This window comes from Sandaracinaceae bacterium, from assembly GCA_016706685.1.
In the GTDB taxonomy this organism is placed as follows: domain Bacteria; phylum Myxococcota_A; class Polyangia; order Polyangiales; family Houyiibacteriaceae; genus JADJJE01.
In genome coordinates, this window is sequence record JADJJE010000001.1 from 461,372 (window position 1) to 518,044 (window position 56,673).

The 56,673-nt window shown below is 70.3% G+C and carries 49 protein-coding genes and 1 pseudogene (2 of these 50 only partly in view); 17 read left to right on the forward strand and 33 right to left on the reverse strand.

Annotated elements, in window-relative coordinates:
- A protein-coding gene (locus IPI43_01965; GenBank protein MBK7772893.1) for a PocR ligand-binding domain-containing protein crosses the window boundary here: on the forward strand, window positions 1-1,134 show its 3' portion. Its footprint begins 273 nt before the window's first position; the window shows 1,134 of its 1,407 coding nt (coding positions 274-1,407); its start codon lies off the left edge, out of view; it ends in the stop codon at window positions 1,132-1,134.
- A gap of 74 nt (window positions 1,135-1,208) precedes the next feature.
- On the forward strand, window positions 1,209-2,111 hold the full coding sequence (gene thiL / locus IPI43_01970) for a thiamine-phosphate kinase (protein ID MBK7772894.1): 903 nt from the start codon (window positions 1,209-1,211) through the stop codon (window positions 2,109-2,111).
- Between the two features lie 54 nt (window positions 2,112-2,165).
- Here the strand turns inward: thiL and IPI43_01975 are convergent, their stop codons facing one another.
- The 3 genes from IPI43_01975 to IPI43_01985 form a co-directional block, all read right to left on the reverse strand.
- Window positions 2,166-3,026, reverse strand: a complete 861-nt coding sequence (locus IPI43_01975) for a hypothetical protein (GenBank protein ID MBK7772895.1) — start codon at window positions 3,024-3,026, stop codon at window positions 2,166-2,168.
- A 185-nt stretch (window positions 3,027-3,211) separates the two neighbouring features.
- Window positions 3,212-4,060 carry an EI24 domain-containing protein gene (locus IPI43_01980; GenBank protein ID MBK7772896.1) on the reverse strand — a complete coding sequence of 283 codons (849 nt, stop codon included), beginning with the start codon at window positions 4,058-4,060 and terminating at the stop codon, window positions 3,212-3,214.
- Window positions 4,057-5,532: an MCE family protein gene (locus tag IPI43_01985; protein ID MBK7772897.1), complete on the reverse strand. Its 1,476-nt coding sequence runs from the start codon at window positions 5,530-5,532 to the stop codon at window positions 4,057-4,059. The genes IPI43_01980 and IPI43_01985 overlap by 4 nt, the downstream gene beginning before the upstream one ends.
- A gap of 218 nt (window positions 5,533-5,750) precedes the next feature.
- On the opposite strand from IPI43_01985, the gene IPI43_01990 reads away from it, so the two are divergent.
- The 3 genes from IPI43_01990 (at window position 5,751) to IPI43_02000 (ending at window position 8,625) form a co-directional block, all read left to right on the forward strand.
- Complete coding sequence (locus IPI43_01990) at window positions 5,751-6,680, forward strand: hypothetical protein (protein MBK7772898.1); 930 nt, start codon at window positions 5,751-5,753, stop codon at window positions 6,678-6,680.
- Between the two features lie 67 nt (window positions 6,681-6,747).
- Window positions 6,748-7,545: an undecaprenyl-diphosphate phosphatase gene (locus IPI43_01995; protein MBK7772899.1), complete on the forward strand. Its 798-nt coding sequence runs from the start codon at window positions 6,748-6,750 to the stop codon at window positions 7,543-7,545.
- A gap of 9 nt (window positions 7,546-7,554) precedes the next feature.
- The gene (locus tag IPI43_02000) at window positions 7,555-8,625 is read left to right on the forward strand and encodes a mannose-1-phosphate guanylyltransferase (protein MBK7772900.1); all 1,071 of its coding nucleotides are present in this window, start codon (window positions 7,555-7,557) and stop codon (window positions 8,623-8,625) included.
- Here the strand turns inward: IPI43_02000 and IPI43_02005 are convergent.
- Window positions 8,597-9,577, reverse strand: coding sequence for a DMT family transporter (locus IPI43_02005; protein MBK7772901.1), 981 nt, complete (start codon window positions 9,575-9,577; stop codon window positions 8,597-8,599). The genes IPI43_02000 and IPI43_02005 overlap by 29 nt on opposite strands.
- A 59-nt stretch (window positions 9,578-9,636) precedes the next feature.
- Between IPI43_02005 and IPI43_02010 the strand changes: the two genes are divergently transcribed.
- Complete coding sequence (locus IPI43_02010; protein ID MBK7772902.1) at window positions 9,637-9,999, forward strand: cupin domain-containing protein; 363 nt, start codon at window positions 9,637-9,639, stop codon at window positions 9,997-9,999.
- A complete protein-coding gene (locus IPI43_02015; protein MBK7772903.1) occupies window positions 9,992-11,518 on the forward strand; it encodes a hypothetical protein in 1,527 nt (508 codons plus the stop codon). The genes IPI43_02010 and IPI43_02015 overlap by 8 nt, the downstream gene beginning before the upstream one ends.
- Before the next feature lie 163 nt (window positions 11,519-11,681).
- Here the strand turns inward: IPI43_02015 and IPI43_02020 are convergent, their stop codons facing one another.
- From IPI43_02020 to IPI43_02050, 7 genes are all read right to left on the reverse strand, one after another.
- Window positions 11,682-13,040 carry a phosphomannomutase/phosphoglucomutase gene (locus IPI43_02020; protein ID MBK7772904.1) on the reverse strand — a complete coding sequence of 453 codons (1,359 nt, stop codon included), beginning with the start codon at window positions 13,038-13,040 and terminating at the stop codon, window positions 11,682-11,684.
- A 66-nt stretch (window positions 13,041-13,106) separates the two neighbouring features.
- A complete protein-coding gene (locus IPI43_02025) occupies window positions 13,107-13,913 on the reverse strand; it encodes a hypothetical protein (protein MBK7772905.1) in 807 nt (268 codons plus the stop codon).
- Window positions 13,910-14,698, reverse strand: coding sequence for an imidazole glycerol phosphate synthase subunit HisF (gene hisF, locus IPI43_02030; protein MBK7772906.1), 789 nt, complete (start codon window positions 14,696-14,698; stop codon window positions 13,910-13,912). Before hisF ends, IPI43_02025 begins: the two co-directional genes overlap by 4 nt.
- A 12-nt stretch (window positions 14,699-14,710) precedes the next feature.
- Window positions 14,711-15,334 carry an imidazole glycerol phosphate synthase subunit HisH gene (gene hisH, locus IPI43_02035; protein MBK7772907.1) on the reverse strand — a complete coding sequence of 208 codons (624 nt, stop codon included), beginning with the start codon at window positions 15,332-15,334 and terminating at the stop codon, window positions 14,711-14,713.
- Complete coding sequence (gene hisB, locus IPI43_02040; GenBank protein ID MBK7772908.1) at window positions 15,334-15,927, reverse strand: imidazoleglycerol-phosphate dehydratase HisB; 594 nt, start codon at window positions 15,925-15,927, stop codon at window positions 15,334-15,336. Before hisB ends, hisH begins: the two co-directional genes overlap by 1 nt.
- A gap of 68 nt (window positions 15,928-15,995) precedes the next feature.
- Complete coding sequence (locus IPI43_02045; GenBank protein MBK7772909.1) at window positions 15,996-16,472, reverse strand: J domain-containing protein; 477 nt, start codon at window positions 16,470-16,472, stop codon at window positions 15,996-15,998.
- Complete coding sequence (locus IPI43_02050) at window positions 16,469-18,454, reverse strand: Hsp70 family protein (GenBank protein MBK7772910.1); 1,986 nt, start codon at window positions 18,452-18,454, stop codon at window positions 16,469-16,471. The genes IPI43_02045 and IPI43_02050 overlap by 4 nt, the downstream gene beginning before the upstream one ends.
- Before the next feature lie 123 nt (window positions 18,455-18,577).
- Between IPI43_02050 and IPI43_02055 the strand changes: the two genes are divergently transcribed.
- A complete protein-coding gene (locus IPI43_02055; GenBank protein MBK7772911.1) occupies window positions 18,578-18,904 on the forward strand; it encodes a hypothetical protein in 327 nt (108 codons plus the stop codon).
- Here the strand turns inward: IPI43_02055 and IPI43_02060 are convergent.
- Window positions 18,897-19,724: an SDR family NAD(P)-dependent oxidoreductase gene (locus IPI43_02060; GenBank protein MBK7772912.1), complete on the reverse strand. Its 828-nt coding sequence runs from the start codon at window positions 19,722-19,724 to the stop codon at window positions 18,897-18,899. The two genes, IPI43_02055 and IPI43_02060, sit on opposite strands and share 8 nt — an antisense overlap.
- Before the next feature lie 38 nt (window positions 19,725-19,762).
- Here IPI43_02060 and IPI43_02065 point away from each other — a divergent pair, with 38 nt between their 5' ends.
- Window positions 19,763-20,806: a sel1 repeat family protein gene (locus IPI43_02065; protein ID MBK7772913.1), complete on the forward strand. Its 1,044-nt coding sequence runs from the start codon at window positions 19,763-19,765 to the stop codon at window positions 20,804-20,806.
- A 13-nt stretch (window positions 20,807-20,819) separates the two neighbouring features.
- Here IPI43_02065 and IPI43_02070 read toward each other — a convergent pair whose 3' ends face one another.
- The 4 genes from IPI43_02070 to gyrA form a co-directional block, all read right to left on the reverse strand.
- Window positions 20,820-24,026 carry a VCBS repeat-containing protein gene (locus IPI43_02070; protein ID MBK7772914.1) on the reverse strand — a complete coding sequence of 1,069 codons (3,207 nt, stop codon included), beginning with the start codon at window positions 24,024-24,026 and terminating at the stop codon, window positions 20,820-20,822.
- A complete protein-coding gene (locus IPI43_02075; GenBank protein MBK7772915.1) occupies window positions 24,023-25,054 on the reverse strand; it encodes a tetratricopeptide repeat protein in 1,032 nt (343 codons plus the stop codon). The genes IPI43_02070 and IPI43_02075 overlap by 4 nt, the downstream gene beginning before the upstream one ends.
- 123 nt (window positions 25,055-25,177) lie before the next feature.
- Window positions 25,178-26,062 carry an SDR family NAD(P)-dependent oxidoreductase gene (locus IPI43_02080; protein MBK7772916.1) on the reverse strand — a complete coding sequence of 295 codons (885 nt, stop codon included), beginning with the start codon at window positions 26,060-26,062 and terminating at the stop codon, window positions 25,178-25,180.
- Window positions 26,063-26,475: 413 nt separating this feature from the next.
- Entirely contained in the window at window positions 26,476-29,163 is a 2,688-nt protein-coding gene (gyrA, locus tag IPI43_02085) for a DNA gyrase subunit A (protein ID MBK7772917.1), read from the reverse strand.
- A gap of 268 nt (window positions 29,164-29,431) precedes the next feature.
- On the opposite strand from gyrA, the gene IPI43_02090 reads away from it, so the two are divergent.
- Window positions 29,432-29,779 (forward strand): hypothetical protein, encoded by a 348-nt coding sequence (locus IPI43_02090; GenBank protein ID MBK7772918.1) that lies wholly within the window; start codon window positions 29,432-29,434, stop codon window positions 29,777-29,779.
- Window positions 29,780-29,818: 39 nt separating this feature from the next.
- Here IPI43_02090 and IPI43_02095 read toward each other — a convergent pair whose 3' ends face one another.
- Complete coding sequence (locus IPI43_02095) at window positions 29,819-30,472, reverse strand: hypothetical protein (protein MBK7772919.1); 654 nt, start codon at window positions 30,470-30,472, stop codon at window positions 29,819-29,821.
- A 223-nt stretch (window positions 30,473-30,695) separates the two neighbouring features.
- Here IPI43_02095 and IPI43_02100 point away from each other — a divergent pair, with 223 nt between their 5' ends.
- Complete coding sequence (locus IPI43_02100; GenBank protein MBK7772920.1) at window positions 30,696-31,619, forward strand: hypothetical protein; 924 nt, start codon at window positions 30,696-30,698, stop codon at window positions 31,617-31,619.
- Window positions 31,620-31,647: 28 nt separating this feature from the next.
- Here IPI43_02100 and IPI43_02105 read toward each other — a convergent pair whose 3' ends face one another.
- The gene (locus IPI43_02105) at window positions 31,648-32,148 is read right to left on the reverse strand and encodes a hypothetical protein (GenBank protein MBK7772921.1); all 501 of its coding nucleotides are present in this window, start codon (window positions 32,146-32,148) and stop codon (window positions 31,648-31,650) included.
- 17 nt (window positions 32,149-32,165) lie between these two features.
- The gene (locus IPI43_02110) at window positions 32,166-32,813 is read right to left on the reverse strand and encodes a hypothetical protein (protein ID MBK7772922.1); all 648 of its coding nucleotides are present in this window, start codon (window positions 32,811-32,813) and stop codon (window positions 32,166-32,168) included.
- 100 nt (window positions 32,814-32,913) lie between these two features.
- Between IPI43_02110 and IPI43_02115 the strand changes: the two genes are divergently transcribed.
- Complete coding sequence (locus tag IPI43_02115; protein MBK7772923.1) at window positions 32,914-33,663, forward strand: hypothetical protein; 750 nt, start codon at window positions 32,914-32,916, stop codon at window positions 33,661-33,663.
- Window positions 33,664-33,701: 38 nt separating this feature from the next.
- Here the strand turns inward: IPI43_02115 and IPI43_02120 are convergent, their stop codons facing one another.
- Window positions 33,702-34,964 (reverse strand): Glu/Leu/Phe/Val dehydrogenase, encoded by a 1,263-nt coding sequence (locus IPI43_02120; GenBank protein MBK7772924.1) that lies wholly within the window; start codon window positions 34,962-34,964, stop codon window positions 33,702-33,704.
- Window positions 34,965-35,025: 61 nt separating this feature from the next.
- Window positions 35,026-36,663 (reverse strand): type IV pilus twitching motility protein PilT, encoded by a 1,638-nt coding sequence (locus tag IPI43_02125; protein MBK7772925.1) that lies wholly within the window; start codon window positions 36,661-36,663, stop codon window positions 35,026-35,028.
- Between the two features lie 28 nt (window positions 36,664-36,691).
- Here IPI43_02125 and IPI43_02130 point away from each other — a divergent pair, with 28 nt between their 5' ends.
- Window positions 36,692-37,996, forward strand: coding sequence for an AI-2E family transporter (locus IPI43_02130; protein ID MBK7772926.1), 1,305 nt, complete (start codon window positions 36,692-36,694; stop codon window positions 37,994-37,996).
- Here IPI43_02130 and IPI43_02135 read toward each other — a convergent pair.
- The 3 genes from IPI43_02135 to IPI43_02145 are packed head-to-tail and all read right to left on the reverse strand — an operon-like array spanning window position 37,993 to window position 41,673.
- Window positions 37,993-38,532, reverse strand: coding sequence for a hypothetical protein (locus IPI43_02135; GenBank protein MBK7772927.1), 540 nt, complete (start codon window positions 38,530-38,532; stop codon window positions 37,993-37,995). The two genes, IPI43_02130 and IPI43_02135, sit on opposite strands and share 4 nt — an antisense overlap.
- Window positions 38,529-39,170, reverse strand: coding sequence for a TetR/AcrR family transcriptional regulator (locus IPI43_02140; GenBank protein MBK7772928.1), 642 nt, complete (start codon window positions 39,168-39,170; stop codon window positions 38,529-38,531). Before IPI43_02140 ends, IPI43_02135 begins: the two co-directional genes overlap by 4 nt.
- A 40-nt stretch (window positions 39,171-39,210) precedes the next feature.
- Window positions 39,211-41,673, reverse strand: coding sequence for a GMC family oxidoreductase (locus tag IPI43_02145; GenBank protein MBK7772929.1), 2,463 nt, complete (start codon window positions 41,671-41,673; stop codon window positions 39,211-39,213).
- A 108-nt stretch (window positions 41,674-41,781) separates the two neighbouring features.
- Here IPI43_02145 and IPI43_02150 point away from each other — a divergent pair.
- A pseudogene (locus tag IPI43_02150) lies at window positions 41,782-42,775 on the forward strand (hypothetical protein).
- 27 nt (window positions 42,776-42,802) lie between these two features.
- On the opposite strand, the gene IPI43_02155 reads toward IPI43_02150, so the two are convergent.
- Genes IPI43_02155 through IPI43_02175 form a run of 5 tightly spaced genes read right to left on the reverse strand, consistent with a single transcriptional unit; the run spans window position 42,803 to window position 45,878 of the window.
- Window positions 42,803-43,360, reverse strand: a complete 558-nt coding sequence (locus IPI43_02155) for a hypothetical protein (protein ID MBK7772930.1) — start codon at window positions 43,358-43,360, stop codon at window positions 42,803-42,805.
- Window positions 43,357-43,998: a conjugal transfer protein TraF gene (gene traF / locus IPI43_02160; protein ID MBK7772931.1), complete on the reverse strand. Its 642-nt coding sequence runs from the start codon at window positions 43,996-43,998 to the stop codon at window positions 43,357-43,359. Before traF ends, IPI43_02155 begins: the two co-directional genes overlap by 4 nt.
- Before the next feature lie 18 nt (window positions 43,999-44,016).
- Window positions 44,017-44,682 (reverse strand): deoxyribose-phosphate aldolase, encoded by a 666-nt coding sequence (gene deoC / locus IPI43_02165; protein ID MBK7772932.1) that lies wholly within the window; start codon window positions 44,680-44,682, stop codon window positions 44,017-44,019.
- Between the two features lie 31 nt (window positions 44,683-44,713).
- The gene (locus tag IPI43_02170; protein ID MBK7772933.1) at window positions 44,714-45,022 is read right to left on the reverse strand and encodes a hypothetical protein; all 309 of its coding nucleotides are present in this window, start codon (window positions 45,020-45,022) and stop codon (window positions 44,714-44,716) included.
- On the reverse strand, window positions 45,015-45,878 hold the full coding sequence (locus IPI43_02175; GenBank protein ID MBK7772934.1) for an SDR family oxidoreductase: 864 nt from the start codon (window positions 45,876-45,878) through the stop codon (window positions 45,015-45,017). The genes IPI43_02170 and IPI43_02175 overlap by 8 nt, the downstream gene beginning before the upstream one ends.
- Window positions 45,879-46,156: 278 nt before the next feature.
- Between IPI43_02175 and IPI43_02180 the strand changes: the two genes are divergently transcribed.
- Window positions 46,157-46,957, forward strand: a complete 801-nt coding sequence (locus tag IPI43_02180; protein ID MBK7772935.1) for a YihY/virulence factor BrkB family protein — start codon at window positions 46,157-46,159, stop codon at window positions 46,955-46,957.
- Here the strand turns inward: IPI43_02180 and IPI43_02185 are convergent.
- Complete coding sequence (locus tag IPI43_02185; protein ID MBK7772936.1) at window positions 46,916-47,344, reverse strand: hypothetical protein; 429 nt, start codon at window positions 47,342-47,344, stop codon at window positions 46,916-46,918. The two genes, IPI43_02180 and IPI43_02185, sit on opposite strands and share 42 nt — an antisense overlap.
- Before the next feature lie 10 nt (window positions 47,345-47,354).
- Window positions 47,355-47,675 (reverse strand): AtpZ/AtpI family protein, encoded by a 321-nt coding sequence (locus IPI43_02190; GenBank protein MBK7772937.1) that lies wholly within the window; start codon window positions 47,673-47,675, stop codon window positions 47,355-47,357.
- Between the two features lie 176 nt (window positions 47,676-47,851).
- On the opposite strand from IPI43_02190, the gene IPI43_02195 reads away from it, so the two are divergent.
- Window positions 47,852-48,844, forward strand: coding sequence for an NAD-dependent epimerase/dehydratase family protein (locus IPI43_02195; GenBank protein ID MBK7772938.1), 993 nt, complete (start codon window positions 47,852-47,854; stop codon window positions 48,842-48,844).
- A 75-nt stretch (window positions 48,845-48,919) separates the two neighbouring features.
- Window positions 48,920-54,655, forward strand: coding sequence for a hypothetical protein (locus IPI43_02200; protein MBK7772939.1), 5,736 nt, complete (start codon window positions 48,920-48,922; stop codon window positions 54,653-54,655).
- A gap of 19 nt (window positions 54,656-54,674) precedes the next feature.
- Here IPI43_02200 and IPI43_02205 read toward each other — a convergent pair whose 3' ends face one another.
- Window positions 54,675-55,328, reverse strand: coding sequence for a hypothetical protein (locus IPI43_02205; protein ID MBK7772940.1), 654 nt, complete (start codon window positions 55,326-55,328; stop codon window positions 54,675-54,677).
- Between the two features lie 84 nt (window positions 55,329-55,412).
- Window positions 55,413-56,673: the 3' portion of a 3-dehydroquinate synthase gene (gene aroB, locus IPI43_02210; GenBank protein MBK7772941.1), read on the reverse strand. 329 nt of this gene lie beyond the right edge of the window; 1,261 of the gene's 1,590 nt are visible here — the last part of the coding sequence; its start codon lies off the right edge, out of view; the stop codon is at window positions 55,413-55,415.

Sequence of the window (56,673 nt, forward strand, 5' to 3'; positions counted from 1 at the left end):
AGCCCGGAGATCGTGGGGCATCCGTGCTTCACCGGGGCCGTCTACCGCATCGTCCCCATCCTCTACCAAGGGCGCTCCGTGGGGCGCATCGTGCTGGGCCCGTACCTGCCCGCGGACACTCGAGAGGTGCCCGCCGCGCTCTTGGCCGTGGACCCGGGCATCGAGCAGCACGAGGCGCGTGACCGCCTGGCGCAGCTGCCCCGCGTCCGCACCGAGACCAGCGACCGCATCATCGAGCACCTGCGCGGCATCCTGGATCTGCTGCTGTTCAGCAGCCACCGCGCGCACCTCACCAGCGAGATGCACGTGGCCAGCGTGCGCGAGAGCTTCCGCGAGCTGGCCGAGAAGAACGACCGGCTCACCGCAGCCTACGAGCGGCTCAAGGAGCTGGACCGCCTCAAGAGCAACTTCCTGGCCACGGTCAGCCACGAGCTGCGCACCCCGCTCACCAGCATCATCGGGTACTCGGAGATGCTGGAGTCCGGCATGGTGGGCGAGCTCAACACCGAGCAGCAGGAGTTCGTGCACACCATCTTCGAGAAGGGGGACCAGCTGCTCGCGCTGATCACCACCCTGCTCGACCTGTCCAAGATGGACCAGAGCTCGCTTCGGCTCGACCGCGTGCCCGTGGACGCGAAGCTCCTGCTCGGGGACGTCCAGTCCAACATCGCGCCCGTGGCCAACAAGCGCGGCATCCGCGTGGAGACCAAGGTCGAGCCCGACCTCCCGCACCTCGACGGCGACTTGGTGCGCCTGCGCCAGGTGCTCTTCAACCTCGCGGACAACGCGGTGAAGTTCACGCCCGACGGGGGCCGCGTGGAGCTCGTGCTGGCGCGCGACGTCATCGAAGACGAAACGTCGGGCATGGGCGCCGTGCTCATGGGGGGCGACTCCGTGCCCGCGCTGCGCTTCGACGTACGCGACTCGGGCATCGGCATGGCCAAGAACGAGCTCACGCGCATCTTCGACGCGTTCTACCAGGTGGACGGAAGCTCCACGCGGGAGCACGGTGGCGCCGGCCTCGGGCTGAACATCGCCAAGCGCATCGCCGAGGCGCATGGCGGGCGCATCAGCGTCACCAGCGAGCTGGGCGTGGGGACCACGTTCTCGGTGCTGCTGCCCACCGTGCGCTAGCGCATGGACGAGTTCGAGTTCATCTCCGCCCTGACCGAGCGCTTCACGCGCGACGGCGCGGCAGGTGCTCCCTGGTGGACATCGGCGACGACGCAGCGGTGCTGCACGCGGACGCGCGACCGCTGGTGGTGAGCGTGGACGCATCGGTGGAGGGCGTGCACTTTCTGCGAGACTTCGCGCCGGCGGAGGACCTGGGCTATCGGGCGCTGATGGCGGCGGCCAGCGACCTGGGTGCCATGGGCGCCGACCCGGAGTCTGCGCTGCTGGCCCTGATCATCGCGCCGGGCACGCCGCGCGACTGGCTGCTCGCTCTGGCAGACGGCTACGCCGAGGCCGCCGAGGTGTGTGGCCTGCGCGTGGTGGGTGGCAACGTGAGCCGCGGTGACGCCCTCTCGATGACCACGACCGTGCTCGGGCGCATGCCCGAAGGCACGTTGCCCCTTCGGCGCCAGGGCGCCCGCGTGGGGGACGACGTCTACGTGAGTGGCCCCGTGGGCAGCGCCGCGCTCGGTCTGGCCGCCATCCGGGCCGGCACCACGGACCACGACGGCGCGACGCGCGAGTGCATGCGACGCTGGCGTCGCCCGTGTGCTCGACTCTCCGTCGGTGCCGCGCTGCGTGGGTTGGCCACCAGCGCCATCGATCTGTCCGACGGACTGCTGCAAGACCTCACCCACGTGGCGCTGGCGTCGGGGGTGGGGCTCGAGCTCCGGCTGGCGGACATCCCCCGGGTGGCCGGCTTCGCCCAAGCGTGCGCCCACCATGGGCTCCAGCCCGAGGACACCGCGCTCACCGGCGGCGAGGACTACGAGCTGGCGTTCACCGCACCACGAGCGCAGCGCGAGCGAGTGGGCACGCTGCTCCCGGGCGTCTCACGCATTGGGGAGGTGGTGGCCACCCCGGGCGTGCGTGTATTGGACGCCCAGGGATGCCTGCGAGACGCGAACGGCCCCGCCGGCTTCCGCCACGAGTGGTAGCGGAGCGCCCTGCGGGGCCGTGCCGAAGCCGAGGTCGGCGGACGCGCCGAGGCCTCAGTTGCCGCGCGTGGTGCCCGTGATGTGGTCGGCGACGTTCGAGTGCGGGTCGTTGACCTCGGCGTCCGGGTCGGCGGTCACGGAGTCCACCAGCGCGTGGCCCTGGTTGGGGTTGCGCGGAGCCACGGGTCGCAGCTCGGTGAGGTTGGCCACGGTGGCGAGGTCCTCGTAGACCAGCGCGAAGGTGTGGCCGTTGTCCACGAAGCGCAGGCGTGTCGTCTGATCACGCCACTCGTACCAGCGCGTCTCGCGCCCGATCGTCTCGTAGAGCTGGCCCTCTTGGATCTGCGAGGGCCCGAAGCGCTCGATCATCTGGGCGCCGAAGTCCTCGAAGGACGTGCCCGCCACGACGCTGGGCAGGAACTGCCGGTACTGCTTCCACAGGCGGTTCTGGATGAAGAAGTAGTAGTCGTCTGCCTCGGCGGTGCGCCGCTGCATCATGGCTTCTTGGTTGTTGTGAGTGAACTCACCGCGCAGGTTGTTCGAGTCGTGACCGCTGACGGTCCCGTTGAACTCGAAGTAGCTGTCCATGATGCGGCGCACCGCGCGGCCCATCTCGGCGCGGGCGTTGTCTTCCTCGATGGCGCCGGGCGCGTCACGAATGATGGGCTCGTACTCGGCTTCGAGGGCCTCCCGCAGGAAACGCAGGGTGCGCTGGCGGGTCCAGCCCCACTGCAGCCCGTTGAGGGACGGCCGAATGGCCTCGCTCATGCGCACGCGTGCACGCTGCTGTTGAGCGGCCTGACCTTGCTGGCCGCCGCGGCGGCGCTGGGCGTCCACGTCGCCAGTGGGGACCAGCGTGGACAGACCGACCACCACGACGCCGGCGCGGATGAGAGTGGACTTCGAAAACGACATGAGACCTCCGGGGTCGGGATTCAACGGCAAGAGGGGGATCCTGCGCAACACTATAAAGAGGATACGCGCACCCGCAGTGAAAGCCCACTGCGGGTGCACGCACCGCTCAGGCACGCCCGCCGGCTGTGGAGGAGCAGTCGGGCACGGGTCAGACGCCGGAGCGGACCGTCCATTCAACGGTGGTGCTACGCGGGCGGAACCAGCCCCTCACGCTCCATGTCGAGGAAGAGCAGCGTGCCCCCTGCCACCGCAGCCGGCATGAAGAAGAGGTTCACCAGCGGGATCATGAGGAACAGGTACACCCCCGCCCCGAAGCCCAGCATGGGCAGGAAGCGCTGCCGGATGATGGCCGCGCGCCGCCGCACCCCGTAGCCGCGCCGTGTGGCCGGCCAGTCCACGTAGTCCACGGCGAAGTAGGTGGCCGTGAAGACGAAGCCGAAGACCGCATAGGCCAGCGCGCCCACCACGGGAATGAGGAACTGGAAGACGAACAACGGCAGCATCACGAACGCGTAGAGGATGAGCTTGGTGACCTCCACGCGCACCGTCCGGATGGTGTCGCGCAGCAGCGCCCGGAGCGTGAACGGAGGCCCCTCGACGCCAGTGACCCGGCGCTCCACCTCTTCGCTCAAGAGGTCGTTGAACGGAGCGGCGATGATGCTGGCGAGCGCGGCCACCACGAGCAGGGCCGCCGCACCCAGCAGGAACGTGAAGACCCAGTCGAAGACGGTGTGCGCCACGCGCTTCACCCCACCCCAGAAGCCGTCGTCGGTGGGGCTCGACCAGATGGCCTCCACCCAACCCGCGTGGTGCTGCCCCAACTGATAGAAGACCACCGTGAGCAGCCCGAGCGTGATCAGGATGGGGAAGATCCAGTAGCGGACCAGCCCGGGGTGCTGCAGGTAGACGAAGCGCGCGCCGCGGAAGGGGTAACGGAAGCCCGCCAGGAAGCCGAGCGTGAGGCGTGCCGGGGTGGCCGCCACATCCTTCACCACGCTGACGACCTTCTGGACGACAGGCGGCTCCGATGTCACGGGGCGAGGCCTCCCGCGAAGGGCAGGATGCCCTTCAGGTCGTCGTCGTTGAAGCGCAGCATCAGGCCCAGGAACACGTCGCGCGTGCCGTTGAGGGCGTCGTCCACGCCGGCCACCAGCCAGAAGCGGTTGACCAGCTCGAAGTTGAGGCGCGCGCGCAGGCGGGGCAGCGCTTGCACACCGATGGCGAAGGCGTCGATGTTGAGCTCGAAGCGGTCGTCCAGGATGTGCAGGTCGAGGCCTAGGCCGCCCGTGGACTCCATGATGCCCACGCGGAACGTGGCGAACGAGACCCGCTTGGCCAGCATGATGGTGAAGCGCAGCGCGTCCGAGCGTGTGATGGTGGTGCGCGTGTAGACCGGCGGGTCGTCCTCGCCGGCGGGGTTCTGGAACACGGTCTCGCGCCGGGTCCGCTCCGACCCGCGCGGGTCGTCCACCACCTGGATCAGGAAGTAGCGGCTCTCGCGCGGCTGCAGGCGCAGCGAGAAGTACGTCTTGAAGGTGTTCGCGAGCATGTTGAACTCGCTGCGGATCTCGAGGATGGTCTGGAGGCGCCCGATGCCGCCGAGGATGCCGCCGATGCCCTCGGCGATGCCCTCGACCTCGTCGATGAGGGTCTCGTCGGAGGTCAGGCGACCGATGGTGCCCTCGCCCCGCGCGGTGCGGTCGCTCACCTGCCGGACGTCGGCCAGCACGCGCTCCAGCTCCTCGGACGCGCGGTGAATGGAGGCCACCGTGTCGTCGCTCTCGCCGAGCGCGCGGTCGATGTCGGGGCGCCGCTCGTCGATGACCTGGTCCAGGTTGCGCGTGGCCGACTCCACGTTGTCGAGGATGCGGATGAGGCGCGGCCCTGCAGCCTCCGTGGCGTCCTCCACGTTGCGCAGGGTGTTGCCCACCACGGCCTCGTTGGCCTGGATGGTGCGGTTCACGGCCTCGAGCGCCTCGCTCAGGTTGAGCAGCGCGCTCTGCATGCGGTCGCCGGCTTCGTCCGTGCCGAAGGAGCGCTGCATCTGGGCGCTGACGTCCCGGATGTTGGTGGCGATTTCACTGACGGTGGTCAGAATCGCGTCCATGGAGGTGGGCTCTTGCGCCAGGAGGATCTGGCCGCCGTCGGGGATGAGCGGCTCGGTCACGCTACCCGGGTAGATGACCAGCAGCTTCTCCCCCAAGAGCGAAGCGCTTCGCATGGCTACCCGCGCGTCCTCGTGCAGCTCGATGCCCTCGTCCATCACGATGTCCACCCGCGCGCGGTTGCCCTCGAGGCGGATGGTGTCGATGTAGCCCACCGAGATGCCCGCGATGAGCACACGCGACTTGGGGATGAGGCCCTGCACATCGTCGAAGAGCGCGTAGACGGTGTAGCCCTCGTTCTCACCCGAGCGCTCGTCGACGTAGCGATAGACGGCGATGGCGACGAACGTCCCGATCACCACCATCAGGCCAACGCGGGCCGCCTTCCAAGTGTCATTCATCGATGCGGCGACATCCTAGCCGAAAACTGACACCGAGGTGCAAAGACCGGCGGACCCCGGGCGAAAACCGCCGGCCCATGGAGAGACTCCCGGCAGGCGCCGTGCGCTGTGGTGGTTGACCCGCCCGCGCGAGGGCCCGTATCGTCCGGGCTCGCTCAACGGTCGGACTCATTTTGCCTACATCGACGCCTCGCCACGCCCTCCCCCCCCTGGCCGCCATGCTCACGCTGGTGCTGGTGGGCTGCGACTTTCACCCTGGCAACCGAGAGGCGGACCCGGTGTTCACGTCGGACGAGGAGGGCAGCGCCACGCCGCCGCGCATCCCGGGCGCCACGTGTGGCGGGCCGTCGGACTGCGCCACCGACCAGGTGTGCCTCGAGGCCACCTGCGTGGGGGCCCGCACCAGCGTGAAGGCAGAGCTGCTGGCGGCCGCGGCGGCCCAGCAGTCCGAAGCCGGCGACGCAGCCGGTGCCGCTGCCAGCTACCAAGAGGCCATCGAGGCCTACGAGGCGGCCGAGATCACGCCACCGGGCGCGGTGTTGTGCCGCGCCGCGCAGAGCATCTTGAGCGTCACCCACCAGGCCGAGGGGCGCGAGCGTGCGGCACGCATGGCCGACCGCTGCCTGCGCCAGACGCTGCCCGGTGACCATCTGCGCGGCCGCGTCATCGCGGCCCTCGGGCGCATGCGCTACGACGGCCTCAACCTCGGGGCGTTCGACCTCCCGGAGGCGCCGGCCACGTTCTTCACGGAGACCCCCGCGCGGCCGGATCCCAACCGCGTGCAGGTCACCATCGAGGTGACCCCGCTCGAGAGCAGCTCGTTCGCGCCCATCATCGCCGCGCTCGAGGGCGAGGCAGCCAAGGCCGCGGCCCAAGACTGCTTCCTGCAAGACTGGGAAGTGCGCCACGAGCAGCAGGCGGCGGCCAGCTTCCAGGTGCGCTTCTCCTCGCGCTTGCGCGACATGGGTAGCTACGACGCGTACCCCGCGGAGCTGGAGCTGGTGCAGCAGTCGCTGGCGCAGGAAGGCTTCGAGCCGTGCTTGGCGCGGGTGCTGCCGGCCGTGGTGGAGCTGCCCGCCAGCCTCGGGCGGGTGGTGTCGTACGAGACGACCATGACCGTGAGCGCCACCCTCCAAGCGAGCGAGTGATCCCGCACGGCTGGGGCCGGCCCGGCCGGCGTGTGGCCAGAGGTGCGACACGCTGCTAGGACGCGGCGTGCTCGCGACCCTCGACACCCTGACCGCGCTGGCCCTTGGTCTCATTCAAGGCGTGACGGAGTTCCTGCCCGTCTCGAGCGACGGTCACATCGCCATCGGCGCACGGGTCTTCGGGCTCGAAGACGCCCCCCTCGCGCTGAGCGTGGCGCTGCATGCGGGCACCCTGCTGGCCACGCTCATCGCGTTCCGTGCGGACCTCGCCTCGCTCGCTCGCGAGACCTTCCGACCGCGCGGTGACTTCGCCATGTGGCGCGCCTCCGAGACCGGCCGGCTGGTCATGGCGGTGGTGGTCGCGACCATCCCCACCGGCATCATCGGCCTGGGTTTGAAGGACCACGTGGAGCACCTCAGCCACGATCAGCAGGTGGTCGCGGTGTGCCTGATGGGGTCGGCGGTCATGGTCATGTTGACGAGGCTCGGTCGCGGCGAGGCGCAGCTGCCCACCCTTCCCCAAGCGTTCTTGATCGGCATCTTCCAAGGCCTCGCGGTGCTCCCCGGGCTCTCGCGCAGTGGCTCCACCATCGCGGTGGCCATGCTGCTGGGGCTGGCCGGCACAGCGGCCTTCCGCTTCAGCTTCCTGCTGTCCCTGCCCGCCGTCGCGGGCGCGGTGCTGCTGGAGCTGGGCAACCCGGCCGAGCTCATCGCGCTGGGCTGGCCTGCGCTCTTGGGGGCGCTCGTGGCCTTCGTGACAGGCTACGCCAGCCTGTTCTTGCTGCGCGGGCTCGTGCACCGGGGCAACCTGTTCCTCTTCGCGATCTATCTCGTCCCGGTCTCGATCTGGTTCTTCTTCTGGTAGGGGTCACGCATGTCTCGCACCGTGTTCGCCGTCATCATGGCCGGGGGCTCCGGCACCCGCTTCTGGCCTGCCTCGCGCGGGTCGCGTCCGAAGCAGCTGCTGCCGCTGGCGGGCGGTGAGACGTCGCTCATCGCCGAGACGGTGGAGCGCATCGCACCGCTCGTGCCTGCCGAGCGCGTGTTGGTGGTGACGTCGGCGCTGCTGGCCGAGGCCACCGCCGCCGAGCTGAGCATGCTGCCGCGGGAGAACATCCTGGCCGAGCCGCTGGGCCGCAACACGGCGCCGTGTGTGGGCTGGGCGGCCGCGCACGTGCGGCGCCGCGACCCGAACGCCATCCTCATGGTGCTGCCGGCCGACCACCACATCGGCGACCCGGACACCTACCGCAAGACGCTCGAGACCGCGCTGCGGGCCGCGGACGATGGCGCGCTGGTGACCGTGGGGATCCTGCCCACCCGCCCCGAGACGGGCTACGGCTACATCGAGCAGGGCGAGAGCCTGGGCGATGGCGTCCGTGCCGTGACCCGCTTCGTCGAGAAGCCCGACCTCGCGCGCGCCGAGCAGTTCCTCGCGAGCGGCCACTTCGTCTGGAACAGCGGCATGTTCTTCTTTCGCGCCGACGCGGTGCTGGCCGAGTTCGAGCGCCAGCTGCCTGCCATCGCGGCGCGGATCACGGAGTACGACGCCGCCGCGCGGGAGGGCCGCGAAGCCGAGGTGGTGGGCGCCACGTATGCGTCGCTCGAGAGCGTGAGCTTCGACCACGGCATCATGGAGCACGCCGAGCGCATCGCCGTGGTCGCGGGAAGCTTCGGCTGGAGCGACCTCGGCAGCTGGACCACCGCTTACGAGCTGGCAGCGAAAGACGCCGCCGAGAACGCCCTGCGGGCGGATGGCGTGCTGGTGGACAGCTCGGGCTGCTACGTGAGCGCGCCGGCGGGCAAGCTGGTGGCGCTAGTGGGGCTCCACGACCTCGTGGTGGTGGACACCGGAGACGCGCTCCTGATCATGCCGCGCGAGCGCGCGCAGGATGTTCGCTCGGTGGTGGACGCGCTCAAGTCGCGACGGGATCCACGGGTATAGGCTCCGCAGCGGGCGAAGCGTCGGCGCGCCTCTGAGCGAGACGTGCGCGCTGGTGGTCGCGCAGCTTCAAGAACGAGATGCTGGCCAGCACCAGCAGCGCGCCGCCGATCTGGACGGGGACGAGCCGCTCGCCCAACAGGAAGTAGGCGGCCACCACCGTCAGCGGCGGGCCCACGAGCGTGAGCAAGCTGGCTGGACCGGCGCCCGCACGCTCGATGCCGCGCGCCAACAACAGGAAGGGCAGCACGGTGCAGGCCACCACCAGGAGCGTGAGCCAGGCCAGCCCGCGCGGGTTCCACACGAGATCCTCGGGGCGCAGCACGAACGGCAGGGCCAGCAAGAGCGCCAGCGCCGTGCCGATGTTGGAGTACGCGGTGAAGGCCACCGAGCCCATGGCGCGCATGCTGCGCTGGCTGGCCGTCAGGAACATGGCGTAGGTCACCGACCCGCCCAACGCGAAGAGCACGCCGCTCAGGTCGCGCCCGCGCAGGGCAGCGAGGCCATCGGGAGCCGCCACCCCCACGAGGCCGAGCCAAGCCAGCGCGAAGGTGAGGACCTCGAGCCCGCGTGGCAGCGCGCGCAGGCGGATGGCCTCGATGATGATCACCACGCCCGGGAACGAGAACAGGATGACGCGCGAGGGCCCCGCGCCGATGCGGTCGATGGCCGAGAAGTCGCACGCCGCCGCCATGAGGAAGAAGGCGCCCACGCCCATGGCTTCGAGGCGGGTGCGGACGCTGACCGGCGGCTGCGGGACGCGGCGGGCCATGACGGCGCCCACGCCCAGGTAGAGGGGTGTGGCCAGCAACACACGGAGGCTGACGACCGCCACGACCGTGAGACCCGTATCGAGCGCCACGCGGGCGATGATGCCCTTGAACGCGAAGAGCACCGTGGCCGCCAACACGAACGCGGCGCCAGAGGCGGGGCGTGGTGTCGCGGAGAGGGTCATGAGCGAAACCTGGGGCGTCATGGGTCCTCCGTCCAACGAAAATCCGGTAGCCTCGGGGGATGCCGACCCTCATCGTTGCTCCCACCCGTGTCGAAGCCGCCGGCAACAAGCCCAAGCTGATCGACGAGTACATCGGACGCGTCAACTCGGGACACGAAGCGCTCAGCGTGGCGCACATGCGCTCGCCCGGCGGCTGGGTGGAGCCCGGACAGACCCCCGAGTTCGATGAGTACACGCTGGTGCTGCGCGGCCAGCTCAAGGTGGAGCACGCCGACGGAGAGCTGCTGGTGAGCGCTGGCCAGGCGGTGGTCACGCACCGCGGTGAGTGGGTGCGCTACAGCACCCCCGGCGACGATGGCGCCGAGTACGTGGCCATCTGCCTGCCGGCGTTCTCCATGGACACGGTCAAGAGGGATGAGTGACGCACAGGCCACGGGCACCACGCAGCCGAGTGCCGCGCGGTGGCGGCGCCGTGTGACCCTCGGGCTGCTGGCGCTGCTCGCGGTGGGGCTGTTGCTGCTGATCCCCGACCCCAGCCCCCTGCCGCCCACGCCCGCGCCCGGCGAGGTGTTCGCGTGGAACCAAGACGAGGTCTGGGAGGCGCTCGAGGCTCGCTCGCTGGCCGTGCGCGCCATGCCGGTGCCGGAGGCCGAGGGGCACGTGAGCGAGGCGCTGGGGGCGCTGGTCGCGGCGCTCGCCGAGCTGCAGACGCTGTCGCTGACGACACACCCAGTCCTCGGCGCGGCCGAGCAGGCCCTGCTGCTGCGGGTGGAGGGGGCGTTCTTCGAGGCCGCCGCCACGCTCGCCGCCCGACCGGCGCGCGCGGCCGAGCTGGTGTCGCTGCAGAGCCAGCTGCGCCAGCACATGAAGCAGCTGTCGCGCGCACTCCCGCCGAGCGACCCGGTGGCACGTCGGGCCCTCTACCGCACGCTCTATGGCAGCCGCGCCGCGCTCGAAGAGGTGCTGCTTCAGATGCCCGCAGACACGATGCCGGCACTCAGCGAGGGCGTGGCGGAGACGTCGGCGGCCCCGAGCGCCACCCTGCGTGGCGTGACCGTGCACAGCGGCGACATCCTGGTGTCGCGTGGCGGCGCGCCCACGTCGGCGCTCATCGCGCGCGGCAACGACTACCCGGGCAACTTCTCGCACGTGGCGTTGCTGCACATTGCCCCCTCGGGCGAGGTGGAGACCATCGAGGCGCACATCGAGCGCGGCGTGGTGGTGGCCGGCATCGAGCGCTACCTGAGCGACCACAAGCTGCGGGTGATGTTGTTGCGTCCGCGCGCGGACCATGAAGCGCTGCGCGCACGCCCAGACCTGGCTCACGCTGCGGCCGTGCGCGCTCGTGAGGCCACGCTCGCGCGCCACATCCCGTACGACTTCGAGGGCAATCGGCGCGACCCGAGCCAGCAGTTCTGCTCCGAGGTGGTGTCCGCCGCCTATGGTGCGGAGGGCCTCTCGCTCTGGGAGGGGCTCACCACCACCAGCGATCCGGACACCGCGCGCTGGCTCGGCGCCTTCGGCGTCCGTGAGTTCGTGACGCACGGTCCGAGCGACCTCGAGTACGACCCCAAGCTGACGGTGGTGGCCGAGTGGCGCGACCCCGAGGCGCTCTTCGCCGACCACGTGGACGCGGCGGTGATCGATGCCCTGCTGGAGGGTGCACGCCGCGGCGACAGCGTGGTGCACGACTGGCGCATGCTGCCTATGGCGCGCGTGATGAAGGGCTACAGCGCGCTGCTGAACCTTTTCGGTCGCGTGGGCCCCGTGCCCGAGGGCATGACGGCCACCGTGGCGCTGCGCGTGCGGGCCCTGCACGAGTTGCACGCGGGCATCCGGCAGCGCGTGGAGACCACGGCCAGCGCGTTCGAGCGCGAACACGGCTACCGCGCGCCGTACTGGGAGCTGGTGCGGCTCGCGCGCGAAGCACGGGGTGACTAGCACCTCGTCGCAGAGATCATGACGCGTTGGAGATGGGGCCGACCTGCCTTGCTGCAAGGTGCGATGGGCACCCACCGCTGAAGCGGTGGGCAGCAACCCAAGTGATCGCACTTCCTAGAGTCCCCCGCCTAGCAGGGGACTACGTGCCAGCGGTGACCGTGGATCAACCGGCGGCGCGGATCGCCGTGACCGCGTCCTCCACCTCGCGGCGGATCTCGGTGAGCCGCGCCTCCGACTGCGCCTCGAAGCGCATCACGAGCACGGGCTGCGTGTTGGACGCACGCACCAGGCCCCAGCCTCCGTCGAACAGGATGCGGGCGCCATCCACCTCCACTACCTGGTTGGTGGCGCGGAACCGCTCGAGCACCTTGGTGACCACCCCGAACTTCTCGCCGTCCGGGCAGTCCACGCGCAGCTCGGGGGTGGAGAACGTGACCGGCACATCGGCCAGCAGCTCGTGCAGTGGGCGGTCGCTGGCGGCCACGATCTCGAGCAGGCGCAAGGCCGCGTACACCGCGTCGTCGAAGCCGAAGAAGCGGTCCGCGAAGAACACGTGGCCGCTCATCTCGCCGGCCAGCAGCGCGCCCTCCTCTTTCATCTTCGCCTTGATCAGCGAGTGCCCCGTCTTCCAGAGGATGGGCCGCCCGCCATGCTGCGCGATGTCGTCATAGAGCGTCTGCGAGCACTTCACCTCACCCAGCACGGCGGCGCCGGGGTGGTCCAGCAGCAGCGCACGCGAGAGCACGATCAAGAGCTTGTCGCCCCAGATGATGTCGCCACGCGCGTCGATGACGCCGATGCGGTCTGCGTCGCCGTCGAAGGCGATGCCCAGCTCGAGGCCCTGCGACAGCACCGTGTCGCGCAGCAGCTCGAGCGTGTGGGGGTCGCTCGGGTCCGGGTGGTGCACGGGGAAGTTCCCGTCCATGTCACACAGGAGCGCCACCGGCGACAGCCCCGCCGCCTGCATGGCGGCCAACGCCTGGGGCCCGCCGGCGCCATTGCCCGCGTCGATGGCGAAGCGGATGTCCTTGCGCGCCACGTTCACGTTGCCGCGGATGAAGCCGGCGTACGCGCTCATGAGGTCGAGCGACGTCACGGTCCCGTCGAGGGTGAGGTCGAAGTCGCGCCGCTCGATCATCGAGCGCAGCTCGAGGATGTCGGGCCCGTAGAGCGACGCCTTGCCCTTCATCATCTTGAAGCCGTTGTCGCCGGGCGGGTTGTGGCTGCCCGTGATCTGCACGCCGCCCTCGAGGTCCAAGTGGAAGACCGCGAAGTACATCATGGGCGTGGCGCCGATGCCGATGTCGGTGACCTGCATGCCCGCCTCGAGCAGACCGCCGAGCAGCTCGCGGTGGAGCCGCGGCGAGCTCAAGCGACAGTCCTGGCCGAGCGCGATGCGACGCCGGCCGGCGCGCTTCTGGAAGGTGCCGAGCGCGCGGCCCAGGTCACGGGCCAGGTCGTCGGTGAGGTCGCGGTCGGCCACGCCTCGGATGTCGTATTCGCGAAAGATGTGCGGATTCATGATCGAAGCTCGGGCAGAGGACGCCCTAGAGGAGAGGGCGCGCGGAGGATACCAGCGGAAAGGAGGCTACGCCTGCGACGAGAACCACAGATAGACACCCGCGCCGACGGCCAACACGATGACCAGCAGGAGCGCGAGGCGACCGCGCGACGCTCCCTGAGCGCGCCCTTCGATGACTCCGTCGAGATCCGGATCGCGTGGCAAACCGAGTGGCGCGGGCGCCGGACCCGGACCCGCGAGCGCGGCGCTGGCCGTGGGTTCCCTCATGCGCTCTGGGATGACGGCCGGTGGCGCTGGTGCGGGGGGCTCCGAAGGCGCCGCCCGAGCCTCTGGCTCGCTGTCCGCAGGGGGCGCCTCGTACCCCAGCAGAGCGTCGAGGTCCGCGTCGGCGGCCACGGCATCCTCGGGACCAGTGCCCGCGCCATCTCCCGGCCGGGTGCCCGCCCTGGGACGTGTCAGCTCACGCAGCTGGCGAGCCAGCACGCGCCTCGCCGCCGCGCGGTTCAAGGGCACGAGCGCCGCCTCGAGCTCGTCACGGTAGCCCGCGAGACCCAGCTTGCGGGCCTGCGGCACGTCCACCAGGTGCATCAGCATGCCGGGCACCTCCTGGCCGGCCACCACCAGCACGGCCGCCAGCAACTCGGCCAGGGCGGCAGCCGCCTCGGCGCCATCTGCGGGGCGGCCCTGCGCGACGCGCGTCGCCCCCTCGGGCGACACCCACACGTCTCCAGCGCGTACCGCGCGCGGCTGGGCCAGCACGGCCTCGCACGCCTCGAACACCACGAACGCGCCGATCTCGTAGGCCAGGCGCACGTCGCGCTCCCGGCACAGATCGATGACGCGCGCGACGCTGATCTCACCCGGCTCGTTCACGACGCCTCGGCCTCGGGCGGCCGGACGTGCACGCCCTCGCCCAGCAGGTACGTCTTTACGTCGGCGACGGTGAACTGCCCGTCGTGGAAGATGCTGGCGGCCAACGCCGCGTCGGCGTGCGCCAAGACGAAGCCGTCTCGGATGTGGGCCTGCGTGCCCACGCCCCCCGACGCGATGACGGGCACGCTCACGGCGTCCACCACCGCGCGCGTCAGCTCGATGTCGTAGCCGTCGCGCGTTCCGTCGCGGTCCATGCTGGTGAGCAGGATCTCGCCCGCACCCAGATCCACCACGCGCCGCGCCCAGGTGATGGCGTCGAGGCCCGTGTCGCGCCGACCGCCATGCGTAAACACACTGAAGCGCGCCGCTTCGCCCGCGGCGCTCACGCGCTTGGCGTCGATGGCCACCACGATGGCCTGGCTGCCGTAGGCGCGCGCCGCCTCTTCGACGAAGCTGGGGTTGGCCACGGCGCCGCTGTTGGTGCTGACCTTGTCTGCGCCCGCGTGCAGCAGGTCGTGCACGTCACGCCGCTCGCGCACACCGCCGCCCACGGTGAGCGGCACGGCGATGGCGCGCGCGGTGCGCTCCACCAACTCGAACAGCGTGCGGCGACCATCGTGCGAGGCGGTGATGTCCAAGAAGCAGATCTCGTCGGCGCCGCCTTCGCTGTAGCGCGCGGCGCACTCGACAGGGTCGCCCGCGTCGCGCAGGCCCACGAAGTTGATGCCCTTCACGACGCGGCCGTCCTTCACGTCCAAGCAGGGGATGATGCGTCTCGCGAGCATGGTGGTGGCTCTCTACTGCGCCAGGAAGCGCTGAATCAAACGGGCACCGGCGTGGTGGCTCTTCTCGGGGTGGAACTGACACGCGAACACGTTGTCGCGCGCCACGGCGGCACAGAAGCGCACGCCGTAGTCGCTGGTGGCGGCCACCAACGACGGGTCGCTGGGCACCACGTAGTAGCTGTGCACGAAGTAGTACCAGCCGGCGTCCTCCAGCATGGGGTGCGCGGTGTCCACTTGGTTCCAGCCCATGTGCGGCACCTTCAGGCGGTCGCCCGTGGCGGTGTCGTGCATCTCGGGCGCGAAGCGCACCACGCGGCCTGGAAAGACGCCGAGGCCCTGCCCCTCCGACTCTTCGCTGGTCTCGAACAGCGCCTGCATGCCCAGACAGATGCCGAGGTACGGCCGGCCACTTGCGATGAAGTCGCGCAGCGCGGGGCCAACGTCGGTGGCCAGCATCTCGGCGCACTCGCGGAAGGCGCCCTGACCGGGGAAGACCAGCCGCTCGGCGCGCCGCAGCTCATCGGGATCACGCGTGATGTGCGCCGCCACGCCCGCGCGCGTGAACGCCTGCGCCACGCTGTGGAGGTTGCCCAGGCCGAGGTCGGCGATGGTGACCGGTTTCGTCGCGCTGGCCATCACTCGGTGAGCGTGCCCTTGGTGCTGGGGACGCCGGACTGCCGCGGGTCGATCTCGGTGGCCTCGCGGAGCGCCTTGGCGAACGCCTTGAAGCCGATCTCGATGATGTGGTGCAGGTTCTCGCCCTCGTGCAGCCGCATGTGCAGGTTGCACTGCGCGCCGCGCACGAAGCCCTCGAAGAAGACCTCGGCCAGCTCCGTGTCGAAGCCACCGAGTGACGCCTTGGGCATGGGCACGCGCCACACGAAGTACGGCCGCCCCGACAGGTCGAGCGCGCAGGTCATGCACGCCTCGTCCATGGGCAGCGTGGCCGAGCCATAGCGGCGGATGCCGCGCTTGTCGCCCAGCGCCTCGGCCACGGCCTTGCCCAGCGTGATGGCCAGGTCTTCGGTGGTGTGGTGCCCGTCGATGTGGATGTCGCCCTTGGCCACCACGTCCAGGTCGAAGAGCCCGTGGCGGGCGATCTGCTCCACCATGTGCGTGAGGAAGCCGATGGGCGTCTCGACGCGGGCCTGGCCGGTGCCGTCCAGGTTGACGGCCACGCGGATGTCGGTCTCGCTGGTCTTGCGATGCAGGTCGGCTCGTCGGGTCATGACGGCCGGACCATAGCCCGAAACCCGCTCCCCCGCAGGTAAACGGCGGCCCGCTCGGGCCACACCGGCTAGCGGGTGAGCTGGGCCACCACGAAGGCCATGCGCTCGGTCAGCAGCGGGTGGTCCGGGTCATGCCCCAAGGCGATCTGCAGGTTGAGCTTGGCCTGGCCCCACTGCGCATCGCGGATGGCCGTCTGGGCCTTGGCCCAGAAGGGGCGCGCCTTGAGGTTCACGTTGCGCTTGGCAGCCCGCTCCTTCGCGCCGCCGTCGTCGGGCGCGGCGGCCGTCTGACGCAGCTTGCCCTCGGCCAGCCCGGCGTCGTAGGCGGCACGCCCGCTGGCGTTGGACAGCACCCGGTAGGCCTCACCCCCACGCCGGTAGATCTGGTTCACGCGCGCCTTGTCCTCCGGGCTGGCCATCGTGTAGCCGTCCGGGTGGTAGCGCAGGGCAAACTGGTGGAACGCGGCGCGGATGGCGTCGGCCGTGGCGTTCGGGGCCACCTGCAGCAGGGTGTAGTAGTCCAGCTGGTCGAGGGGATCGCTCATGGCCGCGGGTCTTCTGCCACCACTTCACCACCGCGCCGAAAGCGCGCCTCCATGCGGTCGCGCAGGGCATCGAGCTCGGACTCGTCCAGCTCGCCCACGCGCCGGATGCGCACGGCCTGCTCACGCCCCGTCTCGAGGTCGCGCGCCTGCACGGCGAGCGCGCCGTCCGCGTCGATGACGAAGGTCACGTCGATGCGCACGCTCCCTCGCGCGGCGTCGCGCAGTCCGTCCAGCTCCACCACACCCAGCACCTGGTTGGACTCGAGGCTCTTCTCCTCGCCCTGGCAGATGCGCACCGAGATGAAGGTCTGACCGTCGCGGCCCGTGCTGAAGGTCTGGGTGTTCTCGGCCGGCATGGCGGTGTTGCGCGGGATGACGGTGTGGCAGAACCCGCCCACGGTCTCCACCCCGAGCGAGAGCGGCGTGACGTCCAACAGCAGCGGCGGAGGCCCTGCGGGCTCGGGTTCGGGGGCCGCTGCCTCCGGCACCGGGATGTACTTGGGTGGCGAGCCGGTGATGTTCATCACGGGCTGCACCCGCACCGGCGGGGCAGATGGTGGGGCAGGCTCGAGCTCGTCCAGTTCCAGCAGCTCGAACTCCTCCGAAGGGTCCTTTGGACGCACCTGACGTGCGGCCGCGCTGGGTGGCGGCGGCATGCTGGGGGGTGGTTGCCGGAGCGAGGAGAAAGAGGCCGGCTGCTGTGGCCGGTAGCCCTCGTCGGCCGCCGCGCTGACCAGCCCGGGCACCACGGCGCCGGGCGCGGCCATGAGCCCTGTGGTGGCCACGCGCTCCATGTGCACCTTGCGCAACGCCACCTTGGCCAGCTGCGAGCGACGCCCGCTGGCCAGCGACGCAGCCTGGAGCGCCGCCCCGTGCGCCACCACCACATCGGGGTCGATCTCGATGCGCGGGTCACACGCGAAGTACTCCGCCACCATGGAGCGCACCAACGGCATACGCGTGGAGCCTCCCACCAGGATCACGTTGTCGAGCTGGCTCGGGCGCAAGCCCGCCGCCCGCATGGTGGTCTCGCACGCGTCGAAAGTCCGCGCGATGATGGGCTGCGCGATCTGATGGAGCGCACGCCGCGTGAGCGTGAAGCGCAGGTCGAGCGCCTGCCCCGCGGCGCCGATGGCCAGCTCCTCCACGCGCAGCTCCACCTCGTCCTGGTCGGTCAGCTCGCACTTCGCCCACTCGGCCGCGGCGCGCAGACGCTCGAACGACTCCGGGTCCGTGCGCGGGTCCATGCGGTGCTGCCGCAGGAACTCCTCTGCCATCACGTCCGCGATCGCACCGTCGATGTCGTCGCCGCCCAAGTAGCTGTCGCCGGCGGTCCCGATGACCTCGAAGACCTCGCCCGACAGCTCGAGGATGCTCACGTCGAACGTTCCTCCACCCATGTCGAAGACCGCGACGCGCTCACGACCTTGCTTGCCGTAGCCATAGGCCAGGGCCGCTGCGGTGGGCTCGTTCAGCACGCGCAGCACTTCGAGACCCGCCACGCGACCGGCGGCCATGGTGGCGTTACGCTGCAGGTCGCTGAAGTTGGCCGGCACCGTGATGACGGCCTGCGAGCAGCGCTTCCCGGTGGCGGCCTCGGCGATACGGCGCAGCTCACGGAGCACGAAGGCCGAGATCTCGCTGAGCGCATAGGTCTCGCCGCGCGTCTTCACCACGGTGCCGCCGTTGTCGCTGGCCGCCAGCTCGAAGGCGAAGCGCTCACGCGCGCGACGCACCTCGTCGGAGGCGAAGGGCCGGCCCAGCAGGCGCTTGACCGAGTAGAACGTGTTGCGCGCGTCCAGCATGCGCCGGTCGCGGGCGGGGTAGCCCACCAGGACCTCACCGCCGGGATGGAACGACACCACGGAGGGAAGCAGCTCGCGCCCATCATCATCGGCGAGGATCCGGACGGAGCCGCCGTCCGCCACCGCCACCACCGAATTGGTGGTCCCGAGATCGATGCCCAACACCAGACCTGACATGCCTTCTCCGTGAAACGCTCCGAGGCTGCAGCCTATCACGCGGAGAGCAGCATGGGCGTGAAAGTCCAGTGCGAGGGTTCGACAACCGTCTTCCCAAAGGGTGGTTTGCGGTAGGCTCGGACGATGCCACTGCACTGCGAGGGGACCCTGCGGGTCGCGCTCGACGATGGGTCGCAGCACGACGTCGCGCTCGCCCAGCTGACGTTCGCGTTCATCGACACGTTCGAGCCGAGCTTGGTGCTCGTCCACAACTACGAGGCCGCGCTCCCCGGCGAGGCGCCGGGAGCTCGGGTGCGCGTCGAGGTGGTGGAGGCCTCGACGGGCATGCTGTTCGCCACGCTCGCACTGCGCGGCGCCGCCTGCGTGGGTGGTGTCCGCGGGCTCAAGGCCGTGTGTGACGGCAGCGAAGTAGAGCTACGCCTGCCGCGCTCCGCCGCGTCCGCTACTTGAACACGGTCTCGAGGCCGCCGCGCTTCAACGCCGTGCGCAACGCGGCATAGAAGTTCTGGCCCAGCGCGCGCTTGGCGCGCCAGAGCACCTTCCCATCGGTCTGCGGGATGATGTACAGCGTGCCTTCCAAGAGCTCGTCGATGGCCACCTTGGCGACCTCTTCGGCGCTCCACTTGGCCTCGGTGATCAGCTTGTTGGTCGTCTCGCCGGTGCCGCCGCCGAAGGAGCGCGCGTCCTTGTGGATGTTGGTGCGCAGGAACGTGGGGCACAGCGCCGACACGCCCACCCCCGAGGGTCCGAGCTCTGCGAACAGCGTCTCCGAGAGCGACACGACGCCCGCCTTCGTGACGTTGTAGGGGCCCATCATGGGCGCCGCGAGCAGGCCCGCCGAGCTGGCCACGTTGAGGATGTAGCCGTTGCCGCGCGCCGCCATCTGCGGCCCGAAGTAGTGGCACCCCCAGATGACGCCCATGAGGTTGACGTCCACCTGGAACTGCCACTCCTCGATGGGGATCTTCCCGAGCTCGCCCACCACCGCGAGGCCCGCGTTGTTCACGAGCACGTCGGTGCCGCCCCACAGGTCCGTGGCCTTCTTGGCCATGGCCTCCACCTGGTCGGGCTTTCTCACGTCCACCTGCATGGCGTGGGCTTCGCTGCCGCGCCGGCGCAGGGTGTCCGCGGTCTCCTCCGCGGTGGCGAGGTTCACGTCGGTGACCAGCACGCGCGCGCCGCGCCCGGCCAGGTCTTCACAGATGGCCCGGCCGAGGCCGCTGCCGCCTCCGGTCACGACCGCACGAGCATCCCGAGGGAGTTTCTTCATGCGCGGGACGCTACCACGCAGGTGTACCGTGCGTCTCTATGACCCAGCCCGATCCCGACGCCCTCTTCGCGTCCGCGATGGCCATGCAGCCGTACTTCCGCGAGCAGGGGCCCGACATCGAAGCGCGCACCGAGGGGGCCTATCGGCTCTTCACGCAGGCCGCCGAGGCGGGCCACACACTGGCCATGGCGCGGCTGGTCGCGCGCCGCGACGTGGGGCTTCACTGGGCGATCCAGCTGGCAAAGCGGGGCGACGGTTCGCGTCTGGTGACCGAGCTGACCAACAACGACTGGAGCCCGGAGGCCCGCGGCGAGGTCCTCACGCTGGCAAGAGCGGGCGAGCCTTGGGCACAAGCCGTCGTGGGGCACATCTACGGGATGGGCATGAGCCGGGGAGACGTGCTGGTGGCCACCACCGAGAACGGCTTCGGCTGGCTCCCCGCGGCCAAGCAGCCGGATGTGGAGGCACGCCGCTGGCTGGAGCTGGCCGCGAGCGCGGGCTGGGCCGACGCGCTGCTGACGCTCTCGCGCCTCGAGACGAAGGACGACCCTGTGGGTGCCCTGGCGTTGGCTCAGCGCGCCGCCGAAGGAGTGCTCACGCGCGAGCAGCGTGAGTACCTGCCCACGCGCATCTGCGAGCTGCTCGAGCGCGCGAAGGCTCCGCTCGCGGTGCAGCTGCCCGCGCGGCAGGTGTGCATCGATCAGGGCCACGCCGAGTCCATGGCGTGGCTGGCGGACCGCTATCGGCTGGGCGAGGGCGTGACCCAAGACACCGTGCGCGCGATCGAGCTCTACCAGGCCTCCGCCGACAAAGGCTGCGTTCACGGCTGTCGCGAGCTCGCCAGGGCCTACGAAGAGGGCCTCGGCGTGGCGGTGGACGACGCGCGCGCGCGCGAGCTGTACGAGCGCGCCGCGGAGCTGGGCGCGGACGCGTTCTCGCGCGACCGCCTGGCCGAGAAGTATGGACTCACCTGGTACGCGCGCAGCGCGCGGGAGAAGGCGAAGGACAAGAAGGTGAAGGCCCCTGCCAAGGCGCGCCGCAAGCCCGCGAAGGCCGCGAAGCCTGCGAAACCCGAGCGCTAGCCTGGGCGCGCCGTCAGTGGTTCCACCACGGGTTGGGGCTCGAGCGGAACGCGGCCACGATGCGCTGACCGGGGAGGGTCACCATGAAGTCGGCGAAGCGGTCGCCGCCCACGTCGAGGGGCGTGAGGGCCGTGGCGCGGCCCGTGCTGCCGGTGAGGATGACGCGCAGCACGAAGCGCGGATCGCTCGAGCCAATGTGTTGGAGCACCGAGATGGAGGCCCCCGTGTCGAGCCCGGCCACCACCAGATCCGGGTCGCCATCGGCGTCGGCATCGATGGCACGCACCAGCGCGCCCGAGGGCGACGCCACGTCTGCGGGGACCAGAATCGGCGCCGCGCCGAAGCTGCCGTCGCCGGCCTGGTCGATGCGCACGGACTCGAGGTCCGCGCGATAGGAGACGATGTCCCCCGTGCCGTCCCGGTCGACGTCCGTGATCTCCACCGAAGAAGCGTTTGCGCCGCCCGCCCCGTCGTAAACGGTGGTGACCGTCCACGTGCCCTCGGGCTGGCCCGGGTTCGTCAGGAGCACCACGCCATCGGTGCCGCACGCGAGCGCCGCGTCCTGGTCTCCGTCGCCGTCCACGTCGCCCAGTGCGATGCCGGTGCAGGCGGAGCTGGTGGCATCGAGGATGGTGCGCGTGAAGGTGTTCCCCGTGCCCTCCCGCGTGTAGAGCGCGGCGCGCCCGTCGGTGCCGTCGTTGGCCGTCACCAGCACCTCGTCGAGGCCGTCCCCGTCGAAGTCCTCCATCACCACGGCGCGGGCGTTGTCGAAGGGGGTCAGCGCCTGGCGCGCGGCGTAGGTCAGGTCACCCACACCGCGCACGTAGCCCACCAGCCCGTTGGTCTCGGACACCAGCACGAAGTCGGCGCGCGCATCGCCGGTCACGTCGCCGGCGGCGAGGCCGCTGACCACCTCACCCGCGTCGGCGTTGGTCACCACGATCTCCTCGATGCGGGCGAAGTCGCGGGAGCGAGCGCGCCACAACACCACCTCACCGCCCGGCAGGTCCGAGGCGCCGATGATGTCCATCGCGCCATCCGCGTCCACGTCGAAGGCCACGGCCGCGCCGGCGTCGAACGCCCGGTCGACCACGCGCCCGCCGAATTGGAGCGTGGAGACGAAGTCCGAGGTGTAGCGCATCAGGCTCGAGGACCCCGAGGCATAGGCCGCGATGTCCACGTCGAAGTCGCCGTCCCAGTCGCCCGCAGCCACCCAGGTGACGGCGTCGAGGTCGGCCACGAAGACGTGCTGAGCGAAGAGCCCGCTGCCGATCTCGTCGATGTAGCCCACCGAGTCACGATCCGTCGTGGAGTAGACGATCTCGTCGCTGCCGTTGCGACCCAGGTCGCGCACCGCGATGTCGTCTGCGACCAGCTCGCCGAGAGCGAGGCTCTCGCCGTTGGGCTGAACGCCCACGGACACGCCCTCGAAGGCGCTTCCCCGGCGCGCCAGGACACCGAGCCCGCTCGAACCCGCGACCACGAGGTCGAGGTCCCCGTCGCCGCTGCCCTCCACGTCTCCCAGCACCACCGAGGTGGGGTTGCCAATGCCCGGGAGCAGCGTGCCCACGTCGATGCTGAGCTCGGCCGCGAACGCGCCGCCGCCCGAGCCGGGGTAGACGGTGATCATCGCGGAGGAGGAGGCGTAGCCCACCACGTCCACCACCCCATCGTTGGTCACGTCGCCGAGGACGAGGCCCGTGAAGCTCGGCGACGTGGCGTCGATGGACACGGCCGCGCCCGCCGAGCCCGTGGCGTCGAGCGGGTGGTACACGAGCGCGCTGCCTTCGAGCGCCACGGCCACCGGGGCCGCCACTCCGTCGAGGCGCCCCAACGCGAGCGCGCCGCCCGTCACCGTGATCCCCATCGCGGTCTTCAGCGTGAGGTTCAAGCTGGACGTCGTCAGCTCATAGGACTGCACGGCCCCCGTTGAACTGAGCGTCATGAGCTCCAGGGGCGCGTCACCGTCCACGTCGGCGGCGAACACCCTGACCGTGGCGCCCACCGCGTCGCACACATTGGTCTGAGAGAAGAGCGCGCTCGACGAGTTGCTGAACGAGTGGTTCACCACGATGCGCTGCTCCGTGGGGCAACCCACGTCGTCGCGCACGTAGGCCACCTCTTCGAAGCCGTTGGCGTCGAAGTCGGCCGCCACCATGCGGGTGACGCCCATGATGGACGACACCACCGTGGTCTCGGGCGAGGGCAGGCAGAACGTGCTGAAGCGGTCGAACGCGGCGTTGCTGCACTCGATGTTGACCACGGGGTCGATGCAGTCGGCGTTGCCACCGTAGTGGCCGTCCTCGTCGGGATCTTCGATGAGCCGGTCCACTTCGCCTGGCGTGCGGTCCGTGCAGTTGTTCACGATGCCGTCGCACGACTCCTCGGCCCCGGGGTAGGTCTTGGCATCGAGATCGTCGCAGTCGGTGTTGGGCAAGCCGCCTGGCAGCTCCGGGTCGCACGAGAGGCTCGAGGGTGCCGCGAAGCCATCCCCATCCACGTCTTCGCCCGCGTCGCGGCCCACCCCGATGGGGCTGTCGCAGTCATTGTGGCGGCCGTCGCAGACGTCCGGGGCCGCAGGAAACACGTTCGGGTCGATGTCGTCGCAGTCCGTGTGCGGGATGGACAGCAGCTCGCCGTTCGGGCTCATGACGTCGACGCACACGGAAGGGTCGAGCGCGATGGCCGCGAAGCGGTCGCCGTCGAAGTCTTCGACCAAGCGGCGGAGCGGCGGGGTGGCGTCCGTGCACGCAGACACGACGCCGTCGCAGGCCTCCACGGTGGCGCCCGGGAAGGCCGTCGCGCGCGTGTCGTCGCAGTCCTCGGGGAGCCCGTCACCGCAGCCGCGCGCCACGAAGCCATCGCTGTCGAGGTCGGCGTTGGGGTACGCGTTGGGGTTGGCGTCGTCGCAGTCCACGTCGAACGGCGGGAACTCGCTGCGCACGCTGGCGCAGGCGATGTCGCGGAAATTGTCGCGGTCGGAGTCGCGCGCGCGCAGCTGCACGGTGCACTGTTCGCGGCCCGTGTCGCAGGAGCGCAGGGCCACCAGGCAGGGGTCGTTGCGCAGCGTCTCGTCCACCTCGAAGCGCACGGTGGCGCAGTCGGCATCCACGCGGCACGAGCGGACCTCCACCTCCACCTCGGGCGCGTCCCAGAGGTCCACCACCGTGCAGCCCTGCGCCAGCAGGACCGAGCCCAGCACCAAGAGGGAGCGGTTCATCGCGTCCACCTCGCCGACACCATGGCGCCACCCTGCAGCGGGGTAACCGAGGCCGTCACCAGCGGTGCGTCGGGCTCGTCGTCATCTCCCCAATCCGTGAGCAACCCGATCACCAGCGTGGTGACCGCCAGGCCGCCCACCACGCCGAGCGCCACGTTCGAGCGCTGGGCCACGTCGCGTGCCTCTTCTCGGTCGAAGTTGGTGCGCCCCGGGGTGTCGTTGTAGTCCCGCGCGCGCACCACGGCGGTGGTGGCCATGGCGCCCCACACCACCACACCCGCGCCGGTGAGGCCCACGGCCGTGTAGAAGGCCGGTCGCGGAAAGCGGAACCGCTCGCGCTCACCACCGGCGGTGGGCAGCGGCTGCAGCTCGAAGGTCACCGTGCGCTCGGTGCCGCCTGCGATGGTCACGGCCGCCGTCTGCGAGTGGTAGCCATCGGCGCGCAGCTCGAGCACGTGCCGCCCCGTGGGCAAGCGCACGTCGCCCGGCGCCATGCCCAGCACCTCGCCGTCCACCACGACGCTGGCCTGCACGTTGACCACCACGTGCACCACGGCGAGCAAGCCGCGCAGCGCCTCGATGTGCAGCTCTGCGTCTTGCCGGCGGAGGTCCCCCTCGGGCGCCACCTCGAGGAAGCGCTGGTAGGTCTCGATGGCGCGGTTGGCGTCGGACTGCCCCTCGTAGGCCTGCCCGAGCGCGTACAAGATGACGGGGTTGGGCCACAGCGAGTAGGCCTCGCTGAACTCGGCCACGGCCTCGGCGTAGCGTCCGCGTCGGTAGTACTCCGAGCCCTGCGCATACCGGCGACGGGCCTCGTCCATCGCTGCGTCCGGGGCCTCCACGGGTGTGCTCGCGGCGCTGGCTTCGGCGGCTTCGCTGGGTGCCTGGTCCTCGGACGCCGCGTCGCCCGCGTCGGCCGGTGCAGGCGCTGGGGCGGGCTGGTCGGGCTGTGCCTGCACAGGCGCAGCAGGGGAGATGAGGAGGCCTAGCGAGAGCACCGCGAAGGTGCGAAGGGATCCTTGCAGCATCGAGGACACCATACCGGCAATGCCGTGGCACCACAAGATTACAAAGCAGGTGGAAGACCCTCCCAATTCGCGGGTTCGGCGCAGGCACGGGCCGCGACTCGCACGCCCAGCACCTCGGCCGTTTCAGGTGTGTTGAGCCCAAGCCACGGAGGTGGCCCAGAGCCGCGCCCCCACCGCTGCGTCGTGCGCTTCTCCGCTCACGCGACCCGGCGCACAGGCGGTGAAGTACTGGCCACCCGGCACCCCGGGAGCCGTGGCGCAGTGCAGGCTGGTGGCCGCGCCTTCGCTGGGCGTGAGCAGGAAGAACCGCTCCACCGGAGCGAGCCAGCCGCGCACGCGGGTGAGCGCGGCATGGCCAGCCAAGCCGGTGTCCGCCACGTTCGTGAACACCGAGCCCGGATGAAGCACGTAGCCGTGCAGCCCTTCCCCCGCGAAGCGCCGCTCGAGCTCGAACGCCATGTGCACCATGGCCAGCTTGGACGCGCCGTAGGCCACCCACGAGTCATAGGGCGTGTGCGGCGTGAAGAGGTCTGCGTTGGTGGCCTTCCTGTGCAGCTGCGACGCCACGTTGACCACGCGCGCGTCGCCCTTCTCGGCGGCCGTCGCGCGCAGCGCGGGCAACAGCCCGAGCGTGAGCTGGAACGGGCCCAGGTAGTTGGTGCGCCACTGCAGCTCGAAGCCATCGGGCGAGAGGTGCGGCTCCTTCCAGTCGGACATGAGGTCCAGGTGGATGCCCGCGTTGTTGATCAGCACGTCGAGGCGCGCACCGTGCTCGCGCTCGTACCAGGCCACGAAGTCACGCACGCTGGCGGTGCTGCCGAGGTCGAGGTCGCGGCCCTCCACGCGTCCGCCGGAGGCGCTGGCCAGCTGCTGCGCGATGGCCTCTGCCCCACTGCGCCGCGTGACCACCACCTCGGCTCCCCAGGTCGCGAGCGCACGGGCGGTCTCGTAGCCGAGAGAGCCTTCGCTCGTCCCGGTGACGATGACGCGCCGCCCATGCAGGTCCATCGGCGTGGCCGATGGGGGATGCAAGAACCGTTGACGCAGCCCGGCCAACATCACGTAGCGACCTCTGCGAGGAGCGTGCCTCTCATCCCGCGCAGCATCCCGCTGCAGGCGCCAAGCGTCGAGGCGGCGAATGACGCGGGCGTTTCATTCCGAAAGCGGTGGGGTCGCACGCTCGGGTGGAGACACCTTCGGTAGAACGCAGCCGGGTTCTCGACCCCGCAGTCCGCGCCCGCCAGGGGGCGGACTTCCGCGAGAATCGAGGCCTGGGATGCTGCCCCGGGTTTCAACCCGGGGTGCCCCAAGAGCCTTGAAACAAGGGCGAACGACACCTCCCAAGCTCACCACTCACCGAAAACGGAGGGGACCCGTGGATCCCCCGCCGAGTGCGGCTGGCCGAGGTCAGACCTCAGCGACTACTCGTCGCCAGACTCCCCAGAGTCGCCGCGCCCGCCCTCATCCGAACCGCCGTCATCCGACGTGTCCAAGCCCGGCACCAGCGAGTCGTCACCGGCATCGCCAGCTTCGCCGAGCCCCGCGTCGCCGGCCGCGTCGGTCTCTTCCTCGTCGTCTGCCGCCAGCGGCTCCACGTCCACCACGCGCTCGCCGTCCTTCAACCGGATGACGCGCACGCCCTGCGTGTTGCGGCCCGTCTCGCGGATCTCGGCGACCCGCGTGCGAATCACCAGACCGCCGTCGGTGATGACCATGAGGCCGTCTTCCGGCAACACCAGGCGCAGGCAGACCAGCTCGCCGTTTCGCTCCGAGGTGTCCATCGCGATGATGCCCTTGCCGGCGCGCGTCTGGAGACGCCACTCGCTGACGGGCGTGCGCTTGCCATAGCCGTTGGCGCTCACCGTGAGGACCTGCTGCGTGGCGTCGGCCTCCACGATGTCCATGGCGATGACGCGGTCGCCCTCGGCCAGCTCGATGCCGCGCACGCCGCGCGTGTCACGACCCGTGGGGCGCACGTCGTCCACCGAGAAGCGGATGCTCATGCCGCCTGCCGTGCCGATGAGCACCTCCTGGCCGTCGGTCACCACGCGCGCGGCGAGCAGGGAGTCGCCCTCGTCGATGCCCACGCCGATGATGCCGGTCTGGCGAATGCTCTCGTAGGCCGACAGCGCCGTGCGCTTGATCTTGCCGCCCACCGTGACGGTGAGCAGGAAGCCGTCGTCCACGAAGGCGCGGATGGGCACCATGGCCGCCACCGCCTCGCCCTCTTCGAAGCCCACGAAGTTGACCATGGGCCGGCCGCGCGCCGTGCGCGCCATCTGCGGGATCTCGAACACGCGCCGCGTGAAGGCCTTGCCGTCCCCGCTGAGGAACAGCATGTGCGCGTGCGCGTTGACCACGTGCACCCACTTCACGAAGTCTTCGTCGCGCGTGTCCATGGCCCGCAGGCCCTTGCCGCCACGACCCTGGGCGCGGTACTCGCTGAGCGGCACGCGCTTGATGTAGCCGCGGTGCGTGACCGTGACGACCACGTCTTCGTCGGGGACCAGGTCCTCGATGCTCAGGTCGCCCTCGGCCTCCACGATCTCGGTGCGGCGCGCGTCGCCGTACTTCTCACGAATCTCCTGGAGCTCGTCCACGATGACCGCCAGCAGCAGCTTCTCGCTGCCCAGGATGGCTTCGAGGCGCGCGATGGTGTCGCACAGCCCACCGTACTCACCGGCCAGCTTCTCGCGCTCGAGGCCGGTCAGCTTGCTGAGGCGCATCTCGAGGATGGCCTTGGCCTGCCGCTCGGTCAGGAAGTAGTCCCCACGCGCGAGCGCGGTGGCGATCTCGTTCTCGGGACGGCCAGCACGCCGCACGAACTCTTCGAGCCCCTTGAGCGGGAGCTGCTGCAGCGCCGAGCGCGCCTCGTCGGCGTTCTGCGACGCGCGAATGGTGGCGATGACCAGGTCGATCTCGGTCACGGCCATGCCGAGACCCTCGACCAGCTCGCGCTGCGCCACGGCCTGCCGCAGGTCGAAGCGCGTGCGGCGCGTGACCACCTCGCGGCGGTGGTCGATGAAGTGCAGCAGGCCCGTGCGCAGGTCCAGCAGCTTCGGGCGCTGGCCCACGATGGCCAGGCAGTTGTAGCCGAACGTGCTCTGCAGCGCGGTCATCTGGTAGAGCATGTTCAGCACGATCTCGCCGTGCGCGTCGCGCTTCAGCTCGATGACCATGCGCATGCCGTCGCGGTCGCTCTCGTCGCGCAGGTCGGAGATGCCCTCGATGCGCTTCTCGCGCACCAGCTCGGCAATCTTCTTGAGCAGCTCGGCCTTGTTGACCTGGTACGGGATCTCGGTGACCACGATCATCTCGCGGTCGCCCTTGCCGGGCATGGGCTCGATGGTGGCGCGCGCGCGCATGACCACGCGGCCGCGGCCCGTGCGATAGGCCTGCACGATGCCGGCGCGCCCGTAGATGTAGCCCGCGGTGGGGAAGTCCGGGCCCTTCACGCCCAGGCGACCCGTCTCCGGATCGTCCTCCATGAGCTGGTCGTTGCTGAGCTTCGGGTTCTTGATGAGCCGAATCGTGGCGTCCACGATCTCGCCCAGGTTGTGGGGCGGGATGTTGGTGGCCATGCCCACCGCGATGCCACCGCTGCCGTTGATCAGCAGGTTGGGCACGCGGCTGGGCAGTACCAGCGGCTCGTGCTCCGACTCGTCGAAGTTGGGCCCGAAGTCGACGGTCTCTTTGTCGATGTCGGCCAGCAGCTCGGAGGCCAGGCGCGACATGCGCACCTCGGTGTAGCGCATGGCGGCCGCAGGGTCGCCGTCCACCGAGCCGAAGTTGCCCTGGCCGTCCACCAGCGGGTAACGGAGCGCGAAGTCCTGCGCCATGCGCACGAGCGCGTCGTAGACCGCGCTGTCGCCGTGCGGGTGGTACTTACCGAGCACGTCACCGACGATGCGGGCGCTCTTCTTGTACGAGGAGCCGGCCGTGACCTTCTGCTCGTGCATGGAGTAGAGGATGCGGCGGTGCACCGGCTTCAGCCCGTCACGGGCGTCCGGGATGGCGCGCCCGATGATGACGCTCATCGCGTAGTCGAGATACGACTTGCGCATCTCGTCTTCGATGGTGACGGGGAACTTCTTCTGGGTCTCGGCCATGGGCGTGACGGTACCTTGCGCAGGGGTGCACGCGGGTCCTCGCGATGGGGCGTTTCGGTGCCCCCCGGGACGCGTGAAAGTTGCGCGGAGACTAGCATTTCTCGCCTCCGATCGCCCGCTCGGCGACGGCTTTTTCGAGTTGCCAGACGAAAACGGAGTAGGCGGCAAGCGTCAACCAAGTTGACGGCGGTCGGTGTGGATTCGCGGGGTTCGCCACACGCTGCGAGCGGCCCCGGTATTGCACTGCGATTCTGCTATGATGCAGCTGATGCGGCAGCTCTCGAGACAGCTTTCAGCGCGTACGCTGGCCGGGGTCGTGCTGGTGGTGACGCTGGGGTGCGCCCCCACCACCGGCCCAGTGGTGCCCATCCTCCCGCCGCTGACGATCTCGACGCCCGACGTGGACGGAAACGTGAGTATCGACGGTGATGCAGAGCCCGAAGCCCAGGTGTTCGCATTCAACGAAGCCCGCGGGGAAGGCGTCATCGGCACCGCCGATGGCGTGGGGCGCTATCAGCTGGTTCTGGGCGCCGACGTGGGAGATGACATCTCCGTGTGGCAGCGCGTGGGTACCGAGGACAGCCCACCGCGCATTCAGACCGTGCCAGGCCCCTGAGTCAGCCGGCCCCCACGACGACTTGGCGACGCCTCGGGCTCAGTTGCCCAGGAGGGCGCGCACCAGCGAAGCCACGTCTGCGGGGCTCACGTTGCCCTCGCACCGAATGAAGCGGCCTTGCCCCTGGCCCAGCGCCACCACCTCGGCTTCGAGCGCCGCGCTGGCGCCCCACAGGATGACGCTCGACCCCTGAGGCAGGTCGGGCACGAGCGTGGCCACGGAGATGGGGTTCACCGACGGCGCGAGGCAGTCCAGCACCAGCACGGGGTGCGTGAACACGGCGGCGTTGACCTGATCGAACAGGGCCATCAAGTCGTCGGCCTGGAGCGCCACGCAGTCGTGCGAGAGGTCGGCGAGCAGCGCGGCGCGCCGGCGCGGGTGGGCGCTCGCCACGATGGTCACGCCCAGCGGCTCACCCACCACGTCGCGCTCGCGCTCGAACTCCTCGGAGCGGGCGGGACGTGCCGTGAGGCGAATCTGGCTCTGCTCGGACGGGTCGCTGATGCGCGGCAGGATGGGCGCGAGGCCCTCCACCACCATCGACGCCTCGTCGTCGCCCAGCACCGTGGCCAGGGACTCGTAGAGCGGCCCCTCGACAAAGGCCTCGAGGTCTTCTCGCCCCGAAGGGAGCGCCGAGAGCGACGCGGCGCGCAGCGCGGAGCCCACGAGCTTGGCCGCAATAGCGGGCGTCACGACCGCCTCGATCGCCTCGACGACGACACGCTCGATGCGTGCGGAAGTCGAATGGGTTCGTCGGGCGGACTCAGCGTTCATTGGGCCAACGGGAAGTGTGGCACGCGCAAGTCAGACGTACAAATTGTGCACAGCGTGCCACTTGGTGTGATGGAGCACATTGGCCCACATCGACGCAGGGAAACCGCTGGCTTCGGGGCAATGCGCTGCTATCAGCCGCTGCATGCGTGTCTTCGGTGTCGACGAGAACGGCCTCGGCCCACGCCTGGGACCGCTCATCGCCACAGGCGTCACGCTGGAGCTGAAGAGCTACTCGGACAGCGCCCTGCGCCGGCGTGGTGAGGCGCTGGGCATCACCGACTCGAAGGCCAGCTCGGCCTTCGGACGCATGGCGCTCGCAGAGAGCCTCACCTTGGCGGTGCTGGAGCGCTTGCACGGCGCGGCTCCTCGCACGGCGGACTCGCTCTTCGCGGAGCTGGCCGTGGACGGCATGGTGGGCCTGCGCGCCCCGTGCCCCAGCGGAGAGACGGCGCGGCAGTGCTGGGCCGACTCGCCCTCGCTGCCGTTGTTCGGTGGAGACATCGTGGACGGGCGCAAGCGGCTGAAGGCCCTCGAGGGGCGCTCCGTGCTGCGCATCACGCGCGCGCGCTCGGTGCTGGTGTGTGCTGGCGTGCTCAACCACGAGCTGGCGCTCGGCCGCACCAAGCTGGCGGTGGACCTCAACGCCTTCGAGCGCCTGATGCTGGACGCGCGCGCCGCGAGCGACGAGCCGCTGCTGGCCATCTGCGGGATGGTGGGCGGCATCCGAAAGTACGAGGGCTACTTCGGCCGCTTTCCGGCGGCGAACGTGCACCCCATGGAGGAGAGCAAGCAGCGCTCGGTCTACGGGGTGGACGGAGTGGGCGAGGTGCGCTTCGAGGTGAACGCCGACGCCAACCACCTGCCCGTGGCGATGGCTTCCATGATCGGCAAGTACGTGCGCGAGGTCTCCATGGAGCGCCTGAATCGCTACTACGTCGGGCACGACCCTAGCCTGCCGCGGGTGAGCGGCTACCACGACCCGAAGACGCGCGACATGGTCGAGCGCACCCAGGCGCTGCGCTACAAGCTGCAGATCGCGGACGCCTGCTTCGAGCGGCGGGGCTGAGCCGCCGGACGAACGACGCTGGTCGGCATCAGCCGCCATGGGACACAGCGCGACCGGGGCGTTGCTCGAACTGCTCGATGAGGGCTCGCACCGCGGCCTGCGAGAGTCCCGGTGTCAGGGCTCGCACATAGGGCGCCAAGAACTCCACGGCAAGGTCGACCGCGCTGAAGACCTTCGCGGGGTGCGGCGCGGGGGCCAGCATCATCAGTCCCGTGAGGATGCTGCGCTGCAGCGAGCCCAAGAGTCCCTCGGCGAGGATGACGGTGGCCGCCGCGTCGCGCACGTCTTCCCATTGCTTCATGAGCTGCACCATCTTGCTGCGCTCGGCTTGGGTCATGCGGTTGTCGCTCGGGTAGATGACCACCAGCTCGACGATGCGCCCCGGGTGCTCGGCGTGCCACGCGTTGCCGCGGCGCTGCATCTCACTCATCTCGTCCACCGTCAGCGCCCCCTCGAAGAGGTGCACGCCGAAGCGCCCGGACACCATGCTCCAGGCGGTGGGCAGCTGCGTGAGCGGCTCGAAGATCATGCCCGCGAGGCTACCACCTACTCGCCGGGGAGTGGTTCGCCCACGTGGCGCCCGCAGCGCTGGTGGTCGCGGTGATAGGCCTGGAGGGCAGCGCGCCCGCCCTGACGGCGAAGCTCGATCAACTCGTCCAAGATGGGCGCGCCGTGCGCCTGGCCACGCCGACGGTAGGCCTCGAACCAGCGCAGGCCCGACTCGAGGCCTGCCCCCTGCACGCGATCACTGTCCGGGTCCACGGCCTCCGCCGGGTTCTCGATCATGTAGGCCGCCATGCCGAAGCCGGCGCCGATCATGAAGCCCGTGGCCGCGCCCTCCCCACCCTGTTCTTCGGCCAGCGCAGCAACACCTGCGCAGAGCGTCACGTGCACGTCGGGCGAGGCGGTCAGCCACATGAGCAGCAGCGCGATGGTGGACGGGTCCTCGCCGGGGTTGGGAGGCGTGGTGGGCAGGAAGGGGTCCTGCTCCCAGCGTCGAATGAACTCCGCGATGGCCAGCAGCTGCTCGCGCGACTGGTGCTGCTCGGCGCCCGCCACCAAGTCACGCACGGTGGCGTAGCGCTGCACGCCGCTCGCGTGGCTGGTCCCGATGGTGGAACCCGCTGACGGGGTTCCACATGCGGTGACCGCGCCCAGCAGCGCGACCAAGAACAAGCCGACGCTCTTCTTCATGCCGAGTGACGCTACCACGGCGCGGGCTACCCCGATGACGTGACACGACGCCGCGCTCGCCTCTTGACCACGGCGCGCTTCGGGCGTGTTGTAGTGGGCCATGCGCCGCCACACGCCTCCACCGACCCACTCACTCCTCGCGGCCGCCGCTGCGTTGCTCGCCGCCTCGTGTGGCGACGGCGGGACGGGGCCTGGCGCGCCGGTCACCGTGGGCGATCCGGTCGGGCCGGATCACAGCGGGCAATACCACTTGGGCCCCGTCGATTTCGCGGAGTCGGAGTGGCACAACGCCTGCGCGCCGTACCCCAGCAGCATCCGCACGATTACGGGCAACATGATCGCAGGGGTGAGCAACAGCGTGGCGACACCGGGCTCCCTGTGCGACGCGTGCATCGAGGTCACCACGGCGATGGGCCGCACCGAGGTCCTGCGCGTGGTCACGTATGGGGAGTCGGGCAGCGACGGGGATCTCGACGTCAGCCCCGAGGCGTATGCGGCGCTCAACCTGGACGAGTTTCCGCGCAGCATGACGTGGCACCTGGTGGCCTGCGACAACGCCGAGCCGCTCTACGTGCAGTTCCAGACGGAGGCGAGCCAGTGGTGGACCAGCCTCTGGGTGCGCAACCCCACCATGGCGATCGAGCGCGTGGAGGTCATCAACGCGCGCTTCCCAGGCGGGCGCGCGCTCGAGCGCGGCACCGACGGCACGTTCACCGAGAGCTCGGGCTTCGGCGAGGGGCCGTTCACGCTGCGCGTGGTCGGCGTCACGGGCGCGTCCGTGGACATTCCGTTCGACGGGGTCGAGGCTGGTGCCTTGGTGGCAGCCAGCGGCAACATCCCGTTGGATTGACCCAGACCCACGCGGGCTCGGGCCTTCTGCCTCCCCCCTCAAGGGAAGATGCCGCGCTCCGCGTAGGCCGTGCCCAAGCGCTGGAGCGCCAGGCAGTAAGCCGCCGTGCGCAGGCCCACGTGGCGCTGCTCCGAGAAGTAGCGCACCTGTCCGTAGGCTCGCTTCATGCGCGCCTCGAGCTTCGCGTCCACTTGCTCTAGGTCCCACTTCTCGGAGTTGCGGTTCTGCACCCACTCGAAGTAGCTGACCGTGACGCCCCCCGAGTTGGCCAGCACGTCGGGCAAGATGGCAATGCCGCGCTCCCCGAGGATCTGCTCGGCCGCGGGGTGCGTGGGCCCGTTGGCGCCCTCGGCCACCAGCCTCACCCGCAGCGCGTTGGCCTCGCCCACCCCGATCTGGTTCTCGAGCGCCGCGGGCACGAAGATGTCGGCTTGTATACCGAAGAAGTCTTCGCGCGTGACGCGCACGCCGTGGTCGTAGCTGGCGATGCTTCCGTTCCGCCGCACGTGATCTTGCAGCTTGTGCACATTGAAGCCCTCGCCGCTGTGCAGGTAGCCCGTGTGGTCACCCACGCCCACGATGGAGACGCCCAGCTTGGCCAGCAGCACGCCCGCGTGGCTCCCCACGTTGCCGAAGCCCTGGATGATGGCGGTCCTGCCCTCGAGCTCGAAGCGCTGCTCGCGGGCCCACTCGGTGATGCAATGCAGCACCCCCTGCGCCGTGGCCTTCTCGCGCCCGGCCGAGCCCCCGCACGCCAGCGTCTTGCCGGTGACCACGGCGCGCAGCGCGTTCTTGTCGGCGTGCGACAGCGTGTTCATGTACGTGTCCATCATCCACACCATGGTCTGCGCGTTGGTGCCCACGTCGGGCGCGGGGATGTCGTACGAAGGGCCGATGTTGTTGCCGAGCGCGTGCGTGAAGCGCCGCGTGATGCGCATGACCTCTTCGCGGCTGTAGGCGCCCGGGTCGAACTTCACGCCGCCCTTGCCGCCACCGAACGGGATGTCCATCAGCGCGCACTTCCACGTCATCATGGCGGCCAGCGCCTTGAGGTCGTCAAGGCTGACCGAGTCGTGGTAGCGGATGCCCCCCTTGTAGGGCCCCAGCAGGTTGTTGTGCTGGATGCGGTAGCCCTTGAAGACCTTCATGGTCCCGTTGTCGAGCGCCACCGGGAAGTGGACGATCAGCTCGTTCTTGGGCTGCGCGAGGATGGCCCGCACGTGGTCGGGGAGCTGCACGATGCCCGCGGCCTCGTCCAAGTACCCCTGAATCACCCGAAAGAATTCGTAGGCATCGGACATGCCTCAATTCTTATCACGCCGCAGGCAGCCCTGGGGGGGCGCGGGTGAGCCCGCGATGCGCTCAGCCTGCGGGCAGCTCCACCTTGAAGCCCTCTTGCTGCAGCAGGGACTTCATCAGCTGCTTGTCGTTGGACTTCATGTAGGCCTCTTCGGGCGTGATGAGGTCGTTCTTCACGTGCTGCAGGAGGTGGTCGTTCATGGTCTGCATGCCCAGGTTGCGGCCGGTCTGCATGACGCTCTTGAGCTGCACCGTCTTGCCCTCGCGGATGAGGTTGGCCACGGCGCTGGTGCCGATGAGCACCTCGTAGGCCGCCACGCGCCCGCCGCCCTTCTTCTTGCAGAGCACCTGCGCGATGCAGCCGCGGAAGGACTCGCTCAGCATGATGCGAATCTGCTCCTGCTGGTCCGCCGGGAACTGGTCGATGATGCGGTCGATGGTGCTGGCGGCGCTGGTGGTGTGCAGCGTGCCGAACACGAGGTGACCCGTCTCCGCCGTCTCGATGGCGATGGCGATGGTCTCGAGGTCGCGCATCTCACCCACCAACACGATGTCCGGGTCCTCACGCAGGGCGGCGCGCAGGGCACGCTTGAAGCCCGTGGTGTGCTGACCGATCTCGCGCTGGTTCACCAGACACTTCTTGTTCGGGTGCACGAACTCGATGGGGTCTTCGATGGTGATGATGTGGTCCGCGCGGTTCATGTTGATGAAGTCGATCAACGTGGACAGCGTGGTGGACTTGCCGCTGCCCGTCGGGCCCGTGACCACCACCAGGCCCTTGGTGAGCCAGCAGAGGTCCAGCACCTTGGGCGGTACGCCGATCTTCTCCACGGACAACAGCTCGAAGGGGATCTGACGGAAGACGGCGCCCACGCCATGACGGTCGCGGAAGACGTTGGCACGGAAGCGACAGAGGCCAGGGATGTTGTGCGCGAAGTCGGCGTCGTTGGTCTCCTCGTACTCCTTGCGGCTGCGCTCGGGGATGATCTCCTCGATCATCTTCGCGATCTCGTCGGACGAGTACGGCGCGCGGCGCTCGAGCGGGAGGATCTCGCCGTCCTTGCGGACCATGGGCACCACGCTGGCGGAGAGGTGGAGGTCGCTGGCGTCCACCATCTTCATCAAGCGGAGCAGGCGGTTGAGCTGGGGCTCACCCGGCTGCAGCGTGACGCTCAGGCCATCGGCTGCGGCGTGGTCGGGGATGCCGCCGTCGATGTAGCCCTTCCCAGCGTGGGGGTTTGCTCCGCTCGCGGCGGGGGCCGCAGCCGGAGCTCGCGGCGCAGGCGCGGCGGCTTCCGGGGCCCGCGCGGCGGCCGGCGCAGGGGCTCGCAGTGGCGCTTGCGCCTCGGCCGGGGGAAACGGAATGGACTCCACATCGGCAGGAGCCGTTCGGACTGCCCTCGCTGGCGAGATGAGCAGCGCCCACGCGGTGGGGCCCGCCGTGCGCACTTCGACCTGCACGCGCATGCCCGCCTCGGAGTCGTGCACGAAGGCGCAGCGCCCCTGCGACTGCAGCTCTTGCAGCGCTTGGGGCGGCGTGGCCTCGCGCACCATCTCCACGATCAGGTCGTGATCGATGGGCTTGTTGGACTGGCGATCGCCCGCGTCGAAGTGGAAGGTGACCGGCATCTCGGACACGAGGCGCACCCCGTTGGCCTGATGCTTCATGAGCTGCTGGACGTAGAAATCGATCCGTAACATCGGGTCTGGACGGTACCATCGGTCCAGCATGCCTCAGCGAAAAAATGCGCCGACACTACCCCGCGCGGTCTATGTGCTGCTGGGCATCCTGCTCGTCGGCTACGGCGTGTGGGTCCTGCGCACGGTGTTCACGCCGCTGTTCTTCGCGTTCTTCATCGCCTACATGCTGGACCCGCTGGTGGACCGCTTCGAAGCGCGCGGGCTGCCGCGCGGGGCGGGCATCGCCATCCTCCTGGGCGGCACGCTGCTGGCCATGACCATCGGGCTGCTGCTGGTGATGCCCGGCATCGTGCAGGAGTTCGTGGGGTTCGCGCAGGCGCTGCCGGCGAAGCTGCAAGACTGGATGGCGCGCGCGGAGCCCGTTCTGCGGGACCTGGGCGTGCCGGTCCCCCACACCATCGACGAAGCGCTGGCCAGCTTCCAGGTGGACGCGCGCGAGGTGGCCAGCAACGCGGTCACGCCCGTCTCGTCAGCGCTGCGCTGGATCGTGGGTGGCACGGCCTCGGTGTTCAGCGCGGTGGCGGCCGGGCTGATGGTGCCCGTGTTCGCGTTCTACCTGCTCTACGACTTCGACCGCATCGTGGCCGCCGCAGGAGACCTGGTGCCCTATCGGCACCGCCACACCGTCTATCACATGGCGCGCGACGTGGACGACGTGCTGGGCCACTGGGTGCGCGGGCAGTTCCTGGTGATGATCGCGCTGGGTGCGCTCTACGCGCTGGTGTTCACGCTGGCCGGCGTGCCGCTAGCGATCCCCATCGGCATCCTGGCGGGCCTGCTGTCGTTCATTCCGTATGCCGGTGGCGCGCTGGGCCTCGGGCTGGCGCTGCTGACCTGCGCCGTGGAGGGCCGCATCTGGCCCAACATGGGCTACGTGGTGGTGGCCTTCGGCGTGGTGCAGCTGGTGGAGGGGTTCCTGATCACGCCCAAGCTGGTGGGCGACAAGGTGGGGCTGAGCGCCGTGGTGGTGCTGGTGGCGTTGATGGTGGGGAACGAACTGTTCGGCTTCCTGGGGGTGCTGATGGCGGTGCCGGGTGCGGCGGTGGCGAAGATCTTCGTGATGCGTGGCGCGGCGGCGTACCGCGCGAGCGCGATGTTCGGGACCCCGAGCGATGCGCCAGCGCCGGTGTCGCCGGTGGTGGCGGCCGTGCTGGCGGAGGGCGAGTCCGAATCCGAATCCGAGGCCGTGTCCGTGGCGGCGGCCGAGGCCGAGTCCGTGGCCGAGTCGGAGGCCGTGGCCGAGTCGGAGGCCGTGGCCGTGGCCGAGTCGGAGGCCGTGGCCGTGGCGGTGGCCGGTCGCGGAGGCCGTGGCCGGGAGCCGGAGGGGCGCTAGGCGTCGAGGGGGGCGATCGGGAGCGGCAGCTTGGGGGCGCGGAAGCCCATGGCTATCCAGGCCGTGAGGAGCTTGACCATGAAGCGGGCGGACTGCGTGTTGGCGTTGGGGACGTCGGTGGGGAGCGAGGTGCCCGGCGGGAGGTCTTTCGTCATGGTGCGCAGCTGCAGCGGTGGGCGTGCGGCGGTGGGCCAGAGGTGTGCGTAGAGGCTCAGCCAGTGACCACCGGCGAACTCCAAGAAGACCGGGGTGTTGCAGCAGGTGGCCACCACACGGCGGGTGGGGGCATCTGGCGAGAGGCGGTGTTCTCGGAGGTCAGCGGTGCCGGCGGCCCAGCGGATGCGGTCCTTGCGGTACATGACGAAGGGCGTGGTGCCGTGCGCGCCGAGGATCTTGGGCGCGCCTGGGCGCTGCTCGAGGATGGCGGCCGCGGCGCGGCAGCTGGTGCAGCAGCACTCGACGCTGAGGATCGGTGGTCCTTCGACGTCGACGGCGAGCTGGCCGCAGGTGCACGTGAGGCGGGTGGTGTCCGTCATGGATGGGCTCCGGCCGATGCAGGGTGCGAGAACAGCAAGCGCAGGTAGCGCTCGAGGTGGTCCAGGCTCTCGCGCGCCAGCTCGGGATCGTGGGCGGCCTTGGCCACGACGAACGCCCCCTGGATGACCGCCTGGGTGTGGCGGGCGAGGCTCTGAGCGGACACGTGGTCCTGCATGCCGCACGCGATGAGCGCCGCTTGCATGTCGGGCGTGAGCGACTCGCTGTGGCCGAGGATGCTCTCGGCGCAGGCGCTGCGAATGGCGGGCGAGCTGTCGTACGTCTCTTGGACCAGCGTGCCCGCGAGGCACGTGAACTCGGAGAACGGACCGTCGACCAGCGCTCGGCGCAGCGCCACGTACGCCAGCACACGGTCACGCGGATCGGCGACGGCGTGATAGCCCGCCTCCGCGAAGAGCTTCGACGTCGACTCTTGCCAGGCGCGCGCGGCGGCGACTCCCAGCGCCTCCTTGGACGCGAAGTGATGGAAGAACGCTCCCTTGGTGACGTGGGCCGCACCGCACAGGTCATCCACGCTCGTCGCGGCATAGCCCTTGGCACGAATCAGGTGCCGCGCCGCTTCCAGCAAGCGCTGTCGTGCGTCGCCGAGCTCGGGCTTGCTCTTGGTGGGCCGTCCCATGGCCGCATACATACCATTTGGTTTGTATGCGATCAAGCCATCAGCGGCCGCTCGCGAGAGCCGTGATGCGGGCGCGGCGGGCGCGGAATCGGAACGTGGCGAGCCACGGGAGGAAGTCTCTCAGCCAGAAGCGGAGCGTGCCGGTGGCGACGGGGACGCCGGTGTCCGCACGCGCGATCTCGGTGCGCAGCGTGGTCATGCCGCTCAACACCGTGGTGGGCGAGACGCTCTTCTGCCCGTGTAGGTGGTAGCGCGCGCCGTCGTCGCCCGTGAAGTCGAGGTCGTAGACCAGCGTGCCGATACGCTTCTTCGGGAACATGCGGAGGGTGCCGGTGCAGGGGCGCTCCGTGGCGAGCCCCGCGATGGTGGCCGTTCCGTCGAGGGCGAGGCAGCCGCCCTCGGCATCTCGCAAGCGGCGGAAGAACTGCTGCTTGTCGGGGGCGGAGCAGCGCACGGTGAACGCCGCGTCGCTCGGTGTGCCCGCGCCCGCGAAGGTGCACGTCCCGCTCATGGTCTCGGTGAACTCCACCTCGGGCAGGGCCACGCGCACGATGCGCGGCTCCACCCCGCGCTCGATGCGCCGCTCCACGAAGCCGGCGGCGCGCTCGCTCATGGCCATGATGGTCACCTGCGGGTTCACGCCCAGCGGCCCGTTCACCGTGGAGCCATCCACCACGAAGAGCCCCGACACGTCGTGCGTCTCGTTGCTGCCCGAGACCACCGAGCGACGTGGATCGCTGCCCATGCGGCAGGTCCCGAGCGGGTGGTACGCCGAGAGGTCCAGCCGGTGCGCGCCGATCGAGTCCGACATGGCCTCGAGCGCCTCCACGTCCTTGACGGAGCGCAGCGAGTCCACGCCTTGGACGCTGGGCAGCACCTCACGCGCGCCCGCCGCGAGGAACAGACGCGACAGCAGCGCCTGCCCGCGCAGCATCCGGCGCCGGTCGTAGTCGTTCATCACGTACAGGATCTGAGGCTTGCCCTGGGGGCCAAGCACCACGCGGCCGCGCGACGAGTCCGCGATCATGTACCCAAAGGTGGCCACGTGATCGTAGCGGTCCACGAACTCGGTCCAGCGCGCGCCGATGGCGGGCAGCGTGGGCGCTGCGATGTCGATGGGCAGTGACGCGCCCTCGAAGCGGATGCCTTCGCTCGCGAACTCGTCCACGCCATAGCCCTGCGGCACGCCCTCCCAGCCGCGCACCTCCTCGTCGAAGAAGGCGTGGACCGAGCCGGCGGGGTGCACCGTGAGCCCGTGGCCCACGAGCCCGCTCGAGTTGGCGAGGCCCAGCTTCAAGAGCAGCGCGGGCGTGTGGAGCGCGCCGCCCGACAGCACCACGCTCTTCGCGAGCACACGCACCCTGCCCTCGTTCCCGTGCGTGGCACGGGCCACTACGCCCACGGCGCGCCCGCTGGCCAGCAGCACCTCTTCGACGCGGGCGTGGTGCACCAGCATGGCGCCCTTCTGCAGGGCCGCCGGCACGTAGCTCACGTTGGTGGAGCGCTTCGCGTCCGTCGGACAGCCGAAGCAGCACACGCCCTGTCCGTCGCAGTCCGGCGCGTTGCGGTGCAGAGCCTCGTGCGACCAGCCCAGCGCGTCGGCACCGCGCGCCACGATGTCGGCGATGGTGCCGAGGTGCTTCCGCTCGTTCGGCCCCACCTGCAGCATGGCCTCCACGCGCTCGAAGAACGGCGCCATGGTGGCCGGGTCCACGCCCGTGATGCCGTCCTCGAAGCGCCAGCGGCGCATGACGTCGGCAGGGGTCCGGAAGCACGTGCCGCTGTTGACCGTGGTGGTGCCCCCCACGCTCTTGCCGGTGGGCACCACGATGACCGTGTTGCCGATGGACAGGTTCGAGTGCTGGAAGCGCATGGCGCGCTCGATGGGACGGCCACCGAAGCTGCGCCGATCGAGGAAGCCTCCCACCTCGAGCATGAGCACCGCGTGGCCGCGGCTCGCGAGCGCGTGGGCCAGCGGCGCGCCACCCGCGCCCGTGCCGACGATCACGGTGTCCACCTCGATGGTCTCGCCGTCGGGCAGCGTGCCGGCGTCCATCACGCGCTCGTCCCACGCGTGCTTCTCGGCCTGCACGGGCAAGACGTCGAGGCCGGTGCGACCGCCGAGCGCGGCCGGGAAGTCCGCGTGGATGACCTGCGCGATCTTGATGGGGGCCGTGGCGATGCGCACCATCGCGTGGGTTGCGACGGACCCCGCGATGGTGTCGATCGCTCGCAGCCGCGTGCGCACGTCGAGCTCACGCAGGCGCGCACCCGCTACGGGCACGGCAGCCAGGTCGAGCGCACGAAGCATGGCCACGTAGCCCACACCGGCGTCCGCGCCGATGCCATCCAGCACGCGCTCCACGTCGCGCACGGTGGTCTCGTCCGCAGCACGCACGCTGCGCCCCTCGGGCGTCACGGCCTCCGCGATGGCGCGGACGAGCGCGGCGTCGTCGGAGCCGAAGCGAAAGCCACGCGGATTCTTGGGGGAGCCGTCTGCCATGTTGCCTCCGATTGCGGTTTCTCTCCGCTTGCTCTAATGTTGCGTCCGTTCAGTCATCTTTTCAAGTAGATCCATTCAGAGCGCGGCTGCGCGTATCCTGGGGGCACCATGATTCGCTCGAATTTCAACGGCTTCCGCTATGAAGGCGGCAGCGCTGGCCACTACGAGAGCTACTTCCAGCGGGCCAACCACCCCACTCGCAAGCTGGCGTTCTGGATCCGCTACACGCTGTTCGCGCCGAAGGGCCGCCCGCGTGACGCGGTGGGTGAGCTGTGGGCCATCTACTTCGACGGCGAGCGGAAGCGCATCACGCCCGTGAAGGTGGTGGTCCCCTACTCGCGCTGCCTGTTCAGCTCGTGGGAGCTGAACGCGCGCATCGACGAGTCCACGCTCGACAGCCGATCTCTGCGAGGTGGCGCCGAGATCCTGGGCCACTCGCTCGCCTGGGACCTCGAGTACACTTCGTCCGAGGAGCCGCTCTTCCTCCTGCCGGAGCGCCTGTACGACGCGTCGTTCCCGAAGGCCAAGGCGCTGGTGGGCTCACCGCTCGCGCGGTTCACGGGCTCGCTGGTGGTGGACGGCGAGCGCATCGCCATCGACGACTGGGTGGGCAGCCAGAACCACAACTGGGGTTCAGAAGCACACCGACGAGTACGCGTGGGGGCAGGTAGCGGGCTTCGATGGGTCGCCGAACTCGTTCCTCGAGCTCTCGACGGCTCGCGTGCACCTCGGCCCGGTGAAGACGCCGTGGCTGAGCCCCATCGTGCTGCGCCACGAGGGCCAGCAGTACTGCTGGAACGCGCTGTCGATCGCGGTCCGCGCGAAGGCGAGCTACGACTTCTTCCGCTGGACCTTCGACTCGCATGCGTCGGGAGCGCGCATCCACGGGGTAATCGAAGCCGACGCGAGTGACTTCGTGGGCCTGCCCTACGACAACCCCCCCGGTGGCCGGAAGACGTGTCTCAACTCGAAGGTGGCGCGCTGCAGCGTGACGCTCGAGCGACGCTCTGCGCCGACCGTGCAGCTCCACACCGCCGACCGTGCGGCCTTCGAGATCCTCACCACCCGAACCGACCACGGCGTGCCTGTCCTGGCGGTCTGAGCGTTCACGACCGCCGCGCGAACAGGCCTATGGGCACGTGGTGGGCACGAGCCGCCGCACGAGCCCGCGCGCGACTGCCTCGCGCGGCTCGGCCAGCTGCAAGCTGACCCGGCTGGCCACCGAACGAGCCGCTGGGCTCCACGCGATCAACGGCAGGCCCGCAGTCACCGCGACCACCCCGCTCGAGTGCGCGCGAGCGGCGAAGTCGGTGCCCACCAAGACACGGAACGCGCCGTGGTCTTGCTTGGTCCACGCTCGCAGCTGGGCGTCGACAGCAGCCGCGTCGGGGCCCACGCGGCCACCTCGATAGGCGCGTGCGCCTGCGTCCAAGAAGGGCGTCGCGCGGCTGTCGGCGTCGGCCTCGAAGGGGCCCTCGGAGCGCCTCAGCACGTGCACCACCACGGGCCGCGAGGCCGCCACGAAGGCCGTGACGAGCGCGAGGGCAAAGCGCGTGGGGGCGAGGTCCCCGCGACGCACACCCAGCACCACCAGCGCGGGCGCGTCGAAGGCGATGGCGTCAGGGATCTCGGCCAGCGCGCAGGGCGCGTCGCCGCGGCGTGGGTCCCCGATCTCGTTCAGCCTCACCCGCGCTCGACCTCGAGCCCGTCGGCCTCCCAATGGAGGAAGCCGCCAGACAAGTAGCCCACCTCGACGCCCTGTTGACCCAGCTCCTCGGCCAGGCGCTTGGCGTCGTCCTCGGTGCGCGAGTAGAGGACGCGCAAGCGGCCGTCGGTGGGCGCCAGCTCCGCGATGCGCGCGGCCACGGCGTCGACGGGCACGTTGACGGCGCCCGGGACGCGGAAGCGGCCGAAGCTGCGCTCGTCACGCACGTCCACCGGGACGACCTGGCCCTGCTTGATGAGCTGCGCCAACTCGGCGGGCTTGAGCGCGGTGGCGGCCTGCGGGAGGAACGGCGCCAGCATCTCCAGCAGCTGCGGCTTGGTGAGCACGCCCTGCTCGGCCGCCACCGGGCGCCCGCGCTGCATGACCACCAACATGGGGATGCTCTGCACGCGGAACATCTGCGCCACGCCCGGGCTGCGCTCGATGTCGATCTTGACCACCTTCACCACGCCGGCGAGCTCGGCGGCCACGGCGGCCACGATGGGCGACAGCTGCTTGCACGGCTGGCACCAGTCCGCGTAGAGGTCGATGAGGACGGGCAGCTCCGAGGCGAGCACTTCGCGCTCGAAGGTCGCGTCGGTGACGGCGAGAACGGTCATGGCGCGAGGTGTAGCACCTCAGTACGGGGCCTGCCCAGCCGCTCCGCTCACGATGGCGACGCCCGCGCTGGTGCCGAGCCGCGTGGCGCCCGCCTCGATCATGACGCGCGCCGCCGCCTCGTCGCGGATGCCCCCGGACGCCTTCACGCCGATCTGGCTGCAGACGGTCTCGCGCAGGAGCGCGACGGCCTCGCGCGTGGCCCCGCCCACCCCGAAGCCCGTGGAGGTCTTCACGAACTGCGCGCCCGCGGACTGGGCCAAGGCCGCGCCGACGCGAATTTGCTCGGGGGTCAGCGCTGCCGTCTCGAGGATGACCTTCACCACGCGCCCGTCGGCGGCCTGCACCACGGCGCCCAGGTCGAGGGCCACCGTGCGGTAGTGCCGGTCCTTGAGCGCGCCGAGGTGCACCACGACATCCAGCTCCGTGGCGCCGTCTCGCACTGCCTGCTGGGCCTCGGCCACCTTCGCCGCCGTGCTCACGCAGCCGAGCGGAAACCCCACCACGGTGGTGATGCCCGGACCGGCGTCTGCCAGCCGCTCGGCACAGAAGCGCACCCATGCCGACGTCACGCAGACCGTGGCGAAGCCGTGCTTGCGGGCCTCGTCACACAGGCGCGCGTGGTCCGACGACGTGGCGTCGGCGCGCAGGAGGGTGTGGTCGATGAAGGAGGCGAGTTCGTGCATTGCGGTTCGTGGTGAGGAAGGGGCTGGCTGGCTAGAGGCCGCGGAGCTGGAGGGCTTGATCGCACGCCGCGAGGCTCTCGGCGCGCACGCCATCAGCGCCGTGGAGATCTGCCGAGAGGGCGCGGGCGAGCATGGCGAAAGGGACGCTCGCGCTGGCGCGACGGCCCAGACGCTCGATCAGGCCGAGCAACTCGCGCCGCACCGGCTCGCCGAGGGGATCGCCCGTGTGGCGGGCGCGCAACAGCGTGAGGACGCGCTCGGCATCGGGACGCTCCCGCGTGGGGACGTCGGCCAGCGCCGAGGCACCGCGCGCGGCGTAGTCGGCGAAGACCTCAGGCACGCTTCACCGCCCCGTGGCGTCCCTCGATCAACGACTCGCTCAGCGCCCAGAGGCGCGCCGCAGCGAGCTCATCCAGCGCCACACGGGACGGCTGGGCGCGCTGCGAGCGCGAGAAGTAGCGCCCGCTCACGTCATCGAGCGAGGGGTGCGTGGCGGCATGCAGCGACGTGGCCGCGCCTTGCTCGGGCGTGAGCAGCACCAAGCGCGCCACCGTGTTGCTGAGGAAGCTGAGCACACCGCTGTCGCGCGCGATGTCGGTGGCCACCGAGCCCGGGTGCACCGCGTTCGAGCGCACGTGACGCTTCTCCACCCGCAGGCGCCGCGCCAGCTCGAGGCTGAACAGCAGGTTGGCGAGCTTGCTCTGATCGTACGCGCGCAGCCCCGAGTAACCCTTCTCCAGCATGACGTCATCCCAGCGGATGCCCTTGCAGTTAACGTGGCGACGCGAGGACACGTGCACGATGCGCGCAGGCAGCGCCGCTCGGTCTGCCATGTGGTCCAGCAGGTGCCGAGTGAATTCGAAGTGCGCCAGGTGGTTCACGGCGAACGTGTCCTCGAAGCCGTCTTGGCTGAGCGTTCGCTCGCTGTGCCACACCCCCGCGTTGTTCACGAGCACGGCGAGTGGCTCGAGCCGCTCGCGCACCTGGGCCGCGCACTCCCGCACCTCGGTCAGCGAGCTGAAGTCCGCGCGCAGCGCGATGGCACCCGCCCCCAGCGACGTGACGGCGCGCTCGAGGCGGGCAGGGTCGCGGCCGACGATGGCCACGCGCTCGAAGCCCCGGCGCAAGAGTCCGCGCGCCGTCTCGAGCCCGATGCCGCTGCTCCCGCCGGTGACCACTGCGTGCCGAACGTCCATGGGCCGCGAGTGTACCTGGCACGAGAATCGCAAGCCATGGCGTCGCGCGACCTTCGTCGCCAAGGAGCAAACACGATGAGCAAGCTACTTCGAGGGGTCGCCGCAGGTTGGGGAGCGAAGCAGACCGGGTTCGGCTGCTTCGGAACGGTGATCGTCTTCGCCATCCTGTGGGCCGTGCTCGGCAACTTTCAGATCTTCCAGTAGTGCCGACGCGCCTCCAACGCCTACAGCAGAGCCTCCCAGCGGCGCTGGTGAACCGCTTCATCGAGATCGACCTGATGACCCAGGCTGCGGCGCTGGCCTTCTATGCGGTGCTCTCGATGGCGCCGCTGCTCGTGCTGCTGCTCTGGCTGACCGCCTCGCTGTATCCGAGCGCGCAGAGTGAACTGATCGGTCAGATTGGTCAGCTGGCCGGCCGCGAAGCCGAGGCCATCGCCGCGACCATGATCGACAACGCCCGCGCACGCCCGAGTGTGGGCACCGTGGCTGGAGTCTGGGGAACGCTGCTGCTCTTCATCGGCGCCACGGCGGTGTTCGCCCAGCTCCAGGGTGCGCTCAACTTGATCTTCCACACCGCGGCGCGACGCCCGGACACCTTCACGGCGTGGCTGCGCAAGCGCGTGTTCTCGTTCGGAGTGATCTTCGCGCTGGGGTTCCTGCTGATCGTGTCCATGTCGCTGGCCACGGCGCTGCAAGTCGTGTTCGCCAACGTGCCCTCCATGCTGCCCCTGGTCGGGACCGTTGCCAGCTTCGTCATCTACGTGGTCACGTTCGGCTTCCTCTACCACTTCCTGCCCGACCGCCCCGTCCACTGGCGACAGGCGTTCCTCGGCGGCCTGAACACGGCGCTGCTGTTCACGGGTGGGCGCTACCTCATCGGGCTGTACATCGCGAGGACCGATCCCGGCGGGGCGTACGGCGCGACGGGCGCCCTGGTGATCCTGCTCGTGTGGATCTACTACGCCTCGGTCGTGTTCTTCATCGGCGCGCTGTTGACGGCCGTGATCGATGAGCGGGCGACCCGCGCTGCGGCAGAGTCAGTCGCCGCCCCGCCGACTGGTCAGGAAGGCAGCCCATAGCGTGCCTGCGGCGCTCAGCAGCGCCAACAGCGTGGGAGCCACGAAGAAGTAGCGAAGGCAGATCAGGAACACGAAGCCGAGCGCCACGCCATGCGCGAGGGCCATGCGGGTGGCCGTGCGCGGGTGCTCGCCGGAAACGCCCGCGAGTTCGAGGGAGAGCGCACTGCCAAAGAGCAAGTACACCACGAACAGCGCGCCGTAGCCGACGTGGAAGTCCATCATGGTGCGCTGGACACCGAGCCTCTCGACGGGCGCCGACTCCATCCCGAAGACCACGAGGTCCATGACGAAGCCGTGGCCGGAGTCGGAGAGCATGCCGAGCCCGTGCGTGAGCGCGAAGAGGAACAGCAGGAGTGCCACCACGCGGTGGAGAAGCTTGGGGTTCATGGCGGGTTGCTCACTCCGGCAAGCTGGCGGCTGCGCGGCGACCCGCGTAGGCCCAGTAGGCCGCGTTGACCGAGCCTATCGCGAGCGCCGCCACGGGCAGCGCGAACATCCAGGAGAAGCTAGCCGGATGGTGAGCATCCAGCCAGTGCCCGAGCGTGGCCGCGAGCAGCATGGGCAGCACGATGGTCCAGCCGACGAGGCCCATGGGCACGAAGCCCAATCGGCCGGCGGGGATGCGCTGGCGCGCCTTCCACTTGCGGGCGATCTCGGCCGTGGCCTTTTCGGCAACGGCGCGCGTCTCCTCGGTGTCCGGAGGTGGTTCGATGTTCATGACCTCGTGACGTGCAAGATGGAGCCCACCCACGTCACCGAGTGCGCCCGGGTGCGCTGTAACCCTCCTGATCCGGCTCCGGTGATGTGACTCCATCAATCTGACCGGCCGCCCCACCAGCCCGATGGGGTGCCGGGGGGCTTGCCGCCGCTGCGCGGAGCGGGCATCACAGCGCGGTGACCGACACCATCGAAGGCAAAGTCCTCATCACCGGCGCGAGCGGCTTCATCGGCAGCTGGCTGCGCGACACACTGCTCGAGCGGGGCTCCGACGTCCTGGCCATCCGGCGACCGGGTTCGCCTGCGGCACGGACGGGACGGAGCGTGGAGGCGAACTACGACGACCTCGCCGGGCTGAAGCGCATCATGGCGAGCGAGCGCCCTGACTACGTGCTGCACGTGGCCGGCGCCACCAAGGGCCGCACCTACGCCGACTTCGAGCGCGGCAACGTGATGCCCACGGAGAACCTGTTGCGCGCGGCCGAGGCGGAGCACAAGGGGCTGAAGCGCTTCGTGCACGTGTCATCTCTCGCGGCCTATGGCCCCAGCCGCCCGGGGCAGCCGCTGCGCGAGACCGACCCGCGCCGCCCGGTCGAGTTCTATGGCGAGAGCAAGCTCGCGTCGGAGCGCGTGGTGGAGCGCGCCCAGGTGCCCTACACCATCATCCGCCCGAGCGGCGTCTACGGGCCACGTGACGTGGACATGCTCGAGCTGTTCAAGCTGGCGCGCGGCCGCGTGAACCTGTTCTTCGGGAACCGCAAGAGCTGGGGGAGCTTCGTCTACGTGGACGACGTGGTATCGGCCATCCTGCGTGCGGGCGCGGCGACGGCGGCGGAGGGGCGCGGCTACTTCCTGGCCGACGGCGAGCCCATCACGTGGGAGACGCTCCAGGCCGACATCATGGCGGTGGTCGGGAAGCGCGCGCTGACGGTCTCGCTCCCGAAGCAGATGCCCTTCGTGGCCGGGGCGCTGGGTGAGCTCGCCACTCGCTTCGACGGAGAGCCACGGTTGATGAACCGCCAGAAGGCCATCATGGGCGCGCAGGATGCCTGGACCTGCCACGCCGACGCCGCCGCCAGCGACTTCGGGTTCGCCGCCACGCTGCCACGGCGCGAGGCGCTGGCCCGCACACACGCGTGGTACGAAGCCAACGGCTGGTACCGTCGCTGAGGCCCGTTCGATGCCCCTCCCGGGCACAGGCAGAAAGCCGTCGCGCCGAGTGTGACTGTGATAACTTCCGCGCCCATGGATTCACCGTCGGCGCTGGTGCCGGGACCGATCGCGAGGACCCTGCTCGAGCTCGCTGAGCGCGGGGCGAGCGGCGAGATCGCCATCGGCGGCCGCAAGCTGGTGCTGCACGAGGGGCAGGTCATCGGCGTGCTGCCCGCGCCCGGTGACGAGCCGCTGGACAGTTTCCTGGTGAAGGCCGGGCGCCTGGACGACGCCGCCGCGCGCGCGGCGCGAGCCAAGTCCGAGATGTCGGGGAACCCGCTGATACGCGAGCTGGAGACCGTGCTCACGCCCGCGCAGCTCACGCAGGGGCTGCGCGCGCTGTGGCTGGATCGGCTGGTCTTCGGCCTCCAAACCGACGTGGACGCTGGGCAGGGGCTCAACGACTTCGAGCCTGCGGCGGCGCTGAGCGCACGCGCCGGCGAGCACCGCACCCCGCTGCTGGAGCTGCTCCTGGACGCCCTCGCCCGGAGAGCCGGTGAGCGCGACGCTGGATTGGTGGGCTCGCAGGCGAGCAAGCTGTTGATCTGGCAGGACAGCGCTCATCGTGCGGCGGCGGAGGCCTGGGCCGAGCTGCCGGCGCTGGACCCGCCCCGCGTGGCGCGCTTGCTCGCCACCTCGCCCGCTGCCGCGTCCCGCATCGCCGCCCTGCTGCGTGCCGGGTTGGTGTTCCTCAGCGCTCGGGTGGACTCGCCTCCGCCGCCCCCGCCGCGGCCCACCACCATTGCGCCTCCGCCGGCGGGGCCCACCGAGGCGGCCATCGCGCCAGCCGTCATCATCGAGAGCATCCCCTCCGCCAAGCTCCCCGCGCGGCCCGCCTCGGTGCCGCCCCCGCGCTTGTCGGAGTTCGGGCACAAGCTCACGCCCCTGCCGCCCATCTTGATGCGCCTCGATGACCCGCTCGATCCGCTCGAGAAGCGCATCGCCAACCTCGAGGCCAGCAGCGCCCCGCCACGCGAGCGCGCCACCGCGTGGCTCGAGTTCGGGCGCGCCTGGCAGCGTCACCATCGCTCGCTCGAGGAAGCCTGTCGCGCGTTCCGCGAGGCCGCCGCAGCAGACCCAACGTACTACGACGCCCTCGACGCAGCGGCCACGATGTGCACCGCCATGGGACGCGTGGAGCTCGGCAACGCGTACGCGCGCGCGGCGGCGGCGGCCGCGGGGCAGCCGGGTGAGCGCGCGCGCAGCCTCAAGCTCATCGCGCGCAACGCGCGGCGCTTCGGCGCCATCGACGAAGCCGAGGCCACGCTGGTGCAGGCTCTCGAGGCGGACCCGAGCGACGGAGACGCATTCGAAGAGCTGGCTCGCGTTCGCCACCAGCGGGGCGACATCGTCGCTGCCGCGGCCGCCGCCGAAGCGGGCGCGGGTGCGGTGCGACGCCCGGAGCGTGCCCGCGCGCTGTTGGGCTTCGCGCGGGCCCTCGAAGACACCCCCGAGCGCACGAGCGCCTATGCCCGGGCCCTGTGCGAGGGCGGGTTCGGTGAGGCGGCGCTCAGCGAGCTGCGGCTGGCCGCGGCCGCCGCGGGAGCGCCGGACGTGCGCCGCCGCTTCTTGCTCGAGGCGGCGGAGATGGCCGAGACGGCCGAGCGTCCCGACCTCTCGCACGACTTCCTGATCGAGGCGTTCGTCGCCGAGCCTCAGCTGGAGGTCCTGCACGACCCACTGGTCGCCGACGCGCGCTCAGCGCAGTCGGACGCGCAGCTGGCCGTGGTGTTGGAGGCCGTGGCTGCCGCGAGCACGGGCGCGGCTCGAGCCCGCTGGCTGCGCGAGGCCGCCGAAGCCCACGTGCGCGCCGCGCCTCATGAGCCCCACGACACCTGGGCGGCTGAACTCTTGGTGCGGGCGCTGGCTGTGGATCCCGCTTCGCCCGAGACGCTCTCGGCGCTGCAAGCCGAGGCCGGGCGCGCTGGGCACGCTTCGCTGCTGCTCGACGGCCTCGAGCGGGCCGGCAAGGCAGGGCAGACGGCCGGCGAAAGCCGGGATGATGACGGCGCCCGCGCCGCCCGCGCCGAACTGTTGGACCGCGCCACTCGGCTCGCGGAGGAGTCGGGGCAGCTGGAGCGCGCGGCCAGTTGCCGTGAGCAGGCCCTAGCCCTCCGCGGTCGCAGCAGCGCCGACGCGGATCTGGCTCGCCTGCGCGCGCTGGCCACCAAGCGGGGTGCGTTGCTGGATCTCGCCCGCCGCGACCTCGAAGCGGCACCCGAAGCGGAGCGCGGGGCGCTCGCCATGCGGCTGGGGCTCTTGCTGCGCGACGTCCCGAGCGGTCGCGCAGAGGCCACGCGCTGCCTCCGCACCGTGCTCCTGGGTCCGGCAGCGCATCACGCTGCGGCCTTCGGCGCACTGGTCCGGGTGCTGCGCGTAGCCGGGCTCGACGCGGAGTGCGTGGAGCTCCTGCTGCGCGCTCCCGTCCACCTGAGCGGGACCGCCGCCGCCGAGGCGCTCTGTGACGCGGCGGGCATGCTGGCCCTCGCCGGAGACCCACTCGGGTGCGCGAGCGCCGCGCTGCGGGCGCTCGAGCTGGACCCGAGCTCGCGCGTGGCGTCAGCGCGCCTGGACCTCGCCGCACGGCAAGTGGGCGATCCGGATCTGCGTCAGCGGGCGCTGCGTTCCCGCTTGGCTCAGGCCCCCGAGGCCTCCGAAGCGGCTCGCCTGCAGGGTCAGATTGCGCTCGTGGCCGACGCCGCCGGGGCCCCCGACATCGCACTCCAGGCCGCACGCGACGCGCTGGCGCTCGATCCTCGCTGCGCCGACGCGCTGGCCCTGCTGGTGCGCTACTTCGACGCCCTGCCCGACCGCGAGGCGCTCGAGTGGGTGGCGCCGGCGCGTGCCGTGCTGGGCGACACACCCGCGCTCCTCGAGACCTGCCTGGCGCTGGCCGACCGGGCGCGCGACGAAGAGTTGGCTCGTGCCCTGCTGGACGCGCACTTCCGAATCTCACCGACCCCGGCCGTGGCCCTCGAGCGGGTGCGGCGGACGTTGCGCGCCACAGAGCGTGACCCAGAGCGCGATGCCGATGCGCTGCTCGAGCGTGCCGACCAAGCACTGCTGCCGCTGTGCATCGCCCCCGAGACCGCGAGCGTGGTCTCCGATGCGCTCACGGCGCTCCGCGACCTCTCGCGCGAGAACGCGGCCTGCACACTGGCGCTGCGTGCGCTCGACACACTCGGCGAGCGGGAGCTCTTGAAGCAGAGCTGGGAGCTCGCCAAGTCCGGCGTGGACCAGGCCTCCAAGATCGCCACCCTCGAGCGCATCGTGGCGTGGACCGAAGCCTCGGCGCGCGTGGACCCGCTACGGCGCCTCGCGGCGATTCAGCGTGAGCTCGGGAACGCCGCCGCCGAAGCGCGCACGTTGCTGCGCGTGCTGGCCGAAGAGCCCCACGACCCTCCCTCCCTCGAGCGCCTGGCCGACCTCTACACCGAGACCGGCGAGACGCAGCGCTTGATGGCCGTGCTGGCGCTCTCGCTCGAGGCCGCAGTGGGCGTGGTGCCGCGTCGGCACCGGTTGCTGTGCCTGGCGCAAGCCGCCATGCAGCGCGCGAACGATCCCGAGCGCGCCACCGGCTTCGTGGAGCAGGCCGTGGAAGAGAGCGGCCTGACGGGTGCGCGGGCCGAGCAAGCCCGTGTCGAGTGGTCCTCGCTCGTGCGTGGGCCTGCGCCGGAGGCTGGCCTGTCCGCGAGCGCGGGCTCCGGAGCGCCCAGCGCGCCGGCCGGCACCCAGACGGAGGCCGCAGAGGGCCCCTTCGACATCGACGCCTGGGTGGCAGTGAACCAGGCCGAGGCGGGTGCGGGTACCGAAGAGCTGACCAACCGCTTCGCCGCGGCCGTGCGCACCCTCGAGAGTGAGGGCGAGCTCTTGACCGCGCTGGACCTCGCCACGCGCGGCCTCCAGATCGACCCCCCGCACCCCGAGCTGCTCGTCACGTTCGAGCGGCTGACGCTGGCGAGCGACGCCGTGGATCGCGCCAAGGCCATGTACGAAGACCTCTGCGCACGCGCCATGGGTCCGCACGGTCTGCGCGGGCTGCGCTACCGCGAGGCGCGCTGGCTCGAGAGCGCCGGTGCCAATCACGAGGCGCTCGCGGCCTACGCCCAAGCGTTCGCCATGGCACCGGGCGAGGGCGTGGTGTTCAACGCCATCGAGCGCCTGTCGGTGCTGGTGTCCGACTCGCACGCGATGGTGGATGCGCTGGCCATCCTGTCGGAGCGCGCCACGCTCGCCGACCGACGCATCGAGCTCACGCGGCGGGCCGCCGGCTTGGCCGAGAAGGTGCTGAAGCAACCGCTGCGCGCCTTCGACCTGTACGAGAAGACCTTCAAGCAGACGAACCGCAGTGAGCTGCTCCCCGCGCTGCGGCGCTTGGGGAACCTGACCGAGGCTCAACAGCCCGAGCGCGTGGTGAAGATGCGCGAGCGGGTGATCGAAGGCCTGCGCAGCCGCATCGAGATGAGCTGGGACGCCCCGGACCAGATCTCGTCGCTGATCATCATCGCCGCCATCGAAGGCGAGGACCGCGCTGACCTCGACGCGGAGCGCGCGATCGCGAACGAAGCGCTGGCCATCGTGAAGCGCGAGGGCGACGGCGGGAAGGAAGCCGCCGCGCTGTTGCGGGCCCTCGCCGGTCGGCTCGTCGCCGCTGGGCGACTGGACGACGCCAGCACGGCGCGGGCGCAGGCTGACGCCCTCGACCCGGACGGTGCGGTGCCCGAAGCCAGCACTCCGACAACCCGCGCGGGCGACGCGGCCGCGTCAACGACCGACGACGCAGGCACCTTCGACGAACAAGCTGCGTGGGGCACGCCATCGGAGGCTCCCGAGGCGCCGCGGGACTGGACGGAGACGCCGGAAGTGGCCGAGCCCCCGGCCCAGGAGGGACGACCGTCCCTGACGAGCATCGAGGCCATCCCCGAGGGCGATCCACGGGCGGCCATGTGCCAGGAGATCGTGGCGTGGTTCCGTGACGACGCGGTGGTCCACGCCATCGGCGCGCCGCCCGAGCACGGCGCGGTGGACGCCATTCGGCGCGGCCCCTACGAGCTCGACTTCGGCGTGCTGTCCGCCGTTTGGCACTGCGCCCTGCCGGTCTTCCGCAAGACGCTGCGCCAGTACGGCGCCGCGGACGGCCGTCGCGTCAGCGGCATCGGCAACCGGCCGTTGGCCTTGGCCGTGCGCGAGGCCCTCGCCCGTACGCGCTCCCACGACGTGGCGGTCTACGCCTGCGACCCGTCCACCGGGACCGTCGGCGTGGCCCCCACACATCCGCCCTCCGTGTTGGTGAGCACGCTGGACGACTCCCCCGCCCGTCTGGTGTTCCGGCTGGCGCGCGCCATGCATCTGGCGCGGCCGGAGAACATCCTGTTGGCGACGCGCAGCGCCGACGAAGGGCGCACGCTCATGATGGCCATCCAAGGCGCCTTCGGCCCGCACAACCCGGGCCAGCCCATCGACGCCGACACGGCCTCGTTGGCAGCGGACCTGTGGCACACCATCGCGTCGCGCGATCAGGCCGACATCCGCCACGCCCTGCACGACAAGACGCTGGACTTCGACACGCTCTTCGAGCTGGCCCACGCACGCGCGACGGTGGTTGGCCTGCTGTCCGCGGGGCAGGTCACGGCCTCTCTCTCGGGCCTCTTCGTGGACGACCCCACGCTCGCGGGGCTACTCGAGCTGCCCGCAGACGCGCGGTTCGAAGCCGCCTACGACCGGTCGCCCGGGTTCCGCGCCCTGATGAACCACGCGCTGTCGCGCTGAAGCGCTCAGGGGCAGAAGCTCAGGGACACGAGATGATCGCGACGTCGTTCTGCCCCGGTGCGCAGGGCGTCACCAGCTCCTCGTCCACCGTGGCGCAGCGTGACAAGCAGGAACTCGTCCCCGGCACGCTTGCGCATGCGATGATCTGATAGTGGAAGTCGTAGTTGCCCTTCACCTCGAGGCCGCCGTTGGTGCGGCCGATGGGACGCAGCGCAGCGAGCACGGACCCCCCGGGGGCGGCGGCGACCGCGTCGGCGTAGCCCGGAGGCAACACCTGCACGGCGCCGGTGCCCATGGACACCTCTCCGGAGCCCATGAAGCCCTCGATGAACACGCTGGTAGGGACACGGAAGGGGTTGGGCAGCCCGACGTCCAGCGTGTTGCCACCCAGATCCTCGAGGCGCACGTCTACCCAGCGGACGTGCATGTCGGACGGGTTCGCCGCGTTGGCCGAGACGCGGTCACGCACCTGGGACGCAAACACGGGGTAGATCACCAGGTTGTCCGTGAGGGTCACGTCCACGACCGCGTTCGTACGGCTCACGGACGTGTCGACGAGGCACATGTCGTCCAGCCCCCCAACGCCCGTGATGAAGAGCGACGACCCATCGTTGGCGCAGCCAGTGATGCTGAAGGCCATCGAGAACAGAACCAGGGTGAGCAGGTGGCGCATGAGTTCCTCACATAGTCGAGTCGACTGCGGCTTCAGCATACGCGTTCCGAGGGACATGCCCAAGAAAGCGGCAGAGTGTCGAGTCTACGCGCGGACGGCCGCGCGGATAGCCTCGAGGCTCATGGGGACCACGGTGGTGTCTCCGGGCAGGCCTGGCACCACGAATTTCACCCGCGCTCCAGACTTTTTCTTGTCGGACTCGATGAAGTCGAGCGCCTGCTCGCTGAGGCGGGCGTCCAGGTCCGTGGGGAGGCCCAGGTCATCCATCAAGCGGGTCAGGCGGGCGACCGAGTCGGGCTGCGTGGTTCCGTGCGCGACTCCCACCCGCAGCGCCGCGATCATCCCGAGAGCGACCGCCTCCCCGTGCCGCAACCCCACGTATCCGTGGGCGGCCTCGAGGCCGTGCCCAACCGTGTGCCCCAGGTTCAGCAGCATGCGCTTTCCGCCCTCGCGCTCGTCCTGACGAACGATGCGGGCCTTCAGCCGGACGCTCATCTCGATGGCGCGAATGGTCGCCTCTTCCTCGCCCTGATTCAGCAGGGGCGCGTCCGCCTCGAGCTGGGCGACGGCGTCCTCGCCGTCGAGCCAGGCGCTCTTGACCACCTCGGCCAGGCCGGAGACGCGCTCGTCGTCCGGGAGGGTGCTCAGCGTCGCCACGTCGCACAGCACGAAGTGGGGCTGATAGAAGGTGCCCACCAGGTTCTTGCCGCGGGGCCGGTTGAAGCCGGTCTTGCCGCCCACCGAGCTGTCCACCATGGACAGCAGCGTGGTGGGCACCTGGCCGAGAGTCACTCCGCGCAGGAGGGTGGACGCGGCGAACCCGGTCAGGTCGCCGACCACCCCGCCCCCGACTCCCAGCACCAGCGCGTGGCGGTCCACGCCGGCTTCGAGCGCGGCGTCCCAGATGCGCTCCACGGACTGGATGTGCTTCCAGCGCTCACCGTTCTCGAGCTGAACGACCACGCAGCGACGACCCGCAGCCGTCAGCAGCGTAGCCACCTCGCCCGGCCAGGGGCGGCCATCATCGGCGTCGTGCACCAGCACCACGTCGCCCGAGCACGCCTGCCCCGCACGCTCGGCGACTCGAGCCCGAACCCCGCGGCCAATCTCGACGCGGTACGTTCGCTGACCAAGCGGCACCACCACGCGCGCCTCCTCCGAGAGCGCAGCGATCTGCGCGACGACGGCGTCGAGGTTCACCTTCCCGGTGTCGATCTCTGCGTGGCACTCCGCGTACGCTTCGCGACGCGCTTCCAGCAGCGCCCCCAGCCGCTCACGGCGAGCGTCGGGCGCGAGCCCCGCCAAGAGCGGCCTGCCCTCCCCAGCGCCAACGCGCTGAAGCAGC

Excerpts from the sequence above, each read along its gene's own strand:
- IPI43_01975 (MBK7772895.1), bottom strand. The coding sequence starts at position 3,026 with ATGTCGTTTTCGAAGTCCACTCTCATCCGCGCCGGCGTCGTGGTGGTC.
- IPI43_01985 (MBK7772897.1), bottom strand. The coding sequence starts at position 5,532 with ATGAATGACACTTGGAAGGCGGCCCGCGTTGGCCTGATGGTGGTGATC.
- IPI43_01990 (MBK7772898.1), top strand. The coding sequence starts at position 5,751 with ATGCTCACGCTGGTGCTGGTGGGCTGCGACTTTCACCCTGGCAACCGA.
- IPI43_02000 (MBK7772900.1), top strand. The coding sequence starts at position 7,555 with ATGTCTCGCACCGTGTTCGCCGTCATCATGGCCGGGGGCTCCGGCACC.
- IPI43_02005 (MBK7772901.1), bottom strand. The coding sequence starts at position 9,577 with ATGACCCTCTCCGCGACACCACGCCCCGCCTCTGGCGCCGCGTTCGTG.
- IPI43_02010 (MBK7772902.1), top strand. The coding sequence starts at position 9,637 with ATGCCGACCCTCATCGTTGCTCCCACCCGTGTCGAAGCCGCCGGCAAC.
- IPI43_02015 (MBK7772903.1), top strand. The coding sequence starts at position 9,992 with ATGAGTGACGCACAGGCCACGGGCACCACGCAGCCGAGTGCCGCGCGG.
- IPI43_02020 (MBK7772904.1), bottom strand. The coding sequence starts at position 13,040 with ATGAATCCGCACATCTTTCGCGAATACGACATCCGAGGCGTGGCCGAC.
- hisF (MBK7772906.1), bottom strand. The coding sequence starts at position 14,698 with ATGCTCGCGAGACGCATCATCCCCTGCTTGGACGTGAAGGACGGCCGC.
- hisH (MBK7772907.1), bottom strand. The coding sequence starts at position 15,334 with ATGGCCAGCGCGACGAAACCGGTCACCATCGCCGACCTCGGCCTGGGC.
- hisB (MBK7772908.1), bottom strand. The coding sequence starts at position 15,927 with ATGACCCGACGAGCCGACCTGCATCGCAAGACCAGCGAGACCGACATC.
- IPI43_02045 (MBK7772909.1), bottom strand. The coding sequence starts at position 16,472 with ATGAGCGATCCCCTCGACCAGCTGGACTACTACACCCTGCTGCAGGTG.
- IPI43_02050 (MBK7772910.1), bottom strand. The coding sequence starts at position 18,454 with ATGTCAGGTCTGGTGTTGGGCATCGATCTCGGGACCACCAATTCGGTG.
- IPI43_02055 (MBK7772911.1), top strand. The coding sequence starts at position 18,578 with ATGCCACTGCACTGCGAGGGGACCCTGCGGGTCGCGCTCGACGATGGG.
- IPI43_02060 (MBK7772912.1), bottom strand. The coding sequence starts at position 19,724 with ATGAAGAAACTCCCTCGGGATGCTCGTGCGGTCGTGACCGGAGGCGGC.
- IPI43_02065 (MBK7772913.1), top strand. The coding sequence starts at position 19,763 with ATGACCCAGCCCGATCCCGACGCCCTCTTCGCGTCCGCGATGGCCATG.
- IPI43_02070 (MBK7772914.1), bottom strand. The coding sequence starts at position 24,026 with ATGAACCGCTCCCTCTTGGTGCTGGGCTCGGTCCTGCTGGCGCAGGGC.
- IPI43_02075 (MBK7772915.1), bottom strand. The coding sequence starts at position 25,054 with ATGCTGCAAGGATCCCTTCGCACCTTCGCGGTGCTCTCGCTAGGCCTC.
- IPI43_02080 (MBK7772916.1), bottom strand. The coding sequence starts at position 26,062 with ATGGACCTGCATGGGCGGCGCGTCATCGTCACCGGGACGAGCGAAGGC.
- gyrA (MBK7772917.1), bottom strand. The coding sequence starts at position 29,163 with ATGGCCGAGACCCAGAAGAAGTTCCCCGTCACCATCGAAGACGAGATG.
- IPI43_02090 (MBK7772918.1), top strand. The coding sequence starts at position 29,432 with ATGCGGCAGCTCTCGAGACAGCTTTCAGCGCGTACGCTGGCCGGGGTC.
- IPI43_02100 (MBK7772920.1), top strand. The coding sequence starts at position 30,696 with ATGCGTGTCTTCGGTGTCGACGAGAACGGCCTCGGCCCACGCCTGGGA.
- IPI43_02105 (MBK7772921.1), bottom strand. The coding sequence starts at position 32,148 with ATGATCTTCGAGCCGCTCACGCAGCTGCCCACCGCCTGGAGCATGGTG.
- IPI43_02110 (MBK7772922.1), bottom strand. The coding sequence starts at position 32,813 with ATGAAGAAGAGCGTCGGCTTGTTCTTGGTCGCGCTGCTGGGCGCGGTC.
- IPI43_02115 (MBK7772923.1), top strand. The coding sequence starts at position 32,914 with ATGCGCCGCCACACGCCTCCACCGACCCACTCACTCCTCGCGGCCGCC.
- IPI43_02120 (MBK7772924.1), bottom strand. The coding sequence starts at position 34,964 with ATGTCCGATGCCTACGAATTCTTTCGGGTGATTCAGGGGTACTTGGAC.
- IPI43_02125 (MBK7772925.1), bottom strand. The coding sequence starts at position 36,663 with ATGTTACGGATCGATTTCTACGTCCAGCAGCTCATGAAGCATCAGGCC.
- IPI43_02130 (MBK7772926.1), top strand. The coding sequence starts at position 36,692 with ATGCCTCAGCGAAAAAATGCGCCGACACTACCCCGCGCGGTCTATGTG.
- IPI43_02135 (MBK7772927.1), bottom strand. The coding sequence starts at position 38,532 with ATGACGGACACCACCCGCCTCACGTGCACCTGCGGCCAGCTCGCCGTC.
- IPI43_02140 (MBK7772928.1), bottom strand. The coding sequence starts at position 39,170 with ATGGGACGGCCCACCAAGAGCAAGCCCGAGCTCGGCGACGCACGACAG.
- IPI43_02145 (MBK7772929.1), bottom strand. The coding sequence starts at position 41,673 with ATGGCAGACGGCTCCCCCAAGAATCCGCGTGGCTTTCGCTTCGGCTCC.
- traF (MBK7772931.1), bottom strand. The coding sequence starts at position 43,998 with ATGACCGTTCTCGCCGTCACCGACGCGACCTTCGAGCGCGAAGTGCTC.
- deoC (MBK7772932.1), bottom strand. The coding sequence starts at position 44,682 with ATGCACGAACTCGCCTCCTTCATCGACCACACCCTCCTGCGCGCCGAC.
- IPI43_02175 (MBK7772934.1), bottom strand. The coding sequence starts at position 45,878 with ATGGACGTTCGGCACGCAGTGGTCACCGGCGGGAGCAGCGGCATCGGG.
- IPI43_02180 (MBK7772935.1), top strand. The coding sequence starts at position 46,157 with ATGACCCAGGCTGCGGCGCTGGCCTTCTATGCGGTGCTCTCGATGGCG.
- IPI43_02185 (MBK7772936.1), bottom strand. The coding sequence starts at position 47,344 with ATGAACCCCAAGCTTCTCCACCGCGTGGTGGCACTCCTGCTGTTCCTC.
- IPI43_02190 (MBK7772937.1), bottom strand. The coding sequence starts at position 47,675 with ATGAACATCGAACCACCTCCGGACACCGAGGAGACGCGCGCCGTTGCC.
- IPI43_02200 (MBK7772939.1), top strand. The coding sequence starts at position 48,920 with ATGGATTCACCGTCGGCGCTGGTGCCGGGACCGATCGCGAGGACCCTG.
- IPI43_02205 (MBK7772940.1), bottom strand. The coding sequence starts at position 55,328 with ATGCGCCACCTGCTCACCCTGGTTCTGTTCTCGATGGCCTTCAGCATC.